Source organism: Pseudomonas algeriensis (genome assembly GCF_048847255.1).
Lineage (GTDB): Bacteria > Pseudomonadota > Gammaproteobacteria > Pseudomonadales > Pseudomonadaceae > Aquipseudomonas.
Map to the genome: position 1 here is coordinate 1 of NZ_JBKKRK010000017.1, position 55,729 is coordinate 55,729.

58 protein-coding genes (1 of these 58 cut by a window edge) are annotated in these 55,729 nt (G+C 60.3%); 48 read left to right on the forward strand and 10 right to left on the reverse strand.

All coding sequences use genetic code 11. The features are described 5' to 3' along the window. Positions 1-53: 53 nt before the first annotated feature. Positions 54-1,276 (forward strand): IS3 family transposase gene (locus tag ACLK1G_RS21080; RefSeq protein ID WP_420765165.1). Its coding sequence is split into 2 segments (ribosomal slippage): positions 54-405 and positions 405-1,276, totalling 1,224 coding nucleotides; the frame shifts between segments, so codons are not numbered across the junction. Between the two features lie 45 nt (positions 1,277-1,321). Here the strand turns inward: ACLK1G_RS21080 and rne are convergent. Then, on the reverse strand, positions 1,322-4,513 hold the full coding sequence (gene rne, locus ACLK1G_RS21085) for a ribonuclease E (RefSeq protein WP_420767178.1): 3,192 nt from the start codon (positions 4,511-4,513) through the stop codon (positions 1,322-1,324). Between the two features lie 699 nt (positions 4,514-5,212). Here rne and rluC point away from each other — a divergent pair. The 3 genes from rluC to ACLK1G_RS21100 are packed head-to-tail and all read left to right on the forward strand — an operon-like array spanning position 5,213 to position 7,831. Next, positions 5,213-6,169 (forward strand): 23S rRNA pseudouridine(955/2504/2580) synthase RluC, encoded by a 957-nt coding sequence (gene rluC, locus ACLK1G_RS21090; RefSeq protein ID WP_420767179.1) that lies wholly within the window; start codon positions 5,213-5,215, stop codon positions 6,167-6,169. After that, complete coding sequence (locus ACLK1G_RS21095; RefSeq protein WP_420767180.1) at positions 6,159-6,821, forward strand: HAD-IA family hydrolase; 663 nt, start codon at positions 6,159-6,161, stop codon at positions 6,819-6,821. The genes rluC and ACLK1G_RS21095 overlap by 11 nt, the downstream gene beginning before the upstream one ends. 20 nt (positions 6,822-6,841) lie before the next feature. Continuing rightward, positions 6,842-7,831, forward strand: coding sequence for a S49 family peptidase (locus ACLK1G_RS21100; RefSeq protein ID WP_420767181.1), 990 nt, complete (start codon positions 6,842-6,844; stop codon positions 7,829-7,831). 42 nt (positions 7,832-7,873) lie between these two features. Here ACLK1G_RS21100 and ACLK1G_RS21105 read toward each other — a convergent pair whose 3' ends face one another. After that, positions 7,874-8,452 carry a Maf family protein gene (locus tag ACLK1G_RS21105; RefSeq protein WP_420767182.1) on the reverse strand — a complete coding sequence of 193 codons (579 nt, stop codon included), beginning with the start codon at positions 8,450-8,452 and terminating at the stop codon, positions 7,874-7,876. 105 nt (positions 8,453-8,557) lie between these two features. Between ACLK1G_RS21105 and ACLK1G_RS21110 the strand changes: the two genes are divergently transcribed. The 23 genes from ACLK1G_RS21110 (at position 8,558) to araH (ending at position 28,690) form a co-directional block, all read left to right on the forward strand. After that, positions 8,558-9,085: a YceD family protein gene (locus ACLK1G_RS21110; RefSeq protein ID WP_003204262.1), complete on the forward strand. Its 528-nt coding sequence runs from the start codon at positions 8,558-8,560 to the stop codon at positions 9,083-9,085. Between the two features lie 13 nt (positions 9,086-9,098). Next, positions 9,099-9,281 (forward strand): 50S ribosomal protein L32, encoded by a 183-nt coding sequence (gene rpmF / locus ACLK1G_RS21115; RefSeq protein ID WP_003179396.1) that lies wholly within the window; start codon positions 9,099-9,101, stop codon positions 9,279-9,281. A 4-nt stretch (positions 9,282-9,285) separates the two neighbouring features. Beyond that, on the forward strand, positions 9,286-10,296 hold the full coding sequence (gene plsX, locus ACLK1G_RS21120) for a phosphate acyltransferase PlsX (protein ID WP_420767183.1): 1,011 nt from the start codon (positions 9,286-9,288) through the stop codon (positions 10,294-10,296). 123 nt (positions 10,297-10,419) lie between these two features. Further along, positions 10,420-11,358 (forward strand): ACP S-malonyltransferase, encoded by a 939-nt coding sequence (fabD, locus tag ACLK1G_RS21125; protein WP_420767184.1) that lies wholly within the window; start codon positions 10,420-10,422, stop codon positions 11,356-11,358. Between the two features lie 15 nt (positions 11,359-11,373). Further along, positions 11,374-12,117, forward strand: a complete 744-nt coding sequence (gene fabG / locus ACLK1G_RS21130; protein ID WP_420767185.1) for a 3-oxoacyl-ACP reductase FabG — start codon at positions 11,374-11,376, stop codon at positions 12,115-12,117. A 190-nt stretch (positions 12,118-12,307) separates the two neighbouring features. Further along, positions 12,308-12,544, forward strand: a complete 237-nt coding sequence (gene acpP, locus ACLK1G_RS21135; protein WP_003175607.1) for an acyl carrier protein — start codon at positions 12,308-12,310, stop codon at positions 12,542-12,544. A 108-nt stretch (positions 12,545-12,652) separates the two neighbouring features. After that, positions 12,653-13,897, forward strand: a complete 1,245-nt coding sequence (gene fabF / locus ACLK1G_RS21140) for a beta-ketoacyl-ACP synthase II (RefSeq protein WP_420767186.1) — start codon at positions 12,653-12,655, stop codon at positions 13,895-13,897. After that, complete coding sequence (gene pabC / locus ACLK1G_RS21145) at positions 13,897-14,712, forward strand: aminodeoxychorismate lyase (protein ID WP_420767187.1); 816 nt, start codon at positions 13,897-13,899, stop codon at positions 14,710-14,712. The genes fabF and pabC overlap by 1 nt, the downstream gene beginning before the upstream one ends. A gap of 3 nt (positions 14,713-14,715) precedes the next feature. Continuing rightward, positions 14,716-15,876 carry an endolytic transglycosylase MltG gene (gene mltG / locus ACLK1G_RS21150; RefSeq protein WP_420767188.1) on the forward strand — a complete coding sequence of 387 codons (1,161 nt, stop codon included), beginning with the start codon at positions 14,716-14,718 and terminating at the stop codon, positions 15,874-15,876. 20 nt (positions 15,877-15,896) lie between these two features. Beyond that, positions 15,897-16,529, forward strand: coding sequence for a dTMP kinase (tmk, locus tag ACLK1G_RS21155; RefSeq protein ID WP_420767189.1), 633 nt, complete (start codon positions 15,897-15,899; stop codon positions 16,527-16,529). Further along, positions 16,522-17,508: a DNA polymerase III subunit delta' gene (locus ACLK1G_RS21160; RefSeq protein ID WP_420767190.1), complete on the forward strand. Its 987-nt coding sequence runs from the start codon at positions 16,522-16,524 to the stop codon at positions 17,506-17,508. Before tmk ends, ACLK1G_RS21160 begins: the two co-directional genes overlap by 8 nt. 40 nt (positions 17,509-17,548) lie before the next feature. Beyond that, positions 17,549-17,905 (forward strand): PilZ domain-containing protein, encoded by a 357-nt coding sequence (locus ACLK1G_RS21165; protein ID WP_186611513.1) that lies wholly within the window; start codon positions 17,549-17,551, stop codon positions 17,903-17,905. Positions 17,906-17,916: 11 nt separating this feature from the next. Next, positions 17,917-18,711, forward strand: coding sequence for a TatD family hydrolase (locus tag ACLK1G_RS21170; RefSeq protein ID WP_420767191.1), 795 nt, complete (start codon positions 17,917-17,919; stop codon positions 18,709-18,711). 383 nt (positions 18,712-19,094) lie between these two features. Continuing rightward, positions 19,095-19,733 carry a TetR/AcrR family transcriptional regulator gene (locus tag ACLK1G_RS21175; RefSeq protein ID WP_039593659.1) on the forward strand — a complete coding sequence of 213 codons (639 nt, stop codon included), beginning with the start codon at positions 19,095-19,097 and terminating at the stop codon, positions 19,731-19,733. A 138-nt stretch (positions 19,734-19,871) separates the two neighbouring features. Then, a complete protein-coding gene (locus ACLK1G_RS21180) occupies positions 19,872-20,840 on the forward strand; it encodes a GTP 3',8-cyclase MoaA (RefSeq protein ID WP_420767192.1) in 969 nt (322 codons plus the stop codon). Positions 20,841-20,939: 99 nt separating this feature from the next. After that, positions 20,940-21,545, forward strand: a complete 606-nt coding sequence (locus tag ACLK1G_RS21185; protein ID WP_039593661.1) for a DUF4823 domain-containing protein — start codon at positions 20,940-20,942, stop codon at positions 21,543-21,545. Between the two features lie 15 nt (positions 21,546-21,560). Continuing rightward, positions 21,561-22,121, forward strand: coding sequence for a DUF1285 domain-containing protein (locus tag ACLK1G_RS21190; RefSeq protein WP_420767193.1), 561 nt, complete (start codon positions 21,561-21,563; stop codon positions 22,119-22,121). A gap of 114 nt (positions 22,122-22,235) precedes the next feature. After that, a complete protein-coding gene (locus tag ACLK1G_RS21195; RefSeq protein ID WP_420767194.1) occupies positions 22,236-22,979 on the forward strand; it encodes a FadR/GntR family transcriptional regulator in 744 nt (247 codons plus the stop codon). Continuing rightward, positions 22,980-23,855, forward strand: coding sequence for an SMP-30/gluconolactonase/LRE family protein (locus tag ACLK1G_RS21200; RefSeq protein WP_420767195.1), 876 nt, complete (start codon positions 22,980-22,982; stop codon positions 23,853-23,855). It abuts the gene before it with no gap. Positions 23,856-24,092: 237 nt separating this feature from the next. After that, the gene (locus ACLK1G_RS21205; protein WP_420767196.1) at positions 24,093-24,911 is read left to right on the forward strand and encodes an SDR family oxidoreductase; all 819 of its coding nucleotides are present in this window, start codon (positions 24,093-24,095) and stop codon (positions 24,909-24,911) included. Between the two features lie 175 nt (positions 24,912-25,086). Continuing rightward, on the forward strand, positions 25,087-26,091 hold the full coding sequence (locus ACLK1G_RS21210) for a substrate-binding domain-containing protein (protein ID WP_420767197.1): 1,005 nt from the start codon (positions 25,087-25,089) through the stop codon (positions 26,089-26,091). A gap of 75 nt (positions 26,092-26,166) precedes the next feature. After that, positions 26,167-27,711, forward strand: a complete 1,545-nt coding sequence (araG, locus tag ACLK1G_RS21215; protein WP_420767198.1) for an L-arabinose ABC transporter ATP-binding protein AraG — start codon at positions 26,167-26,169, stop codon at positions 27,709-27,711. 10 nt (positions 27,712-27,721) lie between these two features. Further along, complete coding sequence (gene araH / locus ACLK1G_RS21220) at positions 27,722-28,690, forward strand: L-arabinose ABC transporter permease AraH (RefSeq protein WP_420767199.1); 969 nt, start codon at positions 27,722-27,724, stop codon at positions 28,688-28,690. 206 nt (positions 28,691-28,896) lie between these two features. Here the strand turns inward: araH and ACLK1G_RS21225 are convergent, their stop codons facing one another. Next, positions 28,897-29,277: a Rho termination factor N-terminal domain-containing protein gene (locus tag ACLK1G_RS21225; RefSeq protein ID WP_420767200.1), complete on the reverse strand. Its 381-nt coding sequence runs from the start codon at positions 29,275-29,277 to the stop codon at positions 28,897-28,899. Between the two features lie 31 nt (positions 29,278-29,308). After that, a complete protein-coding gene (locus ACLK1G_RS21230; protein WP_420767201.1) occupies positions 29,309-29,656 on the reverse strand; it encodes a hypothetical protein in 348 nt (115 codons plus the stop codon). Between the two features lie 167 nt (positions 29,657-29,823). On the opposite strand from ACLK1G_RS21230, the gene ACLK1G_RS21235 reads away from it, so the two are divergent. Continuing rightward, a complete protein-coding gene (locus tag ACLK1G_RS21235; RefSeq protein ID WP_030137727.1) occupies positions 29,824-30,306 on the forward strand; it encodes a GNAT family N-acetyltransferase in 483 nt (160 codons plus the stop codon). A 3-nt stretch (positions 30,307-30,309) separates the two neighbouring features. Here the strand turns inward: ACLK1G_RS21235 and ACLK1G_RS21240 are convergent, their stop codons facing one another. Then, the gene (locus ACLK1G_RS21240; RefSeq protein WP_420767202.1) at positions 30,310-30,942 is read right to left on the reverse strand and encodes a glutathione S-transferase family protein; all 633 of its coding nucleotides are present in this window, start codon (positions 30,940-30,942) and stop codon (positions 30,310-30,312) included. Between the two features lie 186 nt (positions 30,943-31,128). Here ACLK1G_RS21240 and ACLK1G_RS21245 point away from each other — a divergent pair, with 186 nt between their 5' ends. The 5 genes from ACLK1G_RS21245 (at position 31,129) to ACLK1G_RS21265 (ending at position 36,234) form a co-directional block, all read left to right on the forward strand. After that, on the forward strand, positions 31,129-32,112 hold the full coding sequence (locus ACLK1G_RS21245) for a 2-dehydro-3-deoxygalactonokinase (RefSeq protein WP_420767203.1): 984 nt from the start codon (positions 31,129-31,131) through the stop codon (positions 32,110-32,112). Between the two features lie 19 nt (positions 32,113-32,131). Beyond that, a complete protein-coding gene (locus ACLK1G_RS21250; RefSeq protein WP_420767204.1) occupies positions 32,132-32,752 on the forward strand; it encodes a 2-dehydro-3-deoxy-6-phosphogalactonate aldolase in 621 nt (206 codons plus the stop codon). A 49-nt stretch (positions 32,753-32,801) separates the two neighbouring features. Further along, on the forward strand, positions 32,802-33,950 hold the full coding sequence (gene dgoD / locus ACLK1G_RS21255; RefSeq protein ID WP_420767205.1) for a galactonate dehydratase: 1,149 nt from the start codon (positions 32,802-32,804) through the stop codon (positions 33,948-33,950). Positions 33,951-34,062: 112 nt separating this feature from the next. Further along, positions 34,063-35,373, forward strand: coding sequence for an MFS transporter (locus ACLK1G_RS21260; RefSeq protein WP_420767206.1), 1,311 nt, complete (start codon positions 34,063-34,065; stop codon positions 35,371-35,373). A 57-nt stretch (positions 35,374-35,430) separates the two neighbouring features. After that, on the forward strand, positions 35,431-36,234 hold the full coding sequence (locus tag ACLK1G_RS21265) for an IclR family transcriptional regulator (protein ID WP_420767207.1): 804 nt from the start codon (positions 35,431-35,433) through the stop codon (positions 36,232-36,234). Between the two features lie 6 nt (positions 36,235-36,240). Here the strand turns inward: ACLK1G_RS21265 and ACLK1G_RS21270 are convergent, their stop codons facing one another. After that, positions 36,241-37,293 carry an NAD(P)-dependent alcohol dehydrogenase gene (locus ACLK1G_RS21270; protein ID WP_420767208.1) on the reverse strand — a complete coding sequence of 351 codons (1,053 nt, stop codon included), beginning with the start codon at positions 37,291-37,293 and terminating at the stop codon, positions 36,241-36,243. A gap of 178 nt (positions 37,294-37,471) precedes the next feature. Here ACLK1G_RS21270 and ACLK1G_RS21275 point away from each other — a divergent pair, with 178 nt between their 5' ends. After that, entirely contained in the window at positions 37,472-38,362 is an 891-nt protein-coding gene (locus tag ACLK1G_RS21275) for an AraC family transcriptional regulator (protein WP_420767269.1), read from the forward strand. A 183-nt stretch (positions 38,363-38,545) separates the two neighbouring features. Here ACLK1G_RS21275 and ACLK1G_RS21280 read toward each other — a convergent pair whose 3' ends face one another. Continuing rightward, positions 38,546-40,210 (reverse strand): electron transfer flavoprotein-ubiquinone oxidoreductase, encoded by a 1,665-nt coding sequence (locus ACLK1G_RS21280; RefSeq protein ID WP_420767209.1) that lies wholly within the window; start codon positions 40,208-40,210, stop codon positions 38,546-38,548. A gap of 546 nt (positions 40,211-40,756) precedes the next feature. On the opposite strand from ACLK1G_RS21280, the gene ACLK1G_RS21285 reads away from it, so the two are divergent. The 11 genes from ACLK1G_RS21285 (at position 40,757) to ACLK1G_RS21335 (ending at position 48,701) form a co-directional block, all read left to right on the forward strand. Beyond that, the gene (locus ACLK1G_RS21285) at positions 40,757-41,506 is read left to right on the forward strand and encodes an electron transfer flavoprotein subunit beta/FixA family protein (protein ID WP_007908338.1); all 750 of its coding nucleotides are present in this window, start codon (positions 40,757-40,759) and stop codon (positions 41,504-41,506) included. 1 nt (position 41,507) lies between these two features. Continuing rightward, positions 41,508-42,437: an electron transfer flavoprotein subunit alpha/FixB family protein gene (locus ACLK1G_RS21290; RefSeq protein WP_420767210.1), complete on the forward strand. Its 930-nt coding sequence runs from the start codon at positions 41,508-41,510 to the stop codon at positions 42,435-42,437. 75 nt (positions 42,438-42,512) lie between these two features. Next, on the forward strand, positions 42,513-43,337 hold the full coding sequence (locus tag ACLK1G_RS21295; protein ID WP_420767211.1) for a substrate-binding periplasmic protein: 825 nt from the start codon (positions 42,513-42,515) through the stop codon (positions 43,335-43,337). A gap of 9 nt (positions 43,338-43,346) precedes the next feature. Then, positions 43,347-43,706: a DUF4398 domain-containing protein gene (locus ACLK1G_RS21300; RefSeq protein WP_420767212.1), complete on the forward strand. Its 360-nt coding sequence runs from the start codon at positions 43,347-43,349 to the stop codon at positions 43,704-43,706. Then, positions 43,703-44,512 carry an OmpA family protein gene (locus tag ACLK1G_RS21305; RefSeq protein WP_420767213.1) on the forward strand — a complete coding sequence of 270 codons (810 nt, stop codon included), beginning with the start codon at positions 43,703-43,705 and terminating at the stop codon, positions 44,510-44,512. Before ACLK1G_RS21300 ends, ACLK1G_RS21305 begins: the two co-directional genes overlap by 4 nt. 193 nt (positions 44,513-44,705) lie before the next feature. Beyond that, a complete protein-coding gene (locus ACLK1G_RS21310) occupies positions 44,706-46,148 on the forward strand; it encodes an aminotransferase-like domain-containing protein (protein WP_420767214.1) in 1,443 nt (480 codons plus the stop codon). A gap of 85 nt (positions 46,149-46,233) precedes the next feature. After that, positions 46,234-46,716, forward strand: coding sequence for a translation initiation factor 2 (locus tag ACLK1G_RS21315; RefSeq protein ID WP_420767215.1), 483 nt, complete (start codon positions 46,234-46,236; stop codon positions 46,714-46,716). 148 nt (positions 46,717-46,864) lie between these two features. Continuing rightward, positions 46,865-47,119, forward strand: coding sequence for a YkgJ family cysteine cluster protein (locus ACLK1G_RS21320; protein WP_420767216.1), 255 nt, complete (start codon positions 46,865-46,867; stop codon positions 47,117-47,119). Positions 47,120-47,173: 54 nt separating this feature from the next. Continuing rightward, complete coding sequence (locus ACLK1G_RS21325) at positions 47,174-47,782, forward strand: START domain-containing protein (RefSeq protein WP_420767217.1); 609 nt, start codon at positions 47,174-47,176, stop codon at positions 47,780-47,782. A gap of 138 nt (positions 47,783-47,920) precedes the next feature. Further along, on the forward strand, positions 47,921-48,157 hold the full coding sequence (locus ACLK1G_RS21330; RefSeq protein ID WP_420767218.1) for a hypothetical protein: 237 nt from the start codon (positions 47,921-47,923) through the stop codon (positions 48,155-48,157). A gap of 202 nt (positions 48,158-48,359) precedes the next feature. Next, positions 48,360-48,701: a ribonuclease E inhibitor RraB gene (locus tag ACLK1G_RS21335; protein WP_420767219.1), complete on the forward strand. Its 342-nt coding sequence runs from the start codon at positions 48,360-48,362 to the stop codon at positions 48,699-48,701. A gap of 161 nt (positions 48,702-48,862) precedes the next feature. Here ACLK1G_RS21335 and ACLK1G_RS21340 read toward each other — a convergent pair whose 3' ends face one another. Then, positions 48,863-49,675 (reverse strand): c-type cytochrome, encoded by an 813-nt coding sequence (locus ACLK1G_RS21340; RefSeq protein ID WP_420767220.1) that lies wholly within the window; start codon positions 49,673-49,675, stop codon positions 48,863-48,865. Positions 49,676-50,285: 610 nt separating this feature from the next. On the opposite strand from ACLK1G_RS21340, the gene ACLK1G_RS21345 reads away from it, so the two are divergent. The 3 genes from ACLK1G_RS21345 (at position 50,286) to ACLK1G_RS21355 (ending at position 54,484) form a co-directional block, all read left to right on the forward strand. Beyond that, on the forward strand, positions 50,286-51,491 hold the full coding sequence (locus ACLK1G_RS21345; protein ID WP_420767221.1) for an acetyl-CoA C-acetyltransferase: 1,206 nt from the start codon (positions 50,286-50,288) through the stop codon (positions 51,489-51,491). Between the two features lie 26 nt (positions 51,492-51,517). After that, positions 51,518-53,662, forward strand: coding sequence for a 3-hydroxyacyl-CoA dehydrogenase NAD-binding domain-containing protein (locus tag ACLK1G_RS21350; RefSeq protein ID WP_420767222.1), 2,145 nt, complete (start codon positions 51,518-51,520; stop codon positions 53,660-53,662). 87 nt (positions 53,663-53,749) lie between these two features. Then, positions 53,750-54,484 carry an amidotransferase gene (locus tag ACLK1G_RS21355; protein WP_420767223.1) on the forward strand — a complete coding sequence of 245 codons (735 nt, stop codon included), beginning with the start codon at positions 53,750-53,752 and terminating at the stop codon, positions 54,482-54,484. A gap of 95 nt (positions 54,485-54,579) precedes the next feature. On the opposite strand, the gene ACLK1G_RS21360 is transcribed toward ACLK1G_RS21355, so the two are convergent. Further along, positions 54,580-55,551: a magnesium and cobalt transport protein CorA gene (locus tag ACLK1G_RS21360; RefSeq protein ID WP_420767224.1), complete on the reverse strand. Its 972-nt coding sequence runs from the start codon at positions 55,549-55,551 to the stop codon at positions 54,580-54,582. Positions 55,552-55,683: 132 nt separating this feature from the next. Then, positions 55,684-55,729 carry the final stretch of a 1-acylglycerol-3-phosphate O-acyltransferase gene (locus tag ACLK1G_RS21365; protein ID WP_420767225.1) on the reverse strand. It continues 677 nt past the right edge of the window, so the window shows 46 of its 723 coding nt (coding positions 678-723); the start codon falls outside the window, past its right edge; it ends in the stop codon at positions 55,684-55,686.

Sequence of the window (55,729 nt, forward strand, 5' to 3'; positions counted from 1 at the left end):
TGTCTCGTCCTGAATAAGGTTTACACCTTCTGACCTATCCTCAGGAGGAACCAATGGAATCAGGAAAAAGGCGCAGTCAGCGTGATTACACGCTGGGCTTTAAATTGGCGGTCGTCGATCAAGTTGAAAAGGGCGAACTGAGTTATAAAGAGGCTCAACGGCGTTATGGGATTCAGGGTCGGTCGACTGTGTTGGTGTGGTTACGCAAGCATGGAAGGCAGGACTGGAGCCAAGGCGCCTCCATTCGTGCCCAGAGGAATCGACCGATGGCCGAGCCAAATTTGCCGCTGACACCAGAGCAGCGAATCAAGGAGCTGGAAGAAAAGCTGGCCCTTGCCAACCAGAAAGCCCAATTTTTTGAAGCTGTCGTTGACGTGCTGAAGAACGATTACGGTGTTTCTGTCGTAAAAAAGCGATCCGGCAGGTCCTCAGCCAAGGGCAAATCGAAGGCCTGAGTGTTACCAGGGCTTGCCAGTTTTTGGGCATCTCACGGCAGGCGTATTACAAGCGCAATCGAGCTTACGACGCGCAAGCTAGCCACGCGCAAAAGGTGCTGGGGTTTGTGCTGGAGACACGCCTTGAAATGCCCCGGTTGGGCACCCGCAAGCTGCATGGCCTCATGCAGTCCGAACCTGAACTGACGCGAACGGTAGGTCGAGATCGGTTGTTCGATATCTTGCGAGACCATCGACAACTGGTCCTACGCAAACGCGCTTATCACAAGACTACCGATAGTCATCATCGCTTCCGTCGACATCCGAATCGGCTCAAACCCGGCCCTGACCAAGTCACTGCCACGGGGCCTGAACAGGTATGGGTAGCAGATATAACCTACTTGCCTACCGAACAAAGCGTCGCTTATGTGAGCCTGGTCACCGATGCGTTTTCGCGCAAAATAGTCGGCCATCATGTGCATGAAAGCCTGCATACCGAGTCAGTCATCCAGGCAATGACCAAAGCCCTTCGGCATCGAAGAAGCAATCAGCCGCTGGTACATCACTCTGATCGGGGCTCGCAATACTGCTCTGATCTCTACCAGAGGCTGCATGCCAAGCACGGCGTCAGGTGTTCGATGACTGATGGCTACGACTGCTACCAGAATGCCCTAGCGGAACGGGTGAATGGGATTCTGAAAACGGAGTTTCTTTTACACCGTCCCAAAGACCTTGCCCAAGCCAAGCGCATGGTCGAGGAGTCGATAGAAATTTATAACCGTAAGCGACCTCATTTGTCTCTGAAATACAAAACGCCCGATGCGGTGCATCGGGCGCTTTGAGATGAAACAGGTGTAAACCTATTTCAGGACTAGACAGCGGTGGGATTAAGCGTGAGGTTTAGGCTCGTGCTCTTTTTCCAGCGCTTCAGTGTGACGCGGTGCGACTTCTTCAGCGGTGTGCTGAGGTTCGTCAAACGTCGGAGCCGGTTCAACCGGGGTTTCGGCGACCGGGGCAGGAGCGGCCTCGGCGACTTCTTCCACGGCCGGAGCGGGCTCGGCAGCAGGGGCTTGGGCGGCGGCAGCGGCAGCTTGTTCGGCTTCCTTCTGCAGACGCTCGGCTTCACGCTTGCGGCGACGCACTTCGCGCGGATCGTTAGGAGCGCGACCGTTCGGAGTCAAGGCGCTGACAGGGGCAGGCTCTTCAACCGGGGCCGGTGCTTCGACAACCACGGGCGCTTCGACCACTGGAGCAGGTTCGACCACTTCTGGCTCGGCCGCTTTCACGGGCTCTGGCGTCGGCTCAGGCTCGACAACGGCGGCCGTTGCGGCTGGCTCCGCGGTCCAGTTGAACGCAGTCTGCTCTTCGCGGGCAGGCTCTGGCGCCTTTTCCTCGAACGGTGCTTCGACAACCGGCTCGGCAGCAACAACGGGTGCTTCCACGACCGGCGCAGGCTCGGCGGCGACTTCAACTTCAGGCTGGGCTTCGGATGCCGGTGCGAGTTCCACTTCAGGTGAAGCGGTAGCTTCCACCGGGGCAGAGGATTCGACCACAGGCGCTTCAACCGGCGCGTTTTCCACCGCAGCGGTGGCACGTTCAGCCTGCTCGTTTGCCTGGGCTTCGGCCGGGGCGCTGATCGCGCTGCTGGCAACTGCCGCAGTGACCGCCAGGCCAGCGGCCAGGTCAGCAGCGCTTGGCGTTTCGGCGTTCTCGGTGGATTCGGATTCTTCCGAACCTTCGATCACGTTGCCATTGGCGTCGCGCTGACGCTCACGACGGTTGCTGCGACGACGCTGGCCACGGGAGCGGCGGCGTGGACGATCGCCTTCGGCGGTGTCCTGGCCGTCTTCCTGCAACTGCTCTTCGGTGTTCAGCACTTCTTCTTCGCTGGCAGGGGCGGCTGCCTGCTCGGCGCGTGGCTGGCGTTCCTCGCGTGGAGGACGCGGTGCGCGCTCTTCACGAGGCTGGCGAGCCGGACGCTCTTCAGCGACGGCGGCGGCAACGGCCGGGGCCGCATCCAATGGCTCTCGCAGTTCGCGAACGCGTTCTTCACGCTCGCCGCGAGGCTTGCGTTCTTCACGCGGCGCACGCGGTTGGCGTTCTTCACGCGGCGGACGCGGTGCGCGCTCTTCGCGGGCTACGGCCGGCGCTTCCTCACGGGCTTCGCGAGGTTGGCGCTCTTCACGCGGCTCACGTGGCGCACGCTCTTCACGCGGGGCACGTTCTTCGCGCGGCTTGCGCTCTTCGTCGCGACGACCGTTGCGGTTGCGGGTCTGCTGGCGACCGTTGCGGCGTTCTTCGTTGCGGGCCGGACGCTCGGAAGCGGCGGGCTTGGCGACGACGGTCGGGGCAGCCGGCTCTTCCTTGGTGGCGAACAGGCTGACCAGCGACTTCACCAGGCCTTTGAACAGGCTCGGTTCCGGGGCGGCGGCCGGGGCGGCAACCGGAGCGGTCACTTCGGTCGGAACCGGAGCGTTGGCGCGGGCCGGAGCGGTCTTGACCGCTGCCTCCTGGCGAACCAGGGTGCGAGTGGCGGCGGCCGGCTGGATGTCTTCCACTTCGGCAGCGGCAGCGGCGATTTCATAGCTGGACTGGTTGGTGTGGGCTTCCGGGCTGTCATCACGCAGGCGCTGCACTTCGAAGTGCGGCGTCTCGAGATGATCGTTCGGCAGGATCACGATGCGGGCGCGGGTGCGCAGTTCGATCTTGGTGATCGAGTTGCGTTTTTCGTTGAGCAGGAACGCAGCGACCGGGATCGGCACCTGGGCGCGAACTTCGGCGGTGCGGTCCTTCAGGGCTTCTTCTTCGATCAGGCGCAGGATCGCCAGGGACAGCGATTCAACGTCACGAATGATGCCGGTGCCGCTGCAGCGTGGGCAAACGATGCCGCTGCTTTCGCCCAGGGATGGACGCAGGCGCTGACGGGACATTTCCAGCAGGCCGAAGCGCGAGATACGGCCGACCTGTACGCGGGCGCGATCGGCTTCCAGGCATTCACGGACTTTTTCTTCCACGGCGCGCTGGTTCTTGGCCGGGGTCATGTCGATGAAGTCGATGACGATCAGGCCGCCGATGTCGCGCAGGCGCAACTGACGGGCGATTTCCTCGGCGGCTTCAAGGTTGGTCTGCAGGGCTGTCTCTTCGATGTCGCTGCCTTTGGTGGCGCGCGCCGAGTTGATGTCGATGGACACCAGGGCTTCGGTCGGATCGATGACGATGGAACCGCCGGACGGCAGCTCGACGACGCGCTGGAAGGCGGTCTCGATCTGGCTTTCGATCTGGAAGCGGTTGAACAGCGGAACGCTGTCTTCGTAGAGCTTGATCTTGCTGGCGTACTGCGGCATCACCTGGCGAATGAAGGTCAGGGCTTCGTCCTGGGCTTCGACGCTGTCGATCAATACTTCGCCGATGTCCTGGCGCAGGTAATCGCGGATGGCGCGGATGATCACGTTGCTTTCCTGGTAGATCAGGAACGGCGCGGAGCGATCCAGCGATGCTTCTTTGATGGCGGTCCACAGTTGCAGCAGGTAGTCGAGGTCCCACTGCATTTCTTCGCTGCTGCGGCCCAGGCCGGCAGTGCGCACGATCAGACCCATGTCGGCGGGGGCTACCAGGCCGTTGAGGGCTTCACGCAGTTCGTTGCGCTCTTCGCCCTCGATGCGGCGGGAGATGCCGCCGGCGCGTGGGTTGTTCGGCATCAGGACCAGGTAACGGCCAGCGAGGCTGATGAAGGTGGTCAGGGCGGCGCCCTTGTTGCCACGTTCTTCTTTTTCAACCTGGACGATGACTTCCTGGCCTTCGCTCAGCACGTCCTTGATGTTGACGCGGCCTTCAGGGGCTTTCTTGAAGTATTCGCGGGAGATTTCTTTAAGGGGCAGGAAGCCATGGCGCTCGGAGCCGAAATCGACAAAGGCAGCCTCAAGGCTTGGTTCGATGCGAGTAATCCGGCCTTTATAGATATTGGCCTTCTTTTGCTCGCGTGCACCGGATTCGATATCCAGGTCGTAGAGGCGCTGGCCGTCTACCAGTGCAACACGCAACTCTTCGGGTTGAGTTGCGTTAATCAGCATTCTTTTCATGTAGTACCGTCGGTTTCCGGGCTGCCGGAAACGGCGTTCGGCACACACGACTTCTCACGGTCGGTGTCAGGTGCGTCCTGGAAATGGCGGGGCCATTCCAGTGTCCAGCGAGTTCGACCCAATGATGGCGAAGTCGCGACGGACGCGTCCTGCTTGCTGGTACTCAAGCACTCAGTCAGGAGGAGGAATCAACCGGCGCCTGTGGACGAGATGAAGCGTCTAAATATAAGCCTAGTGCTACACAGTCCGACGGTTGTACATCTCCACCCTACACGTATCCCTGATAGTTCGGGTGCTGCCGCGCGCAGAATCCGCAGCGGGTTGGCATTTACCGTGAGCTCCGAAAGGGGAAGTCACGCATCATGGCTAATTTAGGCGTTGTTTCCGAAGCTCTCGCTCGGGGTCGTTCCCGGGTGACTGCACTTTGTGAACTGGCCGTGAATGTGGCGCGCAAGGCGAGTCAGAACTCTGCTTTGCGGCGTATTTCAGGCCTCATGTCACCTGCGCTCGTTGCACCTGCAAACTCTGCCGTTACGTAGAAAGAACCCCGTAGGACGGCCTCTCGTCCTCGTGAATTGCGTTGGTCAGGGCCGGTTTTTGACCGTTAGTCCGCTGTCCAGCCACTTTTGGCGGCGTTCGCGACTATAGCAGCAATGATTAAGTGCTTCAATTCCATAAAAAATTGTTATGATCGCCGCCATGACGACTACTGCCCCTTCGACCCCTGGCGTTCAAATGCTCGAGGTCTCGCCGGAATATGCCGGCCAACGAATCGATAATTTTCTCCTTGCCCGGCTCAAAGGTGTGCCCAAGACCTTGATCTATCGCATTTTGCGCAAAGGCGAAGTGCGGGTGAACAAAGGTCGGATCAAGCCCGAATACAAGCTGCAGGCCGGTGATGTCGTGCGTGTACCACCGGTTCGCGTGCCGGAACGTGACGAGCCGGTGCCTTTGGCCCAGGGCCTGTTGCAACGCCTGGAGGCTGCCATCGTCTTCGAAGACAAGACCCTGATCGTGGTCAACAAGCCTGCGGGTATTGCGGTCCATGGCGGCAGCGGCCTTAATTTCGGTGTGATCGAAGCCTTTCGTCAGTTGCGTCCGGACGCCAAGGAATTGGAGTTGGTCCATCGTCTCGACCGGGACACCTCCGGCCTGCTGATGATCGCAAAGAAGCGCAGCATGCTGCGCCACCTGCACGAGCAATTGCGCGGCGATGGTGTCGACAAGCGCTACATGGCGTTGGTGCGTGGCCGCTGGGAGACCTCTGTCAAGCAGGTCCGCGCCCCGTTGCTCAAGAGTAACCTGCGTTCAGGCGAGCGCATGGTGGAGGTCAACGAGGAAGGCAAGGAAGCGCTGACCGTATTCAAGGTGCTTCGACGCTTCGGCGACTTTGCCACCATGGTCGAGGCCAAGCCGGTCACCGGGCGTACCCACCAGATCCGCGTGCACACTCTGCATGCCGGGCACTGCATCGCCGGCGACAGCAAATACGGCGATGACGATTTCACCAAGGAAATCCGTGACTTGGGCGGCAAGCGCCTGTTTCTCCATGCCTATATGTTGACGGTGCCGTTGCCTGACGGCGGCGAGCTGAAGCTGCAGGCTCCCGTGGATGACATGTGGGCCAAGACCGTGGAGCGGTTGAGTGCATCCTGACTACAAGCTGCTCATATTCGATTGGGATGGCACTCTGGCGAACTCCATCGGTCGGATCGTGGATGCGATGCACGTTGCGTCGGATCGCACGGGGTTTCCCCGGCGGGATGATTTCGCGGTAAAAGGCATCATCGGTCTCGGCTTGCCGGAGGCGATTCGAAGCCTGTACCCGGAAATCGATGATCAAGAGCTGATCGTTTTTCGCCAGCACTACGCCGATCACTACATTGCCCTGGAAGCCGAGCCTTCGCCGCTGTTTGACGGCGTGGTGCAAACCCTCGGGGCCTTGCGGGAGGAGGGGTATCGGCTGGCGGTCGCGACCGGCAAGGCCAGGCGTGGGCTGGATCGGGTATTGAAGGCGCATGGTTGGGAAGATTATTTCGATATCACTCGTGCCGCGGATGAAACGGCGAGCAAGCCACATCCACTGATGCTTGAGCAGATCCTGGCTCATTGCAATGTGTCCGCTGGCCAGGCGCTGATGGTCGGCGACTCATCGTTCGACCTGCAAATGGCCCGTAACGCAGGCATGGGGTCGGTGGCTGTCAGCTATGGCGCGCAGACGATCGAGGCGCTCAAGGCCTTCGAGCCGTGCCTGGCGATCGACCATTTTGCGCAATTGCACGCTTGGTTGAGCCAGCGTGCCGATTAAGTTCTGATGGAGATGCATGCATGACGGATGAATGGAAGGCACCGGCCAAGGCGAGCGCCGAGAGCGGTGACGATAAGAGCTGGAAGCTGCTGGAGAAGACGTTGCTGGCCAGCGTCCAGGAGCAGCGCCGGTCCCGTCGCTGGGGGATTTTCTTCAAGCTGCTGACGTTCATCTATCTCTTTGCCGCGCTGATGCTGTTTACGCCGCTGATGAGCATAGAGAAGGGGGCCGTGAGCGGCTCGGCCTATACGGCGCTGATCGACATCGAAGGTATGATCGCCGACAAGGAACCTGCAAGCGCGGACAATATTGTCGGCAGCCTGCGGGCGGCGTTCGAGGATCCAAAGGTCAAGGGTGTGGTGTTGCGCATCAACAGCCCGGGCGGTAGCCCGGTTCAGTCGGGTTACGTCTATGACGAAATCGTTCGGTTGCGCGGATTGCATCCAGACATCAAGGTCTACGCGGTGATCGCCGATCTCGGTGCGTCCGGGGCCTATTACATCGCCAGTGCGGCGGACCAGATCTACGCCGACAAGGCCAGCCTGGTAGGCTCCATTGGTGTAACGGCGGCCGGCTACGGGTTTGTCGGCACCATGGAGAAGCTGGGCGTGGAGCGGCGGGTCTACACCTCAGGCGAGCATAAATCGTTTCTTGATCCGTTCCAGCCGCAAAAGCCGGAGGAAACCGCATTCTGGCAAGGCGTGCTGGACACCACTCACAAGCAATTCATCGCCAGCGTCAAGAAGGGTCGGGGCGAGCGTTTGAAAGACAAGGAGCATCCGGAGCTTTTTTCCGGGCTGGTCTGGTCTGGCGAGCAGGCTCTGCCGCTGGGCTTGATCGATGGCCTGGGCAGTGCCAGCTCCGTGGCTCGGGATGTAATCGGTCAGAAAGACCTGGTGGATTTCACTATCGAAGAATCGCCGTTCGATCGCTTCTCCAAGAAGTTGGGGGCGAGCATCGCTGAGCACTTGGCGATGTGGATGGGCTTCCAGGGGCCGGCGTTGCGCTAGGCTCTGGCGGGGCCCCTCGCCACAAATGGGTTGTCTGGGGTTTCAGGGAACCTGCACGCCCTCAGCCAGCAACATATCCACAAGGCGAATCAGCGGTAGGCCGATCAGGCTTGTGGCGTCCGGGCCTTCGGTGCTCTGGAACAGGCTCACGCCCAGGCCCTCGGCCTTGAAGCTGCCGGCGCAGTCGTACGGCTGCTCGGCGCGCAGATAGCGCTCTACGCGAGCTTGATCCAATGCCCGCATATTCACGGTGAAGGGTACGCAGTCGACCTGGCATCTGCCGGTCTGGCTGTTAAGCAGGGCCAGGCCGGTCAGGAATGTCACTCTGGCGCCGCTGGCGGCCATCAGTTGCTCACGGGCATTTTCGAATGTGTGAGGCTTGCCCAGAATGCGGTCGCCGAGCACGGCGACCTGATCCGAGCCGATGATCAGGTGGCCTGGGTGGCTGTCGGCGAGTGCCAGGGCTTTCTCCCGGGCCAGGCGCTTTACCAGTTGGGCCGCAGGTTCGTCGGCGTGACGGTTTTCGTCGATGTCCGGCGAACTGCAGACGAATGGCAGCCCCAGGCGGGCCAGCAGTTCCCGGCGGTAAACCGAGCTTGAAGCGAGTAATAAGGGCAGCATGGCTATCTCCGATGGGCAGGGAAGGATTCTAGCCAGGCACGCAAGTGACGGACAGGGCTGAATTTCCTTTGACATGGCCCGGTGCATCCCTATAATGCTGCGCCTATGTTGAATGACCCGATTCCACCTCACGTTGACCCGCGCAAATTGGCTGATCGTGGCACCACCCTCCAAGGTGAACTGCTGCTGGCCGATTTGAAGAGACTCTGCGACCCGCTTTCCGACGATGTCGGTACGGTCCAGGCCAAATTCGTTTTTGAACGAGATGAACGTAAATCTGTGGTAATCCACAGCTTTATCGACACTGAAGTCAAAATGGTTTGCCAGCGTTGTCTTGAGCTGGTCACCCTGCCGATCCACAGCGAATGCAGTTACGCGGTGGTGAAGGAGGGTGCGAATACCCAGTCGTTGCCGAAAGGTTATGACGTGCTGGAACTGGGCGAAGATCCTTTGGATCTGCAGTCACTGATCGAGGAGGAGCTTTTGCTCGCCTTGCCCATTGTGCCTGCTCATCATCCGGAAGAATGCCAGCAGCCGGCGGGAGCAGATGAGCCCGAACCGAGCGAGGACGAGGTAACGCGGTCCAACCCGTTCAGTGTATTGGCGCAGTTAAAGCGTGACCCAAACGTTTAGGAGTTAATCAATTATGGCTGTTCAGCAGAACAAAAAATCCCGCTCTGCCCGTGACATGCGCCGTTCGCACGACGCTCTCGAGGCTAGCACCCTGTCTGTAGAAAAAACCACTGGTGAAGTTCACCTGCGTCACCACGTATCGCCAGAAGGCGTATACCGTGGCCGTAAAGTGATCGACAAGGGCGCTGACGAGTAATCACTTGTCCGCTCAAGTCATCGCGATTGACGCAATGGGCGGGGACTTCGGTCCCCGCAGCATTGTCCAGGCCAGCCTTGCTTGCCTGCGTGCCACGCCCTCGCTGCACCTGACCCTCGTCGGTCAACCCTCCCTTCTAGAAGAACTGCTCGGCGGCCAATCGGCTGCGGATCGCGCGCGCCTGTCGATCATGCCCGCGTCCGAAGTCATCGCCATGGACGAAAAGCCAGCCCAGGCCCTGCGCGGCAAGCCTGACGCGTCGATGCGGGTGGCCTTGGAGTTGTTGCGCGATGGCAAGGTGCAGGCGTGCGTCAGTGCAGGCAATACCGGGGCGCTGATGGCGCTGTCGCGCTACGTGCTCAAAACGTTGCCGGGCATCGATCGTCCGGCAATGGTGGCGGCGATCCCGACCCAGCGCGGGTTCTGCCAATTGCTTGATCTGGGCGCGAACGTCGATTGCAGCGCCGAGCACCTGCTGCAATTCGCCGTGATGGGTTCGGTTGCGGCGCAGACCCTTGGCATTGCGCGTCCTCGCGTGGCGCTGCTGAACATTGGCACCGAAGAGATCAAGGGCAACCAGCAGGTCAAGCTGGCGGCGACTTTGTTACAAAATGCACCCGGCATCAATTACATCGGATTCGTCGAAGGCGATGGCTTGTATCGCGGCGAGGCCGATGTGGTGGTGTGTGACGGCTTTGTTGGCAATATCCTGCTCAAGTCCAGCGAGGGATTGGCCACCATGATCGGGCAACGCATCGAGGCGTTGTTCAAGCAGAGTTTGGCCTCGCGGGTGGTGGGTGCGCTCGCGCTGCCGTTGATGCGTCGGTTGCAGGCGGACCTGGCGCCGGCGCGGCACAACGGTGCAAGTTTCCTGGGGCTGCAAGGTATCGTGATCAAGAGCCATGGTTCGGCCGGGGTGCAGGGGTTCCAAAGCGCCATCAACCGTGCGGTGATCGAGATCCAGGAAAACCTGCCGGAACGCCTTCATGGGCGCCTCGAGGATTTGTTAACTTAGGCGTTTTCGTCCGACAATGCTTAAATGTGACCGGTCGGTTCAAGCCGTCATCCAACTGTCAGTTTCCTAGCGCCCCCAGGGGCGTCAATTTTTGACGACAAGATCATTAGGGGCTTTGTTTTCATGTCTGCTTCCCTCGCATTCGTCTTTCCAGGACAGGGCTCGCAGTCCCTCGGCATGCTGGCCGAGCTGGGCGCGCAATACCCGCTGATCCTCGAAACATTCAAAGAAGCATCCGATGCACTCGGCTACGACTTGTGGGCACTGACCCAGCAAGGGCCGGAAGAGCAACTCAATCAAACCGATAAAACCCAGCCGGCAATCCTGACGGCCTCCGTTGCGCTGTGGCGCCTATGGTTGGCCGAGGGCGGCGCCCGCCCGGCGTTTGTCGCCGGTCACAGCCTGGGCGAATACAGCGCCCTGGTGGCTGCGGGTAGCCTGAGTCTCGGCGACGCGGTGAAGTTGGTGGAACGTCGTGGCCAATTGATGCAGGAAGCCGTTCCGGCCGGGCAGGGCGGCATGGCCGCGATCCTCGGCCTGGAAGACGCCGACGTGTTGGCAGCGTGTGCCGAAGCGGCTCAGGGTGATGTGGTCAGTGCGGTCAACTTCAACTCCCCGGGCCAAGTGGTCATCGCGGGGGCCAAGGCCGCCGTCGAGCGCGCCATCGAGGGTTGCAAGGCCCGTGGTGCCAAGCGCGCCATGCCGTTGCCGGTCAGTGTGCCGTCGCATTGCGAGCTGATGCGTCCAGCCGCCGAGCGTTTTGCCGAGTCCATCGCCGCCATCGACTGGCAGGCTCCGCAGATTCCCGTGGTGCAGAACGTCAGCGCCAACGTCGCAGCAGACCTGGAAACCCTCAAGCGCGACCTGCTGGAGCAGCTCTACAAGCCGGTTCGTTGGGTTGAATCGGTCCAGATGCTGGCAGCCAAGGGTGCGACCGAACTGGTCGAGTGCGGTCCTGGCAAAGTGCTGGCAGGCCTGAACAAGCGCTGCGCCGAAGGCGTGTCCACTTCCAACCTCAACACCCCAGACGCTTTCGCTGCCGCTCGCGCAGCGCAAGCCTGAACAGGAGAAGCTTGCATGAGTCTGCAAGGTAAAGTTGCACTGGTGACCGGTGCAAGCCGCGGCATCGGCCAGGCCATCGCCCTGGAACTGGGTCGCCAAGGCGCCATCGTTGTCGGCACCGCGACGTCCGCTTCGGGCGCCGAGCGTATCGCCGCCACCTTGAAGGAAAACGGCATCCAGGGCACCGGTCTTGAGCTCAACGTGACCAGCGATGAGTCTGTTGCGGCGGTATTGTCCAGCATTCAGGAGCAGTTCGGCGCGCCGGCGATCCTGGTCAACAATGCCGGTATCACCCGCGATAACCTGATGATGCGCATGAAAGATGACGAGTGGTTCGACGTGGTCGATACCAACTTGAACAGCCTGTACCGGCTGTCCAAGGGCGTCCTGCGTGGCATGACCAAGGCTCGTTGGGGCCGAATTATCAGTATCGGCTCGGTTGTGGGTGCCATGGGCAACGCAGGCCAAGTAAACTATGCTGCAGCGAAGGCCGGTCTGGAAGGTTTCAGCCGTGCGCTGGCACGAGAAGTCGGTTCGCGCTCGATTACGGTAAACTCGGTCGCACCGGGTTTCATCGACACCGACATGACCCGTGAACTGCCGGAAGCGCAGCGTGAAGCCTTGTTGACACAGATTCCGCTGGGTCGTCTGGGGCAAGCTCAAGAAATCGCGTCCGTGGTCGCTTTTCTTGCTTCGGACGGTGCGGCATACGTGACTGGGGCTACAATCCCGGTGAACGGCGGGATGTACATGAGTTAAATGTGACGGATTGCTTCAAAAAAATGTCATACGAGCTGTCTAAAATCCGTTATAAAGCTGCAATCTATTTATAGGCGGCGGGCCCCAGGTTCGAGGAGTGAAGCTTTCGGTTGAAAAACCGAAAAGTCTTTCTATACACTTACCCACCGGCCAGCTGCCTGAATTTGTCCATTAGGAGTGAAAACAAGGTATGAGCACCATCGAAGAGCGCGTCAAGAAAATCGTTGCCGAGCAACTGGGCGTTAAAGAAGAAGAAGTTGTGAACACCGCTTCCTTCGTTGAAGACCTGGGTGCCGACTCCCTTGACACCGTTGAGCTGGTGATGGCTCTGGAAGAGGAATTCGAGACCGAGATTCCTGACGAAGAAGCCGAAAAGATCACTACTGTACAAGCTGCTATCGACTACGTTACCAGCCACCAGGCGTAATCGTATTCAGTCGTCGCTAGCTGTCATGGAAAAACCGCACTGCCATCACGGCGTGCGGTTTTTTCTTTAGGCCTGATGCAAAGTCGTCATTTGAAAAAGGAGAGTGCTGTGTCGCGTAGACGCGTCGTAGTCACCGGTATGGGTATGTTGTCGCCACTGGGCACGGATGTGCCGAGCAGCTGGCAGGGCATTCTGGCTGGCCGTAGTGGCATTGGTCTGATCGAACACACCGACCTTTCTGCCTATTCCACCCGTTTTGGCGGCTCGGTAAAGGGCTTCAATGTCGAGGAATACCTGTCGGTCAAGGAAGCTCGCAAGCTTGACCTGTTCATTCAATACGGCTTGGCTGCCGGTTTTCAGGCAGTGCGTAACGCCGGCCTGGAAGTCACCGACGCCAACCGCGAGCGCATCGGCGTGGCAATGGGTTCAGGTATTGGTGGCTTGACCAATATCGAAGAAACCAGCCGCACGCTGCATGATTCGGGGCCGCGACGGATTTCTCCGTTCTTCGTGCCGGGCTCGATCATCAATATGATTTCCGGTTTCCTGTCCATCCACCTCGGTGCACAGGGGCCTAACTATGCCATCGCCACGGCGTGCACCACCGGCACCCACTGCATCGGCATGGCCGCGCGCAACATCATGTACGACGAAGCCGACGTGATGATCGCCGGCGGCGCCGAAATGGCGGCCTGCGGTCTGGGCATGGGCGGTTTCGGCGCCTCCCGCGCGCTGTCGACCCGCAACGATGAGCCTGCACGGGCCAGCCGGCCTTGGGACAAGGGCCGCGACGGCTTCGTGCTGTCCGATGGCGCCGGTGCGCTGGTGCTCGAAGAATTGGAGCACGCCAAGGCTCGCGGTGCGACCATTTATGCCGAGCTGATCGGCTTTGGTACCAGCGGCGATGCGTACCACATGACGTCGCCACCGGCCGATGGCGATGGTGCTGCCCGCTGCATTGCCAATGCCTTGCGTGATGCGAAGATCAATGGCGAGCAGGTCCAGTACATCAACGCCCACGGCACTTCGACCCCGGCGGGTGACCTCGCTGAAGCCCAGGCGATCAAGACGGTGTTTGGCGAGCACGCCTACAAGCTGGCCGTCAGTTCCACCAAGTCCATGACCGGTCACTTGTTGGGAGCGGCGGGGGCGGTGGAAGCCATCTTCAGCGTACTGGCGATCAATAGCCAGACCGCGCCGCCGACCATCAACCTCGATGAGCCGGACGAAGGTTGCGACCTTGACTTCGTGCCGCATACGGCCCGCAGCATGGACATCGATGTGGTGTTGTCCAACTCCTTCGGCTTTGGCGGAACCAACGGATCGCTGGTGTTCCGCCGGTTCGCCGGTTGATGGAAAGCTGGGTCGACGGTCAGCCGGCAGACGTCCTGTCGCTGAAAGATCGCGGCCTGGCTTATGGCGATGGGCTGTTCGAGACCATCGCCGTGCGCAATGGCGCACCTGTACTGCTGGAACGCCACCTGCAGCGTCTGGAGGCCGGTTGCCAGCGTCTGGCGTTCAACGTCGACTTGAGCGTGCTGGGTGCTGAGCTGAGCGCCTATGCCCAGCGCCTGGGCAATGGCGTGCTGAAACTCATCGTGACCCGGGGCAACAGCCTGCGTGGTTATGCGGCCGATCCGTCGAGTCCGGCCAGGCGTATTCTGCAAGGAAGCCCGCCGGCTGCTTATCCCGCCACCCATGCCGAACAAGGCATCCAAATGTTCCCCTGCACCGTGCGTTTGTCCGAACAGCCCTTGCTCGCCGGCCTCAAGCACCTCAATCGCCTGGAGCAAGTGCTGGCCCGCGCCGAGTGGCGCGACATCGAGCATGCCGAGGGATTGATGCTTGATACGTCCGGACGGGTGATCGAAGGCGTCTTCAGCAACCTGTTCCTGGTGCGCGATGGCGTTCTGTTCACAGCGGACCTGAGCCGTTGTGGCGTGGCCGGTGTGATGCGCGCCGAATTATTGTTTCAAGCCAAGTCCCAAGGCATCGCCACGCAAATCACCGACATCAGCCTCGAACAGCTGCACCAGGCCGATGAAGTCATGGTCTGCAACAGCGTTTATGGCGTGTGGCCGGTACGCGGGTGCGGTTCGGCGCGCTGGCCCGTTGGCCCGCTCACCCGTAAACTGCAGGCCCTTGCCCGTGCGCTATTGGATGCTTGATTCGTGAGACGTAAATTCTTGTTGTTGCTGGAGACCGGACTGGTTCTGGCAGGGCTGTTGTTGGGCGCTTCGGCCTGGAAAATTCATTCGGCGCTGCAGCAGCCGTTGAACATCACCCAGGAAGAGTTGCTGGATGTGCCCAATGGGACCACGCCGACCGGAACCCTCAATCGTCTCGAAGCCGATGGCTTGATCAAGGATGCGTTCTGGCTGCGCGTCTATTGGCGTTTCAATCTTGCCGGCCAGCCGTTGCACACTGGTGAATACCGGATGGTGCCGGGCATGACGATGGAAGGCCTGATCGGCGTCTGGAAGCGCGGTGAAGTGGTGCAGTACAGCGTGACGCTGGTGGAGGGCTGGAACTTTCGCCAGGTGCGCGCGGCGTTGGCCAAGGATGAAAAGCTCGAGCAGACGCTCGCCGGCCTGAGTGATAGCCAGGTCATGGATCGCCTTGGCCATTCCGGCGTATTTCCGGAGGGTCGGTTCTTTCCGGACACCTACCGATTCGTGCGCGGTACATCGGATGCCGACCTGCTGAAGAATGCCTACGAGCGGCTCGACGATGTGCTTGCCAAGGAATGGGCGCAACGGGCCGCCGACGTGCCCTACACCCAACCCTATCAAGCATTGATCATGGCTTCGCTGATAGAAAAGGAAACCGGTGTGCCCCAGGAGCGGGGTCAGATTGCCGGGGTGTTCGTGCGGCGCCTGCGCCTGGGCATGCTGCTGCAGACCGATCCCACTGTGATCTACGGCCTGGGGGAGCGCTACACCGGCAAGCTCACCCGTTCCCATCTGAAAGAACCCAATCCCTACAACACCTACCTGGTGCCGGGCCTGCCGCCTACGCCTATCGCGATGGTCGGGCGCGAGGCGATTCACGCAGCATTGAACCCGGCCGACGGCAACAGCCTTTACTTTGTTGCGCGGGGCGACGGCAGCCATGTGTTTTCCGATGATCTGGAGTCGCACAACAATGCGGTGCGGGAATACCAGCTCAAACGTCGCGCCGACTACCGCTCCAGCCCGGCCCCGGCCACACCTGAAGATTCGGCGCCGATTCCCGCCGCGTCACCTGATACCGCGCCGCAAGACGGGCCCCAGGTGCCGCCTCAGGATCCGGCCCCCGAACCGGATGCCAGTGAGCCACCGAACCCGCAATGACTTTGACTAAGGATCGCCCCGTGACTGGTTTGTTTATCACGCTGGAAGGCCCGGAAGGCGCCGGCAAGAGCACCAACCGCGAATACCTCGCCGGACGCCTCCAGGCCGCCGGCATCGAGGTGGTCTTGACCCGCGAGCCGGGCGGTACGCCGCTGGCCGAGCGGATTCGCGAGGTGTTGCTGGCGCCCCTTGAAGAAGTCATGAACCCTGACGCTGAGTTGTTGTTGGTGTTCGCTGCCAGGGCGCAGCACTTGGCCGAAGTGATTCGACCGGCGCTGGGCCGAGGAGCCGTGGTGCTTTGTGACCGCTTCACCGATTCGACTTACGCCTACCAGGGCGGTGGCCGAGGCTTGTCCGTCGAGCGTATCGCTGCGCTGGAAACGTTTGTCCAGGGCGACCTGCGGCCGGACCTGACCCTGGTTTTCGACCTGCCGGTGGAAATCGGCCTGGCGCGGGCCAGCGCTCGTGGCAGGCTGGATCGCTTCGAGCTTGAAGGGGCAACGTTCTTCAATGCCGTGCGCAACGCCTTCATCGAGCGCGCCAAGGCCGATCCGACGCGTTACCTGTTGATCGATGCCGCGCAGCCGTTGACCCAGGTCCAGCAATCGCTGGATGCGGTGTTGCCCGGGTTGCTGGAGCGTGCCCGTGGCTGAAGCCTATCCCTGGCAGGACGGTCTCTGGCAGCAACTGGCCGGCCGCACGCAGCATGCCCACGCGTACCTGCTGCATGGCCCGGCCGGTATCGGCAAGCGGGCGTTGGCCGAGCGCCTGATGGCGAGCCTTTTGTGCCAGGCCCCGACGGCCACGAATGCCTGCGGGGAATGCAAATCGTGCCTGCTGCTCAAGGCTGGCAGTCATCCGGACAATTACGTGCTGGAACCTGAAGAAGCGGACAAAGCGATCAAGGTCGACCAGGTCCGTGACTTGGTCTGCTTCGTGGTCCAGACCTCGCAGATGGGCGGGCGCAAAGTCGTGCTGGTCGAGCCGGTTGAGTCAATGAACATCAACGCCGCCAACGCTTTGCTCAAGAGCCTTGAAGAGCCTTCCGGCGATACCGTCCTGTTGCTGGTCAGTCATCAGCCGAGCCGTTTGCTGCCGACCATCAAGAGCCGCTGCGTGCAGCAGGCCTGCCCGCTGCCCAGCCAGGCGATGAGTTTGCAATGGCTCGCCCAGGCCATGCCTGACAGCACCGATGAGGAACGTGGCGAACTGCTGACCCTGGCCGCCGGTTCGCCGCTGGCGGCCGTCAGCCTGCAGGCCCAAGGCGTGCGCGAGCAGCGGGCGTTGGTGGTGGACGGCGTGAAGAAGCTGCTCAAGCAGCAACAATCTCCAACGCAACTGGCCGAAGGTTGGAACGCCATTCCCCTGTTGCTGTTGTTTGACTGGTTCTGCGATTGGTCGAGCCTGATCCTGCGTTATCAGCTTACCGAGGACGAAGCCGGCCTCGGATTGACCGACATGCGTAAAGTCATCCAATACCTGGCGCAAAAAAGCAGCCAGGACAAAATCTTGAACATCCAGGACTGGATTCTTGCCCAACGTCAGAAGGTGTTGAGCAAGGCCAACCTCAATCGCGTATTGCTGTTGGAGGCGCTGTTGGTGCAATGGGCGAGTTTGCCTGGTCGTACCTGACAGAGGCACTAGACTCAGCTCAATCGCAGCGGAGACCAGCATGAACGAACCTGTCAGTCCCGGACCACGCAACGGCATTCTGTCCCTGACCATCAAGGACAAATCGGTGCTCTACGCGGCCTACATGCCGTTTATCAAAAATGGCGGCCTGTTCATTCCCACCAACAAGAATTATCGCCTGGGCGACGAGGTGTTCATGCTGTTGAGCCTGATGGACGAACCGGAAAAAATCCCGGTCGCCGGCAAGGTGATCTGGATGACTCCCAAAGGCGCCCAGGGCAACCGGGCCGCCGGCGTTGGCGTGCAGTTCAACGAAGGCGACAACTCGGCTCGCAACCAGATCGAAACCCACCTGGCCGGAACGCTCAAGTCCGACCGTCCCACCCATACGATGTAGCCTGGCCCTTTATGCTCGTAGACTCTCATTGCCACCTCGATCGCCTTGACCTCGCCGCCCATGGCGGATCCCTCGACGCCGCCTTGGATGCGGCGCGCCAGCGAGGGGTGGGGCATTTCCTCTGCATCGGTGTCAGCGCCGACAACGCCGCCGACGTCAAGCGCGTGGCTGAACGATACGAAGACGTCGATTGTTCGGTGGGCATCCACCCACTGGATGTGCAGCCCGATGCCACGCCGGCCCTGGATTGGCTGTTGCACGAACTCGATCATCCGCGAGTCGTGGCTATCGGCGAGACCGGGCTCGACTATCACTACGAGCCGGAGGCCGCCGAAGTCCAGCAGGCGTCGTTCCGGTTGCACTTGGAGGCCGCCAGGCAGACCGGTAAGCCGGTGATCATCCATACCCGTGGCGCGCGGGCCGATACCTTGGCATTGCTGCGGGACGCGGCGCTGCCCCACGCCGGTGTGCTTCATTGCTTCACCGAGGATTGGGATATGGCCAAGGCTGCCCTGGACATGGGTTATTACATTTCCTTGTCCGGCATCGTCACGTTCCGTAATGCCGACGCCCTGCGCGACGTCGCAAGCAAAGTGCCAGCCGATCGTTTGTTGGTGGAAACCGACTCGCCTTATCTGGCGCCCATCCCTTATCGTGGCAAGCCCAACCTTCCGCAGTATGTCCGGGAGGTTGCCGAATACCTGGCGATGCTGCGGGGGGAACCGTACGACCGGTTCGCGGAGCAAACCACCGAAAATTTCAAGCGGCTGTTCCCGTTGGCTCGGGTCCGTACGGCAAGAGCCTGAAATCGAGGCAAAAAAAACCCGGGTTCTGGGGGGTGAATCCGGGTTAAGACCATTAGGAGTAAAACAAAGGCACGCGGTCCGTTGGTACCTTTATCGGCGCGTCACTTGGGGGAGATGTCGTGCCGACAGTTCAAGTATTGATCAGTCTGGCGATGAGTCCAGTTTGACCGCGGTGGTTTTTAAACAAATTTGGAATACGTTCGCTTCGGATAAGTTCTCATTGCCGGCAAAGCCTGCCCAGGCGGGTCCGCGCCAACCAACTGAGGAGCCGAGGTCGCACCGTTTTGTGAAGAACTGTGGCCGTGCGCGGATGATCCGTGCATTTTTGCGTAAGTTAGGCATAATACCCGGCTTCGAATTTTGACCCTTCAGACCTTTTTCTTATGCACAAAGAACCTCGTAAGGTCCGTGAGTTTCGTCGCCGCGAGCAGGAAATTCTCGACACCGCGCTCAAGTTGTTCCTCGATCAGGGTGAAGACAGCGTCACCGTCGAGATGATTGCGGATGCCGTGGGTATCGGCAAAGGCACGATTTACAAACACTTCAAGTCCAAGGCAGAGATCTACCTGCGGCTGATGCTCGATTACGAGCGGGATTTGAACGAGCTGTTGCATTCGGCCGATGTCGACAAGGACAAGGAAGCGCTGTCCCGAGCGTACTTCGAGTTCCGCATGCGCGACCCGCAGCGTTACCGCTTGTTCGATCGCCTGGAAGAAAAGGTGGTCAAGGGCAACCAGGTGCCGGAAATGGTCGAGGAGCTGCACAAGATCCGCGCCTCGAATTTCGATCGCCTGACCTTGCTGATCAAGGGCCGGATCAGCGAAGGCAAGCTTGAAGACGTCCCGCCGTATTTCCACTACTGCGCTGCCTGGGCGCTGGTGCACGGCGCGGTGGCGCTGTACCACTCGCCGTTCTGGAGCAATGTGCTGGAAGACCAGGAAGGCTTCTTCCAATTCCTGATGGATATCGGTGTGCGCATGGGAAACAAGCGCAAGCGCGACACGGATACGCCGAGCAGTTGAGGCATTCAGCTGCTTAATTGCGCCATGTCCGCTTACATGGCGCAGTGCCCCAGGAATATACTCGGGCTTGGGTCTTGCGAAAACTTGATTTCTAGGTCAATTTTCACGGGCTCGATTCTTCTTTCGCCGGAGTGATCCATGATCGTTGACCGTCAAGGCAGGCGTTTTCGCAATTTGCGGATCAGCCTGACTTCAGCCTGCAATTACGCCTGTACCTACTGCGTGCCTGATGGCAAGCGGCTGGTGGCTGCGCAGGATGAACTGTCGGCCGAGGCCATGGCGCGAGGCGTGGCGTATCTGATCGAAGCGGCTGGAATCGAGCGGTTGCGCATCACGGGTGGCGAGCCGCTGGTCAGCCCCAAGCTTGAGAGCTTCATGACAGCGGTAGGGCAGATGGGCCTTGAGGACATCAGCCTGACCACCAACGGCCAGTTGCTGGCCAGGAAGCTGCCCCTGCTAATGAATGCCGGTATCCGCCGGATCAACGTTTCCCTCGACACCCTGGACGCCGCTGCCTTTCGCAGCATAGCCCGCGGAGGAGACCTGGCGACTGTGCTCGATGGCATGGAGCAGGCCCGGGCGGCGGGCCTGAAGATCAAGGTCAACATGGTGCCGCTGCGCGGGCAGAACCTCGATCAGGTGATGCCGTTGCTTGAATACTGCCTGGAACGTGGCTATGAGTTGCGCTTCATCGAGTTGATGCGCATGGGGCACCTGGCCAAGGATTCCAATGCGTTCCTTCAGCAATTCGTCAGCCTTCAGCAACTGCTGGGCCTGATTGGCGACCAATACGAATATCTGCAAGCCGACGCTCCCGTCGATGCCACGGCTGTGCGCTATGAAATTCCCGGGCTCGGGCACTTTGGCGTGATCGCCAACGAAAGCGTGCCGTTCTGCCGAACCTGTTCGCGACTGCGGTTGTCTTCCACTGGCTGGCTGCACGGCTGCCTGTCGTCGAGCAACCGTCATTACGTCGGCGATCTGCTGGACAAGCCCCGACACCAGGCGTTGCCGGCGCTCCAGCGCTTGCTGGTCAAGGCGTTGGGAGACAAGCAGGAAGTAGCGTTCTCGGGTGGCGCGACCATCATGAAAATCATTGGCGGCTGACTGGCTTCTCGTGGCGAGGCGCATACCCTGCAAGCTGGCGCAAAAGCTGCATCTCACGGCCATTCGCCGGTTTTCCGTCACCGGTTTTTGGAGGATAGGATGCGTAGCCTGTTTTTGCTGCTGACCGTTTTGACGCTTGGTGGCTGCATGAATGTCAGCGATATGGGGGAGGGCGTTCGTTATCACATGAGCGATGCCGGCCTGCTGGACCATAGCGACAGCCGCCGTGTAAACAACCTGCGCATCCAGCCGGATTCCTTCATCTACATCGCTCAGGGCGCTTTTGCTCCGCCAGGTAGCGCCTATCCGCGACCCAACGTCGTGGCTGAAGAAGCCTTCAATGGATTCATCGAATATTTCCCGATGGTTCGTCGCGCCCGGGTTCCGGAAGGCCTCGATCAGGCGATGGGTGAAGCGCGTGCCGCCGGTGCCCACTATTTGCTCTACACCCGATTTGCCAAGGCGGACAACCGCATCGGCAACACCGACGAATGGCTGGATGAAGAGGCGGTGGATCGCCTGGGTGTCGACACCAGTGTGATTCAAATCATGTTGATCGAGACCAGCACCCAGTATTTGATTGATACTGCACGCATCAAGAGTCGTGGCGGTTTGCTGACGTTGCACGACAAGCAGCCACAAGACCTCATCGCCGCGCCGTTGCGTGAGTACGCCCGCAGCTTGTTGGGGATGAGCAACGAATAAACAGAAGGGGGCACCATGAGCGGACCGCAAAAAGCCAATGACCTGCTGGGGCAGATCCCCAAGACCAAAGGCCTGCCGCCGGTCCACTTGTGGAACCCTGACTTCTGCGGCGACATCGACATGCGCATCGCCCGCGATGGCACTTGGTACTACCTGGGCACCCCCATCGGACGCAAGCCGATGGTCAAGCTGTTCTCCACCATCATTCGCCGCGACGGCGATGATTACTTTCTGATTACCCCTGTGGAAAAAGTCGGCATCAAGGTCGATGACGCGCCGTTCGTGGCCGTGACCCTGGAGGTCGAAGGAGAGGGGGAAGGGCAGTTGTTGCGCTTTACCACCAATGTCGAGGAAGTCACCGAAGCCGGCCCGGAACATCCGATGCGGGTGATGATCGATCCCCAGACCCAGGAACCGGCGCCTTACATTCATGTGCGCAGCAATCTCGAAGCGCTGATTCATCGCAATGTGTTCTATCAATTGGTGGAGCTTGCGGTCAGCCGTGAGATAGATGGGCAGCGCTGGTTGGGCGTCTGGAGTGGTGGCGAGTTTTTCCCTATCGGCCTGGAGCCCTGATTTTTCTGTAGGAGCGAGCTTGCTCGCTTTCACAAGGCGCCAAAAATTCAAATTGACACCCAATCGTATGATGATTAGCGTGGGCACCTAACAAGAAATGCCCACGGGGTGCTCATGTCCAGCAGTTTTCACGCGTCGACCGTCGATTGGCTGGGGGGCTGGATCGCCGCCGGCCAGGTCAAGCCTGGGCAAACCATCAAGGTCGAGGCGGATCTGGGCGAGCAACTGGGCGTCAGCCGCACGGTGATTCGCGAAGCCATCAAAACCTTGGTGGCCAAAGGCATGCTGGAAGTCGGGCCGAAGGTCGGCACGCGGGTGTTGCCGGTGCGCCGCTGGAACCTCTTTGATCCACAAGTGGTGGGCTGGCTGTCGCGCAGCGGCTTGCCGGAGAATTTTGTCGACGATCTGCTGGACCTGCGCCGCACCATCGAACCGATGGCCGTGCGCTGGGCCTGTGAACGGGCGACGGGCGACCAGGTGCAGGCGATCCGCCTGGCCTATCATGCGCTTGAGCGGGCGGTGGACAGCGGTGCGGATTACAACCGCGCCGACCAGTTCTTCCACGAATGCATCCTCGCGGCCAGCCATAATCAATTCATCGAACAAATGGTCCCAGCCCTCGGAGCGTTGTTGGCGGTTTCGTTCGAGGTGTCGGCCGCCGACCCGGACGAGCTGCGCCGCACGCTGCCGATCCACAAGGACATCGCCGAAGCCATCGCCGCTCGGGACGCGACGCGAGGCATCTGGGCCTGCATGACGCTGATCGATAACGCAGACCTGGCCATCAAGCGTTTTTACCCCAATGTCATGGCCGGTCGAACAGACAACGCCGGGAAACTCGGGAACAGGAGGTTTTAAATGAAGTGGACGGCTGTGACGGAGCATCGGGCGAAGCTGGGCGAGGGGCCTTTTTGGGACGAGCCGACCCAGGCGCTGTATTGGGTCGATATTGCCGGCAAGCAGGCGTTGCGGCTGATTGGCAAGAACGTGCAGATCTGGCAGATGCCTGAGCACGTCTCTGCATTCATCCCGACCCGGAGCGGCGATGCCTTGGTGACGTTGAGCAGTGGCGTTTACCGGTTGGACCTGGACTCCCCAGGCCTGGAACCGCGCCTGAAGTTGCTGTGCATGGCCGATCCCCAGCCGGGCAATCGCGCCAACGAAGCCCGCTGCGATGCGTTGGGCCAGCTCTGGCTGGGCACCATGCAGAACAACATCGGGGAAGATGGCGAAGACTTGCCCATCGAGCAGCGCTCCGGTGGGCTGTTTCGTGTCGGCGGCGATGGCCGCGTGATGCCGCTGTTGCGTGGCTTGGGCATCCCCAACACATTGTTGTGGAGCCCTGATGGCACGACCGTCTATTTCGGCGAGAGCCTGGACGGGACCCTTTATCGGCACTTCATTTACCCCGATGGAAAACTCGCGCCCGCCGAAGTCTGGTTCGGACCCCATTCCCGTGGCGGGCCGGATGGTTCGGCGATGGATGCGCGGGGCTATATCTGGAACGCCCGTTGGGACGGCAGTTGCCTGCTGCGGTTGCATCCGGAGGGTCACGTCGATCAGGTGATCGAATTGCCGGTCAGTCGCCCTACCAGTTGTGTATTCGGTGGTGAAGACCTACGGACTTTGTATATCACCAGTGCGCAAAGTCCCCTCAATCACCCATTGGACGGGGCGGTGCTATCGATGCGCGTCGATGTGCCGGGCGTGGCTTGTACACGGTTCGCGGGGTGAATCCCAAAATATGGGATGTAAATATATATATTGAGATTATTTGGCGGTCGGGTTTATAGTCGGCTCCATCAGCAATACGCACTCACACTTAAAAAAACAAAACAGGTGAAGTGATGCATCGTTTTTTCCCGGAACGCCTCGGCGGTGTTCGCGAATCAGTGTTGAGCCCACAGCTTTTGAACCGGCCATCGTTGGGTGTCCGGTTTTTGTCGTGTGTTTGCACTGGAGGCCCCGTCCATGGCTGAAGCGCTTTGCTTGCCGCCGGTGCCTGAGCCCATGAAGGGCGAACGCCTGAAAGACAAGGTCGTGCTGTTGACCGGCGCTGCCCAGGGCATCGGCGAGGCCATTGTCGCCGCGTTCGCTTCGCAACAGGCCCGGCTGGTCATCAGCGACATCCAGGGGGAAAAGGTCGAAACCGTCGCCGCCCATTGGCGTCGACAGGGTGCGGATGTCCAAGCGCTGAAGGTTGATGTCTCGAACCAACAGGATTTGCACGTCATGGCCCGCCGGGCGGTCGAGTTGCATGGTCGCATCGACGTGCTGGTGAACTGCGCAGGCATCAACGTGTTCCGCGATCCACTGGAAATGACCGAAGAGGACTGGCGCCGTTGCTTCGCCATCGACCTGGATGGTGCTTGGTACGGTTGCAAGGCGGTGTTGCCGCAGATGATCGAACAGGGCGTGGGCAGCATCATCAACATCGCGTCGACCCATTCGTCCCACATCATTCCCGGTTGTTTCCCATACCCCGTAGCCAAACATGGCCTGCTGGGCCTGACCCGTGCCCTGGGCATCGAGTACGCACCCAAGGGCGTGCGGGTGAACGCCATTGCGCCGGGCTACATCGAGACTCAACTGAACGTCGACTACTGGAACGGCTTTGCCGATCCCCAGGCCGAACGCCAGCGCGCGCTGGACCTGCACCCGCCACGGCGCATCGGGCAGCCGATTGAAGTGGCAATGACGGCCGTATTCCTGGCCAGTGACGAAGCACCGTTCATCAATGCCTCATGCATCACCATCGATGGTGGGCGTTCGGTCATGTACCACGACTGAGCATTCTTGGATTGCGGAGGGAAACTTCGCCTGTAATCCAATCATCATACGATATGACTATTTACACCTATGCTTGTGCAGTAACACGATTTGACCGGCCAGCCTGCGCAATTCCACCCATGTGGAGCAGATCCCTGGACGTTTGGCTTTCAATAAAAAAAACAAGGAGTCAGCTATGAAATATCGTCGTGGGATCCGTTCCCTGTGTCGTGCCGCCCTGGCGGTGACCGCGGTCAGCCTTAGCAGCAGCCTGCTGGCAGCGGATCCGGTAAAAATCGGTTTCCTGGTCAAGCAGGCGGAGGAGCCCTGGTTCCAGACTGAGTGGGCTTTCGCCGAGAAGGCGAGCAAGGACAAGGGCTTCGAGTTGATCAAAATCGCCGTGCCCGATGGCGAAAAAACCCTTTCGGCCATCGACAGCCTTGCCGCCAACGGTGCCAAGGGCTTCGTGATCTGCCCGCCGGACGTGTCTCTCGGCCCAGCCATCATGGCCAAGGCCAAGCTTAACGATCTCAAGGTGATCGCCGTCGACGACCGTTTCGTCGACGCCAAAGGCAAGTTCATGGAGGACGTGCCATACCTGGGCATGGCGGCCTTCGAGGTGGGCCAGAAGCAGGGCGCCGCGATGGCCGCCGAGGCGAAAAAGCGTAACTGGGACTGGAAAGACACCTACGCGGTGATCAACACCTTCAACGAACTGGACACCGGCAAGAAGCGCACCGACGGTTCGGTCGATGCCTTGAAGAAAGCCGGGATGCCGGAAGACCACATTCTGTTTGCGGCGCTCAAGACCCTCGACGTCCCCGGCAGCATGGACTCCACCAACTCGGCGCTGGTGAAGCTGCCAAGCGCTGCGAAAAACCTGATCATCGGCGGTATGAACGACAACACCGTGCTGGGCGGCGTGCGCGCCACCGAAGCAGCCGGCTTCAAGGCGGCCAACGTGATCGGCATCGGCATCAACGGCACCGACGCCATCGGCGAGTTGAAGAAACCGGACAGCGGCTTCTTCGGTTCGATGTTGCCAAGCCCGCACATCGAAGGCTACAAGACCGCCGAAATGATGTACGAGTGGATCACCACCGGCAAGGAACCGCCGAAGTACACCGCCATGGACGAGGTGACGCTGATCACCCGGGAGAACTTCAAGCAAGAGCTGGAAAAGATCGGCCTGTGGAACTGACGGCCGGTTGATTCAAAAGCGGCCCTGGCCACATGAGTGGCAGGGTCGCTTGATCTCTGTGAGTTCGAGGTGGTTATGCAAGCGCAAACAGCGACACGGCAACACAACATCGGCGGCAGCTTGCGATTCAACGGGATCGGCAAGTCCTTTCCTGGCGTGCAGGCGCTGGCCAATATCAGTTTCGTTGCTCATCCGGGGCAGGTGCATGCCTTGATGGGCGAGAACGGCGCGGGCAAGTCCACGTTGCTGAAAATCCTCGGGGGCGCCTACATCCCGAGCAGCGGCGACTTGCAGATCGGCGAGCAGACGATGGCCTTCAAAGGCACCGCCGACAGCATCGCCAGCGGTGTGGCGGTGATTCACCAGGAATTGCACCTGGTGCCGGAAATGACCGTCGCGGAGAACTTGTTCCTCGGTCATTTGCCGGCGCGTTTCGGCCTCGTCAATCGCGGCGTACTGCGTCAGCAGGCGTTGACATTGCTCAAAGGGCTGGCGGACGAAATCGACCCGCAGGAAAAAGTCGGTCGTCTGTCCCTTGGCCAGCGCCAGTTGGTGGAAATCGCCAAGGCCTTGTCCCGTGGCGCCCACGTCATTGCCTTCGACGAACCGACCAGCAGCCTGTCGGCCCGGGAAATCGACCGTTTGATGACGATCATTGCCCGCCTTCGGGACGAGGGCAAAGTGGTGCTGTACGTCAGCCACCGCATGGAGGAGGTGTTCCGCATCTGTGACGCGGTGACGGTCTTCAAGGACGGTCGTTATGTCCGCACCTTCGAGAACATGAGTGAGCTGACCCACGATCAGTTGGTCACGTGCATGGTCGGTCGCGATATCCAAGACATTTATGACTACCGCCCCCGGGAGCGCGGCGATGTGGCGTTGCAGGTGAAAGGCCTGCTCGGGCCGGGCTTGCGCGAACCGGTGAGTTTCCATGTACACAAGGGCGAGATCCTTGGCTTGTTCGGGCTGGTCGGCGCCGGTCGTACCGAGCTGCTGCGTTTGCTCAGTGGCCTGGAACGTCAGAGCGAGGGCAGCCTGGTCCTGCACGGCAAGGAATTGAAACTGCGTTCCCCCCGGGATGCCATCGCCGCCGGTGTGCTGCTCTGTCCGGAAGATCGCAAGAAGGAGGGCATCATTCCGTTGGGCAGCGTGGCCGAGAACATCAACATCAGCGCCCGTCCGGCTCATTCCGCGCTCGGCTGCCTGTTGCGTGGCGAGTGGGAGCGGGGCAATGCCGACAAGCAGATCAAGTCGCTCAAAGTGAAGACCCCGGCGGCGAGCCAGAAAATCATGTACTTGTCCGGCGGTAACCAGCAGAAAGCAATCCTGGGACGCTGGCTTTCCATGCCGATGAAAGTCCTGCTGCTTGACGAGCCGACGCGAGGCATCGACATCGGCGCCAAGGCCGAGATCTACCAGATTATCCACAACCTGGCGGCCGATGGCATCGCGGTGATTGTGGTGTCCAGTGACTTGATGGAAGTGATGGGCATTTCCGACCGGATCCTGGTGCTGTGCGAAGGGGCCATGCGCGGCGAGTTGCCGCGTGACCAGGCCGACGAATCCAACCTGCTGCAACTGGCGCTGCCGCGCCAACGCGTTGCCGACGCGGCGAACTGAGAGGTAAATCATGACCATCCAAAACAATGCACTGCCAACGGCGCGCAAACCCCTGGACCTGCGCCGCTTCCTCGACGACTGGGTCATGCTGCTGGCGGCCATCGGCATCTTCGTGCTCTGCACCCTGATGATCGACAACTTCCTGTCGCCGCTGAACATGCGCGGCCTGGGCCTGGCGATTTCCACCACCGGCATCGCGGCATGCACCATGCTGTATTGCCTGGCGTCCGGGCATTTCGACCTGTCGGTGGGTTCGGTGATTGCCTGCGCCGGCGTCGTCGCGGCCGTCGTGATGCGTGACACCAATAGCGTATTTCTCGGCGTGAGCGCGGCGTTGGTGATGGGGCTGATTGTCGGCCTGATCAACGGCATCGTCATCGCGAAGCTGCGGGTCAATGCGCTGATTACCACGCTGGCGACCATGCAGATCGTACGCGGCCTGGCCTACATCTTTGCCAACGGCAAGGCGGTTGGGGTGTCGGAAGAATCGTTTTTCGTCTTTGGTAACGGCCAGATGTTCGGTGTGCCGGTGCCGATCCTGATCACCATTGCCTGCTTTCTGTTCTTCGGCTGGCTGCTGAACTACACCACTTATGGGCGCAACACCATGGCCATCGGCGGCAACCAGGAAGCGGCATTGCTGGCAGGCGTTAACGTTGATCGCACCAAGATCATCATCTTCGCCGTGCACGGTGTGATTGGTGCGCTGGCAGGCGTCATCCTGGCGTCGCGCATGACCTCGGGCCAGCCGATGATCGGCCAGGGTTTCGAACTGACCGTGATCTCTGCTTGTGTTCTGGGTGGCGTTTCGTTGAGCGGCGGCATCGGCATGATTCGCCATGTCATCGCCGGCGTGCTGATCCTGGCGATCATCGAGAACGCGATGAACCTGAAGAACATCGATACGTTCTACCAGTACGTCATCCGCGGCTCGATCCTGCTGCTGGCGGTGGTGATTGACAGGTTGAAACAGCGTTGAAGATTATTGGAGGCTGACCTGCCGCCATCGTCGGATCGCCGCCCGGAGCAGGCTCGCTCCCACACTGGCTCTGCACTGTTCCGAAGTCCTGAGCCAGGCACAAAAACCTGGGGGAGCGAGCCTGCTCGCGAAGGCGTCGGCACATCCGACACTTCCTTAGCTGACCCACCGCATTCGCGAGCAGGCCCGCTTCCACAGTTTTCGCTTTACCCCGCCTTGCGCAACGCCTCGACCAGTTCCTGCTTGCGCATTTTCGAGCGTCCGGGAATATTTTTTGCCCGGGCTTCTTTCATCAAGCTGTCCACGGTCTGAGCCTCATGGGAGGCTTTGCTGGTGCGCGGCTGGCCTTCGCGGCTCTTGGCGGCGCGCCGGGCCGATTCCTTGCGGTCGGATTGCTTGGCTTCGGCGGGTTTCTTCTTGCCGGATCCACCAGAGCGTTCGCCGCCTCCCGATTGCTTGTTCACCGTGGCCCAGGCCCGAGCCTCGGCCTCGCCTTGCGACACACCTTTTTGCTCATAGCTGTCTTCGATGTGCTCGGCCTTGCGCTTCTGCTCATCGGTGTACTTGTCTTTGCTTCCACGAGGCATGGGACGGTCCTCCTCAATGGCTGGGTAGAAGTTATTGACTGGAGGCCCCACCACCTTCAGAGCCTGAACCTCCGGTTGTGGTTTTTGAACCCACGCCAGTATCGGCATTGTCGGGCGCAGTGGAGTCAGGTGTGTTCATCCCGCCCTGGCGGCCCGTGTCGTTGCCTTGGACCCGCGGATCGGTGCCTGTGGCAGGCGGCTGGCCATTGTTCAAGGTGCCGCCCGTGCCATCGGTGTTCAGTTTGGGCAAACCTTGGGTGGCCGGCGAGTTGGGTGCCTGAACCGGGTCGGTCGGTCCGGTGCCACTGGTCGTGGCCGCGAAAGCCGCCGAAGACAGCAGCGTGGCGAATGTGAGTGCAGTCAGCCTTGAATTGATCATGGTGTCGCCTCCATTTTTTGAAATGCTTGCCAGATTTTTGGCCGCGCTGGAGTGGGGTTGGTGCCGCAGGGGCGACGAACGGCGCTATTGGGGGTGTCTTTAGAAGGTGTGACGAGCGCCTCAGAGCGGCTTAGTATGATGCTTTCAATTGGCGACAAGGCCTGTTCATGTCCATCGAAATCCGTCCCGCGCAGCCCAGCGATGCGCCGCAAATCCTTGCTTTCATCACTGAGCTGGCCGATTACGAAAAAGCTCGCCACGAAGTCATCGCCAGCGTGGCCGACATCGAGCGCAGCCTGTTCAGCGAAGGCGCCACCGCCCACGGCTTGATCTGCCTGCGCGATGGCGTGCCGATCGGTTTTGCAGTGTTTTTCTTCAGCTATTCCACTTGGTTGGGCAGTAATTGCCTGTACTTGGAAGACTTGTACATCACGCCTGAACAGCGCGGTGGCGGGGCGGGCAAAACCTTATTGCGACATCTGGCGAAGATCGCCTGCGACAACGATTGTGGTCGCTTCGAGTGGAGCGTGCTGGACTGGAACACCCCGGCCATCGACTTCTACAAATCCCTCGGCGCGCAACCGCAGGAAGAGTGGGTGCGCTACCGGATGGATGGCAAGGTGCTCCGGGACTTCGCTAACGGCAACTGACGTTCATGAGTACGCGTCGGACGCCCACTGGGTAAACCCGGGTCGCTGTTGGAGTCGCGTGCAATAAGCGGCTACGGCTGGATAGTCCGGACGCTCCATGGGCGTCTGCCGCCAGCGGTGTACGGATAGGCCAATGAGTACGTCTGCAAGGGAAAAGTCCGCACCGGCTACGTAGGCGCCGGTGTGGTCCAGCTGTTGTTCCAGCAAGCCCATCTTCTCATTCCAGCCTTTGACGCCGGCGGCGATGAGTTGTGGGTCCTGGAAATCCGGGTGCTTGCGCACCAGTCCGTAAAACGCATCGCCCCACGACGGATTGAGCTCGGTGGCTTGCCAATCCATCCACTGCTCTACACGCGCCCGTGCGGCAGGCTCGACAGGCAGCAGGTCGCTGCGCCCGTGCTTGCCCACCAGATAGCGGCAAATGGTGTTCGACTCCCAGAGCACGCCGCTCTCGTCGACAATCACCGGCACCTGGGCGTTGGGATTCAATGCCAGGAACGCCGGGTCATGGGTCGACGCGAAGCCGATGCCCCAGTCTTCGCGCTCGTAGGAGATTTCCAGTTCCTGGCAAGTCCACAAGACCTTTCTGACGTTAATCGAGGAAGTGCGGCCGAGGATCTTCAACAATTGTCCCATCACTTTTTCCCTAAGTTGTTTGGCGTCCGGTCAGAAACGTAGCAGGGTCTTGGGTGGATGGCGATGCCTTCACGATAGAATTGATATCCCAATATGTGGGAGAGATATTTATATATTGAGATTTTCCTGCGTCCGGGTTTATAGTCCGCGTCACTCACTGCCCAATAAACAAAACAGGTGAAGCGGATGCAGGCGCAATTGATCGCGCTCGATTGGGGAACGACCTCATTACGGGCCTACAAACTAGCCGCGGGAGGCGAGGTGCTCGAGCAGCGTTCGCTGTCGTCGGGGATCATGCAGTTGCCGTCCGGGCCGCGGACGATAGCGGGCCAGGTCTGCATCGACGGTTTTGAGCTGGCCTTCGATGAAGCCTGCGGCGATTGGCTCGATGCGCAGCCAGGCTTGCCCGTCATCGCCTGCGGCATGGTGGGCAGCGCCCAAGGTTGGCGGGAAGCGCCTTACTGCGACACGCCGGCAAACGTCGCCAATCTCGGACATTCCCTACAAATTATCCGGAGCCTTCGCGGTGTTGATGTTCACATCGTGCCAGGGGTAATCCAACGCTCCCGACTGCCCAATGTGATGCGCGGCGAAGAAACCCAGGTGCTCGGTGCGTTGCCTGGCTTGCCCAACGAAGCGGTGCTGATCGGCTTGCCGGGCAGCCATTCGAAATGGGTGGAGGCGGCCGAGGGCTGCATCGTCCATTTCGACACCTTCATGACCGGCGAGATCTTCGCCGTGCTCAGCGACCACAGCATTCTCGGCCGCACCCAGCAGCGCGGCGCGGCGTTCGATGGCGTGGCTTTCGATCGCGGCGTGCAGGTGGCGCTGTCGTCGGATGGGCAGATTGGCCCGCTGTCCACCGTGTTCAGCGCCCGCAGCCTGGGCCTGACCGGCGAGCTCGGCGCGAGCGCCCAGGCCGATTACCTGTCGGGTGTGCTGATCGGCCATGAGTTGACGGCCCTGGCCGCCGTGCAACGTCAACGGCGCAACAGCGTTCACCTGCCGACGGTCGTGCTGATTGGCAATTCTCAACTCTGCGCCCGTTACCAGCGGGCCCTCGACGCCTGCGGTTTCGCCCGCGTGATCCTGGCCGAACAGGCCACCGAGCGCGGTTTGTGGCAACTGGCCTTGGCCGCCGGGCTGCTCGGACCCACCGCGTCGCGTTAAACCTGACTGGAGACCTGACATGCTCAAACAAGCATTGGCGCACAACGGGCTGATCGCGATTCTTCGCGGCCTGCGCCCCGAGGAGGCGGCACCTATCGGCGAAGTCCTGTATAGCGAGGGATTTCGAGTCATCGAAGTGCCGCTCAATTCCCCCGAACCGTACGAAAGTATCCGCATCCTGCGCAGTACCTTGCCCGCCGATTGCCTGATCGGCGCGGGTACCGTGCTGACCCCGGAGCAGGTGGAGCAGGTCAAGGCCGCCGGTGGCCAGGTGATCGTCATGCCTCACAGTGACCCGAAGGTCTTGCGGGCGGCAAAAGCGGCGGGCCTGTACCTGTCGCCCGGCGTCGCCACGCCGACCGAAGCTTTCGCCGCGCTGGCCGAGGGCGCTCATGTGCTGAAGATGTTCCCCGCCGAGCAAATGGGCCCGGCGGTGGTCAAGGCCTGGCTCGCGGTGTTACCGGCCGGGACCGTGCTGGTGCCGGTGGGCGGGATTACGCCGGACAACATGGCGGTGTTCGTCGAAGCCGGCGTCAAGGGTTTCGGCCTGGGTTCCGGGTTGTTCAAGCCGGGCCTGACAGCAGATCAAGTGGCGGTGCGCGCCAAGGCCTATGTGGCCGCATGGAATGCCTTGAACTGAAGACTTTTCCAGCGCTCCGAGCGCTGCATCTGACAAGAGAGACAACAAGATGAAAATCACCAAGCTGACCACGTTTATCGTTCCGCCGCGCTGGTGCTTCCTCAAGGTCGAGACCGATGAGGGCGTGACCGGTTGGGGCGAACCCGTGGTCGAAGGCCGTGCCCACACAGTGGCGGCTGCGGTTGAAGAATTGTCCGACTACCTGATCGGCAAAGACCCACGCAACATCGAAGACATCTGGACCGTGCTCTATCGCGGTGGCTTCTACCGCGGCGGGGCCGTCCACATGAGCGCCCTGGCCGGTATCGACCAAGCGTTGTGGGACATCAAGGGCAAGGCCCTGGGTGTGTCGGTCAGCGATCTGTTGGGCGGCCAGGTGCGGGACAAGATCCGTGTCTATTCATGGATCGGCGGCGACCGGCCGGCGGACACCGCCCGAGCGGCGAAAGAGGCGGTGGGACGCGGCTTCACGGCGGTGAAGATGAACGGCACCGAAGAACTGCAGTTCCTCGATACCTTCGAAAAAGTCGACCTGGCCCTGGCCAACGTGGCAGCGGTGCGCGACGCGGTCGGGCCGAACGTCGGCATTGGCGTGGATTTCCACGGCCGTGTGCACAAGCCAATGGCCAAGGTTCTGATGAAGGAGCTCGACCCCTTCAAGCTGATGTTCATTGAAGAACCGGTGCTCAGCGAAAACTACGAAGCCCTCAAGGAACTGGCGCCGCTGACCAGTACCCCGATTGCCCTGGGCGAGCGGTTGTTCTCGCGATGGGATTTCAAGCGGGTGCTCAGCGAAGGCTATGTGGACATCATCCAGCCGGATGCGTCCCACGCCGGCGGCATCACCGAAACCCGCAAGATCGCCAACATGGCCGAGGCCTACGATGTGGCGCTGGCACTGCATTGCCCGTTGGGTCCGATCGCCCTGGCGGCGTGCCTGCAACTGGACGCGGCTTGCTACAACGCGTTTATCCAGGAGCAGAGCCTGGGCATCCATTACAACGAAAGCAATGACTTGCTGGACTACATCAAGGACCCGCGAGTGTTCGACTATGACCAAGGCTTCGTGAAAATTCCGAACGGTCCTGGCCTGGGTATCGAGATCAATGAGGAATACGTCATCGAGCGCGCGGCCATTGGCCATCGCTGGCGCAACCCGATCTGGCGCCATGCCGATGGCAGTTTTGCCGAATGGTGAGTCACGCCTGACCCTGTGGGAGCAAGCTCGCTCCCACAATTTGATCTTCGCAAGCAGGAGATCTTCTTCGATGCGCCCGTTTCCTCAATAAACATAAAAAGAGGCACCTCACATGCAAGCGCACACCCTGAGCGCGCAGGCGTCGTCGGTGACGCCCAGCCGCAAGCGTTTTTTCATCATGGTGTTGCTGTTCATCACGGTGGTGATCAACTACCTGGACCGCAGCAATCTCTCGATCGCGGCCCCCGCATTGACCAGCGACCTGGGCATCGACCCGATCCACGTCGGGCTGATTTTCTCGGCGTTCGGCTGGACCTACGCCGCCATGCAGATCCCCGGCGGCTGGCTGGTGGACCGGGTTCCGCCGCGCATCCTGTATAGCGTGGCATTGTTGCTGTGGTCGGCGGCCACGGTGATGCTCGGTTTTGCCGCCAGTTTCATCGCGCTGTTCGTGCTGCGCATGGCCGTCGGTGCCCTGGAAGCGCCGGCTTATCCGATCAACAGCCGCGTGGTCACCACCTGGTTTCCCGAGCGCGAGCGGGCCACGGCCATTGGTTTCTATACCTCCGGGCAGTTCGTTGGGCTCGCATTTTTGACTCCGGTGCTGGCGTGGCTGCAACACGCGTTTGGTTGGCACATGGTGTTTGTCGCCACGGGCGCGGTGGGCATTCTCTGGGCGGTGATCTGGTATGCGGTATATCGCGAGCCTCGGGATTTCAAGGGCGCCAATGCCGCGGAAATCGAGTTGATCCGTGAGGGTGGGGGGCTGGTGGACATCCAGGCCGATACCGCCAAGGCCAAGGCCAAATTCAGCTGGAGCGACCTGGGCATCGTCCTGACCCAACGCAAGTTATGGGGTATCTACCTGGGACAGTTCTGCCTCAACTCCACGCTGTGGTTTTTCCTGACGTGGTTCCCGACCTACCTGGTGAAGTATCGCGGCATGGACTTCATCAAGTCCGGCTTGCTGGCGTCGTTGCCGTTCCTTGCGGCATTCGTCGGCGTGCTGTGTTCCGGCTTCTTCTCGGACTGGTTGATCCGCCGGGGCGCCACGGTGGGTTTTGCGCGCAAGCTGCCGATCATTGGCGGGCTGCTGATTTCCACCTCGATCATCGGCGCCAACTTCGTGGAGTCGACGCCCCTGGTGATCGCCTTCCTGGCCCTGGCGTTCTTCGGCAATGGCCTGGCGTCGATCACGTGGTCACTGGTTTCCACCTTGGCACCGGCGCGGTTGCTCGGTTTGACCGGCGGGGTGTTCAATCTCATCGGTAATCTGGCGGCCATCGCCACGCCGATTGTCATCGGCTTCCTTGCCAGCGGTGATTCGTTTGCCCCGGCCATTACCTATATCGCCGTATTGGCATTGGCCGGGGCGCTGTCCTACATCCTGCTGGTCGGGAAGGTCGAGCGCATCGAGTTGTAGTCCGACGGGGCGGGCGACCATAATGCCGCCCGTTCCCCGCACTGTTGAAGGCCGGATATGCAGCAAGACGATCCAAAAATCATCAAGGATGCCGCTCCTACTGGCACGCAGACCTTGCTGCGCGGCCTGGGCGTGGTCCAGGCGGTCGCCAGCGGTGCTCGCGACTTGAAGGAAATCGCCCGGCTGATCGGCACCACCCGCAGCACCACCCACCGCCTGGCCAGTTGCCTGGTGGACGAACGTTACCTGCGCGTGGTGCCGCAAGTGGGTTACCTGCTGGGGCCGAAGTTGATCGAGCTGGGTTTCCAGGCTCGGGAAGAGTTGCCACTGGTGAGCCTGGCGGGGCCGTACCTGGACGAGTTGTCGGCGCTCACCGGGGACACCGTTCACCTGGCGATTCGCGAGGGCGACGAGGTCTTGTATCTGCTGAAGAATCCGGGGCGTAACGGGCCGGAAATGCGTTCGCGCGTGGGCCATCGCATGCCGTTGGCGCGGACAGGGATCGGCAAGGCGCTGATGCTCGATGATGCCCAGGAACAATGGAAGCGGCTGTACGAAATCAGCCTGCCGGCGGGTGGGAAGAATCAATTCTGGCCGCAGCACCAGGAGCAATCCTGGGAACAGTTCCAGCAACGGATGGTGGAGTATGTGGCGGGGGGCTATGCCTTCGACCTGGAGGACAACGAACCGTCGATCCGCTGTGTGGCGGCGCCGATCCGTGACGCCGGCAAGCGCATCGTCGCCGGTATCAGCATCGCCAGCACGGTGCCGTACATGCCTTTGGAAAAGATGGCCGAGCTGATTCCCCTGGTCAAAGGGGTCACAGCCCGGCTGTCGGCGGAACTGGGTGCCAAGGTTTGACGAACGTCAGGCCTTGAGCGTCGCCATGTCGATGACGAAGCGGTACTTCACATCCCCGGCGATCATGCGGCTGTAGGCCTCGTTGATCTGGCGGATGTCGAGTATTTCAATGTCGCAGCTGATGTTATGTTTTGCGCAGAAATCCAGCATTTCCTGGGTTTCGGCGATGCCGCCAATCAGCGAGCCGGCCAACACTCGGCGACCCAGGATCAGCTTTGCCGCGTGTACGGGTGGGTCGACCGGCTCGACCAGGCCGACGATGATGTGCACGCCGTTGAAATGCAGCGTATCGAGGTAGGGATTGAGGTCGTGCTGCACCGGAATGGTGTCCAGCAGGAAGTTGAAACGTCCGGCGGCGGCCGCCATCTGTTCGGCGTCGGTGGACACGATCACATGGTCCGCGCCTTGGCGACGGGCTTCTTCTGCCTTGCTCGCCGAGCGGGTGAACAACGTCACTTCCGCGCCCATGGCCTTGGCGAACTTGATGCCCATGTGGCCCAGGCCACCCATCCCCAGCACGCCGACCTTGTCTCCGGCCTTCACGCCATAATGCTTGAGGGGAGAGTAGGTGGTGATGCCTGCGCAGAGCAGCGGCGCGGCGCTGGCCGGGTCGAGTGTCTGAGGGACGCGCAGTACAAAATGCTGGCTGACCACGATGCTGTCGGAATAGCCACCCATGGTGTGGCCGCCGCTCACGTGGTCCGGGCTGGCGTAGGTCTGGGTCATGCCTTCCAGGCAGTATTGTTCCAGATCGGCACGGCAAGCTTCGCATTCGCGGCAGGAGTCGACCATGCAGCCTACGCCTACCAGGTCGCCGACCTTGTGATGGGTGACATTCGCCCCCACGGCGGTGACTTTGCCGATGATTTCGTGGCCGGGCATCAGCGGATAGACGGCGATGCCCCATTCGTTCCGGGCCTGATGGATGTCGGAGTGGCAGACGCCGCAGTAGAGAATTTCGATCGCCACATCGTCCGCGCGCGGGCTGCGGCGCTCGAACTTCATGGGGGCGAGGGGCGTGGTGGCCGATTGGGCGGCATAGCCGATGGCTGTGTACATGATGGACCTCGCTATCATTGAACGGTGAGGGGTTCATTCTGGGAGGCAGGGCGGCCGGTGGCGATGGCGATTCCTACGCCTGTCATGCCTAATCCTACGGCGTTGGCCAGGATTCGATTCCATGTGGCGCCAGACCTGCGATGATGTTTTCATCCCTTTCTTCGTGAAGTTTTCTCTCATGCTGCTGACCCGTCATCTCGATGCCAACGCCACGCTGGTTTCGCTGATAGAACCTTTGGCGACCCACGACGGTTTTGTTCCTACGCGACTGCCAGGGGTGCACGCGCTTCGCGCCAGCCAGGACGTCGCTCGTGGCCCGCAGCTTTACGAACCGAGCCTGGTGATCATTGCCCAGGGCAGCAAACTGGCGTACCTGGGGCCCCGCACAATGGAATATGGCGCGGGGCATTATCTGATCCAGGCCCTGCCGGTGCCGTTCGAATGCGAAACCTACGCCATGCCCAATGCTCCGCTGTATGGAGTTTCCGTTGCGATCGATCGGGCGATGCTGGGCGACCTGGTGCTGGCCATGGGGTTGATGCCGGGGCGGAATCTGCCGCCTCAGACGCCGGAGTCCATGACTTGCGCAGTGCTCGATGACGCCATGCGTGGGTGTGTCGAGCGCTTGTTGCGCTGCTTGCACGACCCGTTGGAATGCCAGGTCATGGGCCAGGCGCGGCTGCGGGAGCTGCTGTTCGTCGCGTTGCGCGGACCCCAGGCCGATGTGCTGCGGGCGTTGGTGGAACAACAGGGCCAGTTCGCCCGGATTGCCGCTGCCCTGGGCCATTTGCATGCGCACTTCACCGAACCGTTGAACGTCGAGATCCTGGCCAGTCGCGCGAACATGAGTGCTTCGACCTTTCACGAGCATTTCAAGCGCAGCACGTTGCTATCGCCGGTGCAGTACCTGAAGCGATTGCGCCTACTCAAGGCCCAGCGGCTGCTGCTCTGCGAGGGCATGAGCGTGGCCCAGGTCGCGCACCAGGTGGGGTATCAGAGCCCGTCGCAATTCAGCCGGGAGTACAAGCGTTACTTCGAGCGCAACCCAGGGGACGAACGCGCCGCCTGAATTGTGCAGGGAACCCTGTGGGAGCGAGCCTGCTCGCGAAAGCGGTTTACCATTCAACACACATGTCGACTGAGACACCACTTCGCGAGCAGGCTCGCTCCCACTTTGGTTCGGTGTGCTTCCCGGAATCGCGGGCAACAAAAAGGCCCCCATTGCGGGAGCCTCGATGTTCAGCGTTCCGGCTTACATGTTCGGGTAAGTCGGTCCGCCGGCGCCTTCCGGCGTGACCCAGGTGATGTTCTGTGCAGGGTCCTTGATGTCGCAGGTCTTGCAGTGAACGCAGTTCTGGGCGTTGATCTGGAAGCGCTTCTCGCCATCCTCCTTGGTAACCACTTCATAAACGCCGGCCGGGCAGTAGCGCTGGGCCGGTTCGTCGTACAGCGGCAGGTTCTTGCTGATCGGGATGCTCGGGTCGGTCAGCTTCAGGTGGCAAGGCTGCTCTTCTTCATGGTTGGTACCGGAGATGAACACCGAGCTGAGCTTGTCGAAGCTGATCTTGCCGTCCGGCTTCGGGTAGTCGATCTTCTTGCATTCGGCCGCAGGTTTCAGGCAAGCATAATCTGGCTTGGTGTCGCGCAGCGTGAATGGAATCTTGCCGCCGAAAATGTTCTGGTCGAGCCAGTTGAAACCGCCGCCGATGATCGCACCGTACTTGTGGATCGCCGCGCCGAAGTTGCGGCTGGCGAACAGCTCTTCATACAGCCAGCTGTTCTTGAAACTGTCGACATAGGCCGTCAGTTCATCGCCGCCTTCGGACTCGGCGAACAGGCGATCAGCCACGGCTTCGGCAGCGAGCATGCCGGATTTCATCGCGGTGTGACTGCCCTTGATCTTGGCGAAGTTCAGGGTGCCGAGGTCGCAACCGATCAGCGCGCCGCCCTTGAAGACCATCTTGGGCAGCGAGTTCAGGCCGCCCTTGGCGATGGCGCGAGCGCCGTAACTGACGCGCTTGCCGCCTTCCAGATACTGCTTGAGCACAGGGTGATGCTTGAGGCGCTGGAACTCGTCGAATGGTGACAGGAAGGTGTTGCTGTAGGACAGGTCGACGATCAAGCCGACGACCACTTGGTTGTTTTCCAGGTGATAAAGGAAAGAGCCGCCGGTATTTTCGGTGCCCATGATGTCCAGCGGCCAGCCGGCGGTGTGCACCACCAAGCCTGGTTGATGCTTGGCCGGGTCGATTTCCCAGATTTCCTTCAGGCCGATGCCGTAGTGCTGGGTGTCGGCTTCGCTGTCCAGGTTGAAGCGCTTGATCAATTGCTTGCCAATGTGGCCACGGCAGCCTTCGGCGAACAGCGTGTACTTGCCGCGCAACTCCATTCCAGGGGTGTAGAGGCCTTCTTTCGGATTGCCTTCGCGGTCGACACCCAAGTCGCCGGTGATGATGCCGCGAACCACGCCGTTTTCGTCGAACAGCGCTTCCTGGGCGGCGAAGCCCGGGTAGATTTCCACGCCCAGGTTCTCGGCCTGCTGGGCCAGCCAGCGGCATAGGTTGCCCAGGGAAATAATATAGTTGCCTTCGTTGTGCATGGTCTTGGGCACAAAGAAGTCAGGGATTTTGCTCGCGGCCTCGGCGTTTCTCAGGACATAAATGTCATCGCGCTTGACCGGCGTGTTCAACGGTGCGCCGAGTTCTTTCCAATCCGGAAATAGTTCGTTCAGGGCGCGCGGTTCGAACACCGCGCCGGAGAGGATGTGCGCGCCGACTTCGGAGCCTTTTTCGACCACGCAGACGCTGACTTCCTTACCGGCTTCGGCGGCCTTCTGTTTCAGTCGGCAAGCGGCAGACAGGCCAGCGGGGCCGGCACCGACGATGACCACGTCGAATTCCATGTATTCGCGTTCCACAGGCTATCTCCTACTCAAGGCTCAACAGTTTTTTCTAATTGGAGGTTTGGCGTTGCATCCGTTGTTTCCTTCGCGAAGCGACGAAAGCGACAATGGATGACCCGCGCTTCTCTCTTAAGCGGCGCATTATATCTACACCACTCTCAGGGTCCAATACAAACGTTTGTTTGAAATTGCCGCAGCCCAGATAAATCACTGACGTACGGCTTATGACTGACCATTTTGCCGTATTGACCGGAATAGACGTTCCGGTCAAGATACGGGCGGTTTTGCGCTCGCCGTAGGCTGACTGTTGGTTCCAAGAGCACCTCTAAAGACAGGGCGAAGGCAGCACAAAGTGACGAGTTGCGCGGTTCGGACGCGCAGTTTACACGCCGCGATAATGAATGACTCATCGGTCATCACTGACGAATGGTCTTCACTCCCGTGAGCAAAGGTCATGTGTGGTTCATGCCGGCGTTTTTAGAGGTGCCCTTGCGCCCATGATCATCAACCGCCAGGTTCGCCCAGGCGACTTTCTTTTCACCGGAGAGTAACGAGGAATCCATGAAGGTTCTTGTAGCTGTCAAACGAGTGGTCGACTATAACGTCAAGGTTCGCGTCAAGGCGGACAACTCCGGCGTCGACCTCGCCAACGTCAAGATGTCGATGAACCCTTTCTGCGAAATCGCCGTAGAAGAAGCCGTACGCCTGAAAGAAAAAGGCGTGGCGACTGAGATCGTCGTCGTTTCCATCGGCCCGACCACCGCCCAGGAACAACTGCGCACCGCGCTCGCGCTGGGTGCCGATCGCGCCATCCTCGTCGAATCCGCCGAAGACCTGACTTCCCTGGCCGTTGCCAAGCTGTTGAAAGCCGTAGTTGACAAGGAACAGCCACAGCTGGTGATCCTCGGCAAGCAGGCCATCGACAGCGACAACAACCAGACCGGCCAGATGCTCGCTGCGTTGAGCGGCTACGGCCAGGGCACCTTCGCGTCGAAAGTCGAAGTGTCGGGCGACAGCGTTGCCGTGACTCGCGAAATCGACGGCGGCGCGCAGACAGTTTCCCTGAAACTGCCGGCCATCGTCACCACCGACCTGCGTTTGAACGAGCCGCGTTACGCGTCCCTGCCAAACATCATGAAAGCCAAGAAGAAGCCGCTTGAAGTGCTGACTCCTGACGCTTTGGGCGTTTCCACCGCCTCCACGAACAAGACCCTGAAAGTCGAAGCGCCGGCTGCACGCAGCGCCGGCATCAAGGTCAAGTCGGTGGCTGAACTGGTCGAGAAACTGAAAAACGAAGCGAAGGTAATCTGATATGACTATCTTGGTAATCGCCGAACACGATAACAAGGCGCTGGCTCCGGCCACGCTGAACACCGTTGCTGCCGCCGCCAAAATCGGTGGCGATGTCCACGTCCTGGTCGCCGGGCAGGGCGCTGGCGCCGTTGCCGAAGCCGCCGCCAAGATCGCTGGCGTGAGCAAAGTCCTGAACGCCGATAATGCTGCCTATGCGCACCAACTGCCGGAAAACGTTGCTCCATTGGTAGCTGAGCTGGGCAGTGGCTACAGCCACATCCTGGCGGCCGCGACATCGAACGGCAAGAACATCCTGCCTCGCGTAGCTGCTGCATTGGACGTCGACCAGATCTCCGAAATCATTTCGGTAGAAAGCGCCGACACCTTCAAGCGTCCGATCTACGCCGGCAACGCCATCGCCACCGTGCAATCGACCGCTGCGATCAAGGTCATCACCGTTCGCGCCACCGGTTTCGACCCGGTTGCCGCCGAAGGTGGTTCGGCTGCCGTTGAAGCCGTGGGCGCTGCCCACGACAAGGGCATTTCCAGCTTCGTCAACGAAGAGCTGGCCAAGTCCGATCGTCCTGAGCTGACCGCCGCCAAGATCGTCGTTTCCGGCGGCCGCGGCATGCAGAACGGTGACAACTTCAAGCACTTGTACGCCTTGGCCGACAAGCTGGGCGCTGCCGTTGGCGCATCCCGCGCAGCGGTCGACGCCGGTTTCGTTCCCAACGACATGCAGGTCGGCCAGACCGGCAAGATCGTTGCACCACAGCTGTACATCGCCGTCGGTATCTCCGGCGCGATCCAACACTTGGCCGGCATGAAGGACTCCAAGGTGATCGTTGCGATCAACAAGGACGAAGAAGCGCCAATCTTCCAAGTGGCCGACTACGGCCTGGTGGCGGACCTGTTCGAAGCCATCCCTGAGCTGGAGAAGCTGGTCTAATCCGGCATCTTCACTTATAAAGAGCCCGGCCTTTTGGCCGGGTTTTTTATTTCTGTTTCCGGAGCGCTTAGTGCCATGGATCTTCGCCGTTTGGCTTGCTCGTCGTTGTTCTGGGCGTTGGCGTGCGCGCCAGGGCTGTCTGCCGCCGCTGGCAAATGCGAGCGCCTGATCGCTACTGGCAGCCCCGATGCGCCGCCGTATCTTTGGCAAGATCCCCAGGATCCCAAGCATTTGATCGGTGCCGGGGCCGACCTGCTGGCGCAGGTGGCGCAGGCGCTGGGGATCAAGATCGAATTGCTCTACGCCGGCAAACGCGCCCAGGCGTTGGACGAAGTGCGCAGCGGACGCATGGACCTGCTCACCGATGCCCCGCTGACCACGACTGGGTTGCAAGCCTTGGATTACGTGCACCCGCCACTGCTGGAGAACGATTACCTGGTCTGGACACGCAAGGATTCGACGCTGGTGGTCGAGCGACCGGAGGATCTTCACGGGCATAACGGCGCCTTGTCGGAAAAGGCTCGCATGACACAGGGATTTGGCCTTTTCGCTGAGCAGAATCTCACCGTGACCCGTACGCCCAACCTGACCCAGGCCTTTCAGAAACTGCTCCTGGGTGAAGTGGAATATGTACTGGCGGGGCGCTACTCGGGCCTGGCGATGGCGCAGACGCTAGGGATGGCGAATGACTTGCAAGCCGCACCGCAAGCGGTGGACAAGCCGGGCTTGTTCCTCGCGCTTTCCCATAACTCCGCCTGCAATGACCCATGGTTACGCGGACAGCTGGCGCAAAAGATGACAGAATTGGCCGCGTCTGGCCTGGCGGAGGCTGTGTTGCAGCGCAATCTGGAGCGTTGGAGAGCACAGTTGAAGTCCCCCGTCAGCGCCCCCAAACAGTAGGGAATATTAGTGACTATTCGACCTCTTTTCGCTGCCCTGGCCGTTCTGGCTCTGGCGGGTTGCGCAGCCGATCCAGCGCCGAATGAACAGATCCGCCTGACTGAACAGGCCATTGAGCAAGCGCGTGCGGTGGGTGCCACCACCGACGAAGTACCCGAATTGAAACTGGCTGAAGAAAAATTCACGCGCGCCAAATCCAACATGGCCGATGAATCCTATAAAAAGGCGCGCATGCGCGCTGAACAGGCCGAGTTGGATGCACGCCTGGCCGAAGCGAAGGTGCTGACGCTCAAGAGCCAGGAGCAATTGAACGTGCTCGACACTCGCATCAAACGCTTGCGCAAACAGCTGAGGGAGGACGCCCAATGAAGCACTCCCAAGTATTGGGCGTCCTGGTCCTCGCGGGGCTGGCCAGTCTGTACGGTTGCGCCGGACAGCGCAGCGAGGTGGCGCTGGAAAAGGCCAGCGATGACTTCCAGAAGGTCAAGGAAGATGCCAATGTGCTGCGTGCGGCGCCCCGGGACGTGATCCGGGCCGGCGAATCCCTGGCCCGCGCCGATCGCTTGTCCAGCTACTGGGGCAGCGGTGAGGACGTGCAGCATTACGCCTACTTGAGTCAGCGCTACAGTCAGATTGCCCGTGAGCACAGCAACCAGGTGCTCAACGAAGAGCGCGCGACGAAGCTCGAGCTGGAGCGCCAGCGCCTGCAGCTGGCCCTGCGCGAATCCAAGCTGCTGAGTGTCCAGCAGCAGGGCAAGTGGCTTGAAGAGCAGATCATGGCGATGGCGACCACCCAGACCGATCGCGGCCTGGTGATGACCCTCGGGGATGTGCTGTTCGATACCGGCGAAGCCGAGCTGAAAAACTCGGCCAATCGCGTGGTGCTCAAGATCGTGCAGTTCCTGCAACTCAATCCCAAGCGCGTGGTGCGCATCGAGGGCTACACGGACAGCACCGGCGGCAAGCAGGAAAACCTCAAGCTGTCCCGCGACCGCGCTCAGGCCGTGGCGGACGTGCTGGTGGACCTTGGCATTGACGAAAAGCGCATCCAGGTCGAAGGCTACGGCGATCAATACCCGGTGGACGTCAACGCAACCGAGCGTGGCCGGGCGCAGAACCGTCGCGTTGAAATCGTATTCTCCGATGACAAGGGCCAGCTCGGCGCCGCCCGTTGAGGACGGCGTCACTGGAAAACCCGGCCCCTTCGAGGCGCCGGGTTTTTTTCGCTTGATGTTTGGGATGAGTACAGTTGGGGCTGTCAACCCACTGTACTGTCGAGTAATCTGGCAACTGTCCCAGTACACTTCTAAACTGTGCCGGTAGAATTTCCGACAAGAATAAAACGCCTGCGAAATCGAGTACTGCGTCATGACCAACCTCCTGCTCTATCAACGTATTGCGCAACAGTTGGCGGAAGACATCCGGCGTGGGGTGTATCAGCCGGGTGAACGCGTGCCTTCGGTGCGCAAGATGAGTTCGCAGCTCAACGTCAGCCATGCCACCGTCCTCCAGGCCTATGCGAACCTTGAAGACCAGGGGCTGATTCGCGCGCGGCCGCAATCGGGCTATTACGTGCACCAGACGCCAGCGTTGACCGCGCCGACGCCGGACATTGCCCGGGTCGAGCGCCCCGGATTGGTGACGCGTAGCAGCATTATCCAACAGGTGTTGGTCGAGTCGCGCCGCGAAGGGGTGTTTCCGCTGGGCGCGGCGGTGCCGAGCGTTGATTATCTGCCCGTGCGGGCGTTGCATCAGCAGTTGGCCAAGGTCACGCGTTTCCACAGCCCACGGGCGTTCAGCTACATGTTCAGTCCCGGCTTCGAGCCGTTGCGCCGCCAAGTCGCGATCCGCATGCGTGACGCCGGCGTGGTGGTGGATCCTTCCGAGGTCGTCATCACCCATGGCTGCGTCGACGCCCTGCAGATGTCCTTGCGCGTGCTGACGCGTCCCGGGGATTTGATCGCCGCCGAGTCGCCCACTTACTACGGGCTGCTGCAACTGGCGGATCTGCTGGGCCTGAAGGTCATCGAGATCCCCAGCGACCCGGTCACTGGCATGAGCCTTGAAGCCTTGCAATTGGCGGCCAACCAATGGTCGATCAAGGCGCTGGTCCTGACCACGCGCCTGAGCAATCCCTTGGGTGGCACGATGCCCGAAGAGCGGCAAAAACAACTGCTGCGCCTGGCATCGGATTTCGATATCCAGATCGTCGAGGACGATATCTATGGCGAACTGATGTTCGAACAGGGCCGGACCAAGGCATTGAAGGCCTACGATCGCTTGGATCGGGTGATCTACTGTTCGAGTTTCTCCAAGACCCTTTCGCCCGGCGTTCGGATTGGCTGGATGATCGCCGGCAAGTTCCAGCAGGAGATCCAGCGACTCCAGACGTTCAGCACCCATTCGGCGTGCAGCGTCACTCAGATGGGGATCGCGGCTTACCTGGAGAATGGCGGCTATGACCGGCACTTGCGCTACATTCGCCAGGAGTACCGCAAGAACCTCAGCGCTTTTCAATTGGCGGTGCAACAGCACTTTCCGGAAGGCACGCAGATGAGTCGTCCCACCGGTGGGTTCATTCTTTGGGTCAGCCTGCCGGGGCGGGTCAACACCCAGGAACTGCACGTCCGCGCGCTGCAACAGGGCATCAGCATCGCCCCCGGGCTGATTTTCAGTAATACGGAGCAATTCAACCACTGCATCCGCCTGAATTGCGGCATACCCTGGAATCGCGAGGCAGAGCGTGCGTTGATGACCCTGGGGTTGCTGGCGACCCAGTTGTGCCAGGAGACCGCCAGCGGGTTTTTATAGAAATCAGCGGCTTGGCCCGATGTGCTTGTCAGCGCCTCAATATCGGGCGAGCATGGACATCTCTGCCGTAGGTGTCGTCGTGTCTATGAAAGCCATTGTTCCTGCTGCGTGGGTTTTGATCGGCCTGTTGAGTGTCCTCGACATGGGGAGTGCCATGGCAGCTTCGGCCCAAGAGAAACCGGCCGCCAGCGCCGCCAAGCCCACCGCGAAGAAAACCGCCGAGATAAAGAAGACTGTCAAAAAGACGCCCGCCAAAACGGCCGCCACAAAGAAAAAGCGCGCCCCCATTGCCTCCAAGAGCAAATCGGCCCGCGAAGTCGCCAAGACCCCTTTACCACCGGCCAGGCTGGACCTGAGCCTGCCACACGATATGGTCGATCAGTTGCAGCCACCCGGCAAGGTGCCCCTGCCCAAGCGTGAGCCACTGTTGCCGTCCATGTTTGGGGAAAAGCCGGGCCCGTTCCAGCTCAACGGCCGTCTGTTGAGCAACGAGATGCAGCTGCCCTTGCGCAATCAGGAGCGCAACGAAGTGGAAGGCGCGGCACTGGAATTCGAATTCAAGCAATAAGGCCATGCAATGCTGCTGTTCGTCGCTGACTGCCGGGTCACTCCACCCACTACGAAAAAAACCCCCGGACGGCGATTTCAAACGGCTGTTTTAGCCGTTACCCTGTGTCCTGTTACCAATCATTACCTGTCGTGAGGATCCTGTCGTCATGAAGTGCCGTGAAGGCTGTGGCGCCTGTTGCATCGCCCCTTCCATCAGTTCTCCCATCCCTGGCATGCCACAAGGCAAGCCGGCGGGAGAACGTTGCGTGCAGTTGTCGGCCGGTAATCTCTGCCTGATCTTCGGCCAGCCTGAACGCCCGGCGGTGTGTTCGGCGTTTGAGGCGGACCTTGAGGTCTGCGGCAATAGCAGCGAAGAAGCCATTCGATTGATTGGCTGGTGGGAGCAGGTCACGGCGGCGTAGTGGGACAACGATCGGAAACGACATGAACGAACTTGGACGATAAGGAAAACAATTATGGGTTCGCTGCATCGTATGGCTGTGTTGTGTGGATTGACCGTCCTGTTGGCAACAGCTACCGCCCAGGCAGAAGACTGGCAAGTCGCCAAGGAAAAGGAAGGTATCCAGGTGTCGCTGAGTGAGGTCGCTGGCTCGAAGTACAAGGCCTATCGCGGCGTGACCGTCATGAAAACCACCATGGCCAAACTGCGGGCCCTGCAGGAAGACGTTGCGGATGCGTGTGGATGGATCCATGAATGCAAGAGCCAGAAGTTGCTCAAGCACGAGGGCGACAAGAGCTGGACGTACACCCAATTCAATACGCCGTGGCCGGTCACGGCCCGCGACTCCGTGCTGGAAGTCACTACCGTTGAAGGAGCTGATGGCAGCCTCACTCGCAAACTCAAGGGCGTGCCTACCTATCTGCCGGAAGAGAAAGGCTTTGTGCGCGTGACGCAGGTCGAAGGCTTCTGGAAGTTCACCCCCAAGGCGGCGAACCAGATCGAAGTGACTTACCAAGTCCACACCGAGCCGGGGGGTGATGTACCGTCCTGGCTGGCTAACAAGTTCGTGGTGGACGCGCCGTTCAATACGCTGAAAGCGCTGAAAGAGCGCGCCGAAAAATAATCGGTAGGCCGCGATGAAGAAACCGCCCACGAGGCGGTTTTTTCATTGGTGCCGTCAGCGAACTCAGCGGAACGATTGTTTCGCCATCAATGTCGAGATAGACGTAAGCCCGGCCATGTATTGATCGAGGAGACACCGATGCAGAAGTGGGAAATCACTTTCGTTGATGATCACGGCGAAGCCGTCGCCGAGCAGTTCGATTACGACCAGGAGCCCACAATGGAACAGGCCGCCCAATTGATCCGCCAGAGACTGCTCCCCGTGCCCGCCAAGCTTGATCTCAACGACCTGGAAGGTCGCACGCAAGACCCTACGCTCAAAAGCCTCAAGACCCAAAACAGCATTGAAATCATCAGCATTAAACCGATTTCATGAAATTCATTGTTCGGTCCCGCTTGGCAGTGGCGATGACTTGAAGCTACTCTGCAACCGAGATCAGCGAAAGGATCGCCAAGGTCCGGTCTTGTCAGCTACATGCTTGTGTCCCGACGGCCAGTTGATGCCGTACTGCTTGTAACCAGCGGTTGCACGCACGGGAAGACGGAAAGTCTATCCATCGGTCTGAGGAGGACGTTTCATGAGCACAGCCTATCAAGAAGACATCAGCACCAGTGTGCTGCGCCGCATGAAAGAAGGCGGTTTCGATTTCTCCCAATTTCATCCCATCGAGTTCTATGCCATTTTCCCCGACGAGGAACGGGCACGCAGGGCGGCAGGCCAATTCAGGGGGGAATCGCTGAATGCGCAGATCAGCGCGCGGGACGATGGAGCCTGGTCGCTCGAACTGAGCCGGGTGATGTACGCCACTTATGATGACATCGGCGATTTCGAGTTGAACTTCGAGGCCGTGGTCGAGCCCTTGGGTGGCGTTATCGAAGGGTGGGGCGTCAAGCAGGAGATCCGTCGCCTGCAGGCCTGATTGTTTTATGCATCCAGCAACGGCTGACCTTTGTGTCGGCCGTTTTCATGTTGGGTGCTGATCGATTTTCTGCCGTCATCGCGAGCAAGCTTGCTCCCACAGTCGGTCTGCGATCCGCCACAACGCCCGGTGGTAACGGGCTTTGCGGCGAAGGAACGCGCCTACGGCTTCAACGGCTGCTTGCGTCCTGCCATGTGCTTCAAATACCCCACCAACAGGTCAAGCTCAGAATCCGGCAACACCGCTGCGGAGAATCCCGGCATTTTACCCTGTGGCCAGTGGCGCAGGCTTTGAGGGTCACGGATGTAACGTTTGAGGAAATCTTTCGAGAAGTATTCCGTAGGGTTGAAGGGAATGTTCAGGTCCGGTCCGAACTGCGCATCACCCGCGCCGTTGAGTCGATGGCAAGCCAAACAGTTTTTCTGAAACAACTCGAAGCCTTTGTTGACCGGATCGTTTTTGGCCAGGGTGGGCGAGGGCAGCAGGGCGGGGAAGCGATCGGCCACTGGCGACAGGCGCTTGATGCTTGCCAGCGCATAGGGCCATTGCTCGGGGCTGATATGGCCCGCTTGAGGATCGGTCCAGATCAGATAGAAAGGACCGGCGCTTTGCTTGCCTTCCCCCAACGCCGGCCAGGGTTTGGTCGGGTCCTCGATCGCCAGCCACGCGCGGGCGCCGTGTGCATTGAGTAATGGCGCTGCGGGCAGTTCAGCTGCGAAACCGTCCAGGGCTACGGCTTGCAGATGATCGTTCGGTTGCACCCCGGTCAATAGCGAGGTCAACGGCACGGCGCGATAGCTCATGGGTTTCTTGTAGGAAACGTCTTCGTTGATCTGAACTGTTTGAACGTCGGGATGCTTGAGTAGCTCTTCAGTCTGCCAGGTGCGGGTACCCGCGCCCAGCTCCAGCGTGAGCTGCGCCGCATACAGAGGGCCGCTGATCAGCAGTGCCCCGAGGACAATAAGTGCTTTCAAGTGAATCGCCGTCCATGTCGAGAGGGAGGCGCAAAGGTTGGCACAGCCACCGTTGCCGGAACAATCAACCCTCTCACATTTATTTAGCGAAACGACTGTAATAAAGCGGACATCGCGCGTCTGGGTCAGCCGATCACTTTAGTGATGTTCGGCAAGATCAACAGCAGCGTCGTGGCGAAGAGAATGAGTCCGGCTTGACGAACTTTCGTATGTTTGAACATGGCTGACCCGCCTTTTTGTTATTTCCTGAGGCCAGCCTGCATTACTCCGTGACGGCTGGCGGTGCACTTCCTGTCTGACAAGCGCCTCGGCAAAACCCGACGACTTACTTGTACAAGCTTTACATTAGGGGCCGCAGCCGGCTTGGCTTAGACCCAATTAGTATCAGTTTATGGGTCCAGGTTATCAAAACAGCATGAGGCCTATTGCCAGCTTCTTGCGGGCCCTTTTGCTAGACAGCTTGCTTACCTGAAACGGTTAATCCGATAGCTCGCTACCGTTCGTCTGAGCGTGCCTGTCAATGTCGTTGAGCACTGAGGTCATTGAATCCGCCGCCGCTGGGCTTAAGGTTAGAGGTGTTTGTAAAAGCCGATCGCGGTTTGAGGATGTCATGACCGAAGCTATGATTTTTGACGCAATACGCACGCCTCGCGGTAAGGGAAAAGCTGACGGCGCCCTGCACACCGTCAAGCCGGTGAACCTGGTCGGTGGCCTGTTGACGGCGTTGCGCCACCGCATGAGCCTGGACACCAGCCAGGTGGACGACATTGTGCTCGGCTGCGTGACGCCGATCGGCGATCAAGGTGCCGACATCGCGAAGACCGCCGCCTTGGTGGCTGACTGGGATGTCAGCGTGCCCGGCGTTCAGCTCAACCGCTTTTGCGCTTCGGGTTTGGAAGCGGTGAACCTGGCCGCGATGAAGGTTCGTTCCGGTTTCGAAGACCTGGTAGTGGCGGGGGGCGTCGAGTCCATGTCCCGTGTGCCTATGGGCAGCGATGGCGGCGCATGGGCGCTGGACCCGCAGTCCAATCTGCACGGCCATTTCGTTCCCCAGGGCATCGGCGCCGACCTGATTGCCACCCTCGAAGGTTTCAGTCGCGAGGACATCGATGCCTTTGCGTTGCAATCCCAGCAAAAAGCCGCGCGAGCACGGGAGAACGGTTCGTTCGATAAATCCCTGGTGGCAGTACGGGACCAGAATGGCATCGTGCTGCTCGACCATGACGAATTCATCCGCGCCGACTCGACGCTCGAAGGCCTGGGCAAACTACGGCCAAGCTTCGAAGCGATGGGCCAGATGGGCTTCGACGCCACGGCATTGCGCGTCTATAGCCATGTGGAGCGGATCAATCATGTGCACACGCCGGGCAATAGCTCGGGCATCGTCGATGGCGCCGCGCTGATGCTCATTGGCTCCCCGGCCAAAGGTCGCGAGCTGGGCTTGCAACCCCGGGCGCGGATTGTTGCCACTGCCGTCACCAGCAGCGAGCCGACCATCATGCTCACCGGTCCGGCCCCTGCCACCCGCAAGGTATTGGCCAAAGCTGGCCTGCGGGTCGAGGACATCGACCTGTTCGAAGTCAACGAAGCCTTTGCCTCGGTAGTGCTCAAGTTCATCAAGGACATGGCCATCGATCCCGCCAAGGTCAACGTCAACGGCGGCTCGATCGCCATGGGCCATCCGTTGGGCGCCACCGGTTGCGCAATCCTTGGCACGCTGCTCGATGAGTTGGAGGCGCGTCACCTGCGCTATGGCCTGGCGACACTGTGTGTCGGCGGCGGCATGGGCATCGCCACCCTTATCGAACGCCTCTGAGCCCCGATTTTGAAGGAACACTTTTCATGACCCATGCCATTCGTTTCGAAACCGGCCCGGACCGGATCGTCGTGCTGACCCTGGACATGCCGGGGCAGGCGGCCAACACCATGAACGCGATATACCGCGAGGCCATGGGCGCCTGCGTTGCTCGCCTGACCGCCGAAAAAGACTCGATCGCCGGCGTGATCATCACTTCGGCCAAAAAGACGTTTTTTGCAGGCGGCGACCTGAACGAGTTGGTCCAGGTCGACAAATCCCAGGCCCAGGCCTTTTACGAAACGGTGTCCGAGATCAAGGCGCAGCTGCGCGCATTGGAGACCCTCGGCAAACCGGTGGTCGCCGCTATCAACGGTGCGGCCCTGGGCGGCGGCTGGGAAATCTGCCTGGCCTGCCATCATCGGGTGGCGCTGGACCATCCCTCGGTGTTGATCGGCCTGCCGGAAGTCACCCTTGGCCTGTTGCCGGGCGGCGGCGGTGTGGTGCGGATGGTGCGCTTGCTGGGCTTGGAGAAGGCATTGCCGTATTTGCTCGAAGGCACCAGGGTTCGTCCGCAACAAGCGCTGCTGGCTGGTTTGATCGATGAGCTGGCGACGGATCGCGACGAGCTGCTGGACAAGGCCCGGGCCTGGATTCTCGCTAACCCGAGCGTGGCCCAGCCGTGGGACATGAAGGGCTATCGGATCCCTGGGGGCACGCCGTCCGCCCCGGCGGTCGCCCAGATGCTGGCGATCGCGCCTTCGATTCTGCGCAGCAAGACCCAGGGCTGTCTGCCCGCACCGGAAAAAATCCTCTGTGCGGCGGTGGAAGGTGCGCAGGTAGGCTTCGATGCGGCGCAGTTGATCGAAACCCGATACTTCACCGAGCTGACGACCGGCCAGGTGGCGAAAAACCTGATCGGTACGTTCTGGTTCCAACTCAACGAGATCAAGGCTGGAGGTTCTCGCCCGCAGGGTTTTGTGCCTTTTCTGACGAAAAAAGTCGCTGTGCTCGGCGCCGGGATGATGGGCGCGGGTATCGCCTATGTCAGTGCTGCGGCCGGCATCGACGTGGTACTCAAGGACATTGACCTGGACGCAGCGCAAAAGGGTAAGTGCCGCGCGGCGTTGCTGCTGGACAAGAAAGTCGTCCGTGACCAACTCACCGCGCAACAGCGCGACGCCATCCTGGCGAGGATCCAGCCGACCGACAGCGATGCGGACCTGGCCGGCTGCGACCTGGTCATCGAGGCCGTATTCGAAGACCGCGTCCTTAAAGCCAGCGTGACGGCCGCAGCCCAAGCAGTGGCCGGGCCGGACGCGGTGATTGCGTCCAATACTTCGACCTTGCCCATCACCGGCCTCGCGATGGCGGTGCCGGACGAGGGCAAATTCATCGGACTGCATTTCTTCAGTCCAGTGGAAAAAATGCCCTTGGTCGAGATCATCAAGGGTGCCCGCACCTCTGACGAAACGCTTGCCCGAGGCTTCGATTTCGTCCGGCAAATCGACAAGACGCCGATTGTCGTCAACGACAGTCGTGGGTTTTTCACTTCGCGGGTGTTCGGCACCTTTACCCACGAAGGCATCGCGATGCTCGGCGAAGGCGTGAGCGCGCCGATGATCGAAACCGAGGCACGCAAGGCCGGGATGCCAGTCGGGCCGCTGACTGTCTCCGACGAAGTTTCACTCAGCCTGATGAGGCATATCCGCACGCAGACTGCCAAAGACTTGCGAGCAGAGGGGAAAACTCCGATCGAGCACCCCGCATTCGCTGTGATCGATCTGCTGCTCGAAGAATACAAACGGCCAGGTAAAGCGGCCGGCGCCGGTTTTTATGAGTACCCAACTCAAGGGCAGAAATATCTCTGGCCGGGGCTCAAGGCGCGTTTCGAGAAACCCGCGGGGCAGATTCCAGCCCAGGATATCCGTGATCGCCTGCTGTTCATCCAGGCCCTGGAAACCGTTCGCTGCGTCGAGGAAGGCGTTGTCACCTCGACGGCGGACGCCAATATTGGCTCGGTCTTCGGCATCGGATTCGCGGTCTGGACGGGCGGGGCGTTGCAGTTTATCAACCAGTACGGTTTGCAGGCGTTTATCGCCCGCAGCCAGTACTTGGCCGAGCAATACGGCGAACGTTTTTCTCCCCCGGCACTGTTGCTGGAAAAGGCCGCCGCTCAAGCACTGTTCTGACTACGCGCGGGGGGCTTGCCTTGGGACGGTGTTTCAGGGCAGGCTCTGGGGTGTGCAATATTCCCATCATCGTGTCAGGTATTTTTTATGTCGCTACGCATCTGCATTCTGGAAACCGATATCCTGCGTCCAGAACTGGTCGACCAGTATCAGGGTTACGGGCAGATGTTCCAGCGCCTGTTTTCGCAGCAGCCCATTGCGGCCGAATTTGTCGTGTACAACGTGGTGGACGGGCAGTATCCAGGCGACGATGAACAATTCGACGCTTATCTGGTGACCGGCAGCAAGGCGGATTCCTTCGGGACCGATCCGTGGATACAGACGCTCAAGACTTATCTCCTGGACCGCTACCAGCGTGGCGACAAGCTGCTAGGCGTCTGCTTCGGCCATCAATTGCTGGCACTGCTGTTGGGCGGCAAGACCGAGCGCGCCAGCCAGGGTTGGGGGGTGGGCACCCATCGCTACAAACTCGCGGCCAAGGCCCCCTGGATGAGCCCGGTGATGGAGGAGCTGACTTTGTTGATCAGCCATCAGGATCAAGTCACCGAGCTCCCGGAAAATGCCACCGTCATCGCCTCGAGCGATTTCTGCCCGTACGCGGCTTATCACATCAATGATCAAGTCCTGTGCTTCCAGGGCCATCCGGAATTCATCCACGACTATTCCCGGGCCTTGTTGGAGATTCGCCAGCAACACCTCGGTGAGAAGATCTACAGCCAGGGCGTGGCGAGCCTGGAGCAGGAACATCACGGTACGACGGTAGCGGAGTGGATGATGCGTTTCGTCGCCCATAAACCCCAAGCCGATGCCGCCCAGGGCTGACTACTCGGGCATGCCACCGTTGATCAGCGGTTCACTGTTGATCAACGGTGTGAAGCTGCTCGCGAAGAAGGCTACGCAAATCCCGTCGTAAAATCCTACAACCACCCCGACCGCTTGAAACTTGCCCACAACGCGGTACATCCGACCCCGATGAACCCGAGCACCAGGAAATATCCATAGTGCCAGGTCAGCTCCGGCATGTTTTCGAAGTTCATCCCGTAGATGCCGGCCACCGCCGTCGGAAACGCCAGGATTGCCGCCCAGGCGGCGAACTTGCGTTGCACCACGCTCTGGCGCGAGGCTTCGAGCAGCACGCCGATTTCAATCGTCTGGCTGGCAATGTCCGCCAGGGTCGCCAAGTCTTCCATCTGCCGTGTGACGTGGATCTGCACGTCGCGGAAATAGGGGCTCATGTTCTTGTCGATGAAGGGGAAATCCAGGCGCTGCAGTTCTTCGCTGATTTCCACCATCGGCGCCGCATAGCGACGCAGGCGCAGCACGTCGCGGCGCAAACTGTGCAGGTTCTGGATGTCCCGCTCATTCAGGGCGCTGCATAGCACGTTGCGCTCCAGTTCATCGATCTCGGCATGAATGGCTTCGCCCACCGGCAGGTAATTTTCAATGACGAAATCGAGGATTGCATAAAGGACGAAATCCTCCCCGTGCTCCAGCAGGATAGGACGTGCCTCACAGCGTTGTCGGACATGGGCGTAGGAGGCCGAGTGACCGTTGCGGGCGGTAATGATGTAGCCCTTGCCGGCGAAGATATGGGTTTCGATGAACTGCAGCTTTCCATCCTTGCGCACCGGCGAATACGTGACGATGAACAGCGCATCGCCGAACGTTTCCAGCTTGGGCCGGCTGTGCTTCTCCATCGCGTCTTCAATCGCCAGCTCATGCAGGTTGAACTGGCGCTGCAGGTTGGTCAGTTCCTGGGTGCTGGGCTCTTCGAGGCCGATCCACACGAAGTGTCCGGGCTTCGCCGCCCAGGCGCTGCCTTCATCGAGGGTGATATTGGTGACTTTCTTACCGGCGCTGTAAACCGCAGCAGCAACAACTCTACCCATGATGTGGTTCGCTTCTTCTTGGAAATTGGCAGTGGGGGCAGCGTCCAGCTTAGCGCGCCACGCTGATTGAGAGTCAGCGAAATTCGTGAAGTTCGCGTAAAAGAAAACCCGCCGTAGGGGCGGGTTTCTTGTTCACATGGGCTGCAACTGCCGGTCCATCGTCTCGATGCACTCGCGC

What these genes read in the sequence shown, in the direction of transcription:
- ACLK1G_RS21320 (WP_420767216.1), top strand. Translation starts at nt 46,865, where the DNA reads ATGAAGTGCCGTGAAGGCTGTGGCGCCTGTTGCATCGCCCCTTCCATC.
- ACLK1G_RS21290 (WP_420767210.1), top strand. Translation starts at nt 41,508, where the DNA reads ATGACTATCTTGGTAATCGCCGAACACGATAACAAGGCGCTGGCTCCG.
- ACLK1G_RS21355 (WP_420767223.1), top strand. Translation starts at nt 53,750, where the DNA reads ATGTCGCTACGCATCTGCATTCTGGAAACCGATATCCTGCGTCCAGAA.
- rpmF (WP_003179396.1), top strand. Translation starts at nt 9,099, where the DNA reads ATGGCTGTTCAGCAGAACAAAAAATCCCGCTCTGCCCGTGACATGCGC.
- ACLK1G_RS21175 (WP_039593659.1), top strand. Translation starts at nt 19,095, where the DNA reads ATGCACAAAGAACCTCGTAAGGTCCGTGAGTTTCGTCGCCGCGAGCAG.
- ACLK1G_RS21105 (WP_420767182.1), bottom strand. Translation starts at nt 8,452, where the DNA reads ATGCTGCCCTTATTACTCGCTTCAAGCTCGGTTTACCGCCGGGAACTG.
- fabG (WP_420767185.1), top strand. Translation starts at nt 11,374, where the DNA reads ATGAGTCTGCAAGGTAAAGTTGCACTGGTGACCGGTGCAAGCCGCGGC.
- ACLK1G_RS21205 (WP_420767196.1), top strand. Translation starts at nt 24,093, where the DNA reads ATGGCTGAAGCGCTTTGCTTGCCGCCGGTGCCTGAGCCCATGAAGGGC.
- ACLK1G_RS21315 (WP_420767215.1), top strand. Translation starts at nt 46,234, where the DNA reads ATGAAAGCCATTGTTCCTGCTGCGTGGGTTTTGATCGGCCTGTTGAGT.
- ACLK1G_RS21110 (WP_003204262.1), top strand. Translation starts at nt 8,558, where the DNA reads ATGTTGAATGACCCGATTCCACCTCACGTTGACCCGCGCAAATTGGCT.
- acpP (WP_003175607.1), top strand. Translation starts at nt 12,308, where the DNA reads ATGAGCACCATCGAAGAGCGCGTCAAGAAAATCGTTGCCGAGCAACTG.
- ACLK1G_RS21345 (WP_420767221.1), top strand. Translation starts at nt 50,286, where the DNA reads ATGACCGAAGCTATGATTTTTGACGCAATACGCACGCCTCGCGGTAAG.
- ACLK1G_RS21165 (WP_186611513.1), top strand. Translation starts at nt 17,549, where the DNA reads ATGAACGAACCTGTCAGTCCCGGACCACGCAACGGCATTCTGTCCCTG.
- ACLK1G_RS21185 (WP_039593661.1), top strand. Translation starts at nt 20,940, where the DNA reads ATGCGTAGCCTGTTTTTGCTGCTGACCGTTTTGACGCTTGGTGGCTGC.
- ACLK1G_RS21285 (WP_007908338.1), top strand. Translation starts at nt 40,757, where the DNA reads ATGAAGGTTCTTGTAGCTGTCAAACGAGTGGTCGACTATAACGTCAAG.
- ACLK1G_RS21190 (WP_420767193.1), top strand. Translation starts at nt 21,561, where the DNA reads ATGAGCGGACCGCAAAAAGCCAATGACCTGCTGGGGCAGATCCCCAAG.
- dgoD (WP_420767205.1), top strand. Translation starts at nt 32,802, where the DNA reads ATGAAAATCACCAAGCTGACCACGTTTATCGTTCCGCCGCGCTGGTGC.
- rne (WP_420767178.1), bottom strand. Translation starts at nt 4,513, where the DNA reads ATGAAAAGAATGCTGATTAACGCAACTCAACCCGAAGAGTTGCGTGTT.
- ACLK1G_RS21260 (WP_420767206.1), top strand. Translation starts at nt 34,063, where the DNA reads ATGCAAGCGCACACCCTGAGCGCGCAGGCGTCGTCGGTGACGCCCAGC.
- ACLK1G_RS21335 (WP_420767219.1), top strand. Translation starts at nt 48,360, where the DNA reads ATGAGCACAGCCTATCAAGAAGACATCAGCACCAGTGTGCTGCGCCGC.
- ACLK1G_RS21250 (WP_420767204.1), top strand. Translation starts at nt 32,132, where the DNA reads ATGCTCAAACAAGCATTGGCGCACAACGGGCTGATCGCGATTCTTCGC.
- ACLK1G_RS21230 (WP_420767201.1), bottom strand. Translation starts at nt 29,656, where the DNA reads ATGATCAATTCAAGGCTGACTGCACTCACATTCGCCACGCTGCTGTCT.
- fabD (WP_420767184.1), top strand. Translation starts at nt 10,420, where the DNA reads ATGTCTGCTTCCCTCGCATTCGTCTTTCCAGGACAGGGCTCGCAGTCC.
- araG (WP_420767198.1), top strand. Translation starts at nt 26,167, where the DNA reads ATGCAAGCGCAAACAGCGACACGGCAACACAACATCGGCGGCAGCTTG.
- ACLK1G_RS21310 (WP_420767214.1), top strand. Translation starts at nt 44,706, where the DNA reads ATGACCAACCTCCTGCTCTATCAACGTATTGCGCAACAGTTGGCGGAA.
- ACLK1G_RS21100 (WP_420767181.1), top strand. Translation starts at nt 6,842, where the DNA reads ATGACGGATGAATGGAAGGCACCGGCCAAGGCGAGCGCCGAGAGCGGT.
- ACLK1G_RS21305 (WP_420767213.1), top strand. Translation starts at nt 43,703, where the DNA reads ATGAAGCACTCCCAAGTATTGGGCGTCCTGGTCCTCGCGGGGCTGGCC.
- ACLK1G_RS21265 (WP_420767207.1), top strand. Translation starts at nt 35,431, where the DNA reads ATGCAGCAAGACGATCCAAAAATCATCAAGGATGCCGCTCCTACTGGC.
- ACLK1G_RS21275 (WP_420767269.1), top strand. Translation starts at nt 37,472, where the DNA reads ATGCTGCTGACCCGTCATCTCGATGCCAACGCCACGCTGGTTTCGCTG.
- ACLK1G_RS21235 (WP_030137727.1), top strand. Translation starts at nt 29,824, where the DNA reads ATGTCCATCGAAATCCGTCCCGCGCAGCCCAGCGATGCGCCGCAAATC.
- ACLK1G_RS21200 (WP_420767195.1), top strand. Translation starts at nt 22,980, where the DNA reads ATGAAGTGGACGGCTGTGACGGAGCATCGGGCGAAGCTGGGCGAGGGG.
- ACLK1G_RS21210 (WP_420767197.1), top strand. Translation starts at nt 25,087, where the DNA reads ATGAAATATCGTCGTGGGATCCGTTCCCTGTGTCGTGCCGCCCTGGCG.
- ACLK1G_RS21330 (WP_420767218.1), top strand. Translation starts at nt 47,921, where the DNA reads ATGCAGAAGTGGGAAATCACTTTCGTTGATGATCACGGCGAAGCCGTC.
- ACLK1G_RS21325 (WP_420767217.1), top strand. Translation starts at nt 47,174, where the DNA reads ATGGGTTCGCTGCATCGTATGGCTGTGTTGTGTGGATTGACCGTCCTG.
- ACLK1G_RS21245 (WP_420767203.1), top strand. Translation starts at nt 31,129, where the DNA reads ATGCAGGCGCAATTGATCGCGCTCGATTGGGGAACGACCTCATTACGG.
- ACLK1G_RS21270 (WP_420767208.1), bottom strand. Translation starts at nt 37,293, where the DNA reads ATGTACACAGCCATCGGCTATGCCGCCCAATCGGCCACCACGCCCCTC.
- rluC (WP_420767179.1), top strand. Translation starts at nt 5,213, where the DNA reads ATGACGACTACTGCCCCTTCGACCCCTGGCGTTCAAATGCTCGAGGTC.
- ACLK1G_RS21170 (WP_420767191.1), top strand. Translation starts at nt 17,917, where the DNA reads ATGCTCGTAGACTCTCATTGCCACCTCGATCGCCTTGACCTCGCCGCC.
- ACLK1G_RS21240 (WP_420767202.1), bottom strand. Translation starts at nt 30,942, where the DNA reads ATGGGACAATTGTTGAAGATCCTCGGCCGCACTTCCTCGATTAACGTC.
- ACLK1G_RS21225 (WP_420767200.1), bottom strand. Translation starts at nt 29,277, where the DNA reads ATGCCTCGTGGAAGCAAAGACAAGTACACCGATGAGCAGAAGCGCAAG.
- ACLK1G_RS21295 (WP_420767211.1), top strand. Translation starts at nt 42,513, where the DNA reads ATGGATCTTCGCCGTTTGGCTTGCTCGTCGTTGTTCTGGGCGTTGGCG.
- araH (WP_420767199.1), top strand. Translation starts at nt 27,722, where the DNA reads ATGACCATCCAAAACAATGCACTGCCAACGGCGCGCAAACCCCTGGAC.
- pabC (WP_420767187.1), top strand. Translation starts at nt 13,897, where the DNA reads ATGGAAAGCTGGGTCGACGGTCAGCCGGCAGACGTCCTGTCGCTGAAA.
- ACLK1G_RS21195 (WP_420767194.1), top strand. Translation starts at nt 22,236, where the DNA reads ATGTCCAGCAGTTTTCACGCGTCGACCGTCGATTGGCTGGGGGGCTGG.
- ACLK1G_RS21350 (WP_420767222.1), top strand. Translation starts at nt 51,518, where the DNA reads ATGACCCATGCCATTCGTTTCGAAACCGGCCCGGACCGGATCGTCGTG.
- ACLK1G_RS21180 (WP_420767192.1), top strand. Translation starts at nt 19,872, where the DNA reads ATGATCGTTGACCGTCAAGGCAGGCGTTTTCGCAATTTGCGGATCAGC.
- ACLK1G_RS21360 (WP_420767224.1), bottom strand. Translation starts at nt 55,551, where the DNA reads ATGGGTAGAGTTGTTGCTGCTGCGGTTTACAGCGCCGGTAAGAAAGTC.